We start from the raw sequence: 49,081 nt of genomic DNA, 5'->3' as shown, positions 1-49,081 counted from the left end.
CATCCCAATGCGGATAATCTGGCTCACGGACGGCTCCTGTGAATGAGTTTCTGACAACCTCATTCTGGCACATTGATGCCGTAGGGGGCCGTCCACCCCATCAACCACAGGGTGAAGTTGTCTCGTTGAGCTGCAAACTCCGAGTCCTCGTAACCACTACCGCCTGTGGCTATGGGTCCCGGGTTCATCGCTTCGCGATGCCCCGGGACGACAGCGGTGTATACGTCTACTCCGCCGCCTGTTGCTGCACCGTCGGTTCCGTCCCGGCAACTGTCGCACGGCGCATGTCGCGAGGCTGGGACTGGTCGTAGCGACGGACGCGGTGCATTGTCTGGCGGTTGTCCCACATCACGAGATCATGCAGCTTCCATTTGTGGACGTAGACGAACCCAGGTTGCGTCGCGTGCTCGTTCAGGTCGCGCAGCAGCAGCCGTCCCTCGGGCACGCTCATGCTCACGACCTTGCCGGCATGCGATGAGAGATAGAGTGACTTGCGGCGATGGACGGGATGCGTGCGCACCAGTCGCTGCAGCACCGGCTTGAACATCTGCTTCTCTTCATCGGAGTACTCGGTGAAGCCGAGCGATCCCCGCGAATACATCAGCGAGTGCTCGCAGACGAGGTCATCGATCTCCGACTTGGTCTCGGCGTCGAGCGCGTCATAGGCCGCGCGCATGTCGGCGAACTCGGTGTTGCCGCCCTTGGGGTTGACCACGCGCGCCGACAGCAGCGAGAATTTTGCGGGGATGGGGCGGAACGAGCTGTCGGAATGCCACAGGCAATTGCCGAGGTTGAACAGATGAGTGCGGCTGTCCTTGGCGAGTGGCTTGCCGTCCTTGCCGAGGTTGGAGACGTCGTTGAGGCCTGACTGGAGCCGGTAATCCTTCTCCTTGGTCACGGTGCCGCCGCGTGCATCCTCGCGCTGGCCGAAATTCAGCGCGAAGGCCATCTGCTGTTCGTCGGTGATGTCCTGGTCGTGGAAGACAAGCACCGCATATTTGTCCATGGCGGCCTCGATCTCGCGTGCCTCATCCGGAGTGAGAGGCTTTCGCAGGTCGAGGCCCGAAACCTCGCCGACAAAGTGCTTCTGAAGCTGCCGTATGGCGATCGTCATGGCGCGTCTCCCCGAAAGACGAGCGGTTGCTCCGCCCTGTCGGTGAAAAAGCTACTCTCGCGCCGGATGATGTCAACGCTCGGCGCGCATGGCAGCCCATAGCAGGCACGTAGCCCGGGTGAGCGCAGCGATACCCGGGAACGGTGCAAGCAAAGTCCCGGATGTCGCTTCGCTCATCCGGGCTACGCTCCTGCGCGCATGGCTCTTACGCGTTGCGCGCCATCAGGCCGCCGTCGACCGGAATCACGGCCCCGGTGAGGAAGGAAGCCGCCGGCAGGCACAGGCTCAGCGTCATGTGCGCGACCTCCTCGGGATCGCCGTAGCGGCCGAGTGCAGTGCGGCGCTTGGCATAGATGGTCTTGTGCTCTTCCGAGATCCGATCGGTGATGGCGGTGCGGATCGGCCCCGGACAGATGCAGTTGACGGTGATGCCTTCGCGGCCGAGCTCGACTGCGAGAGAGCGGGTGAGGCTCGCCACGCCACCCTTCGCTGCCGAATAGGGGCTATGCAGTGCGGTGGCGCCGAGCGCCTCGGTCGAGGCGATGTTGACGATGCGCGGGGACTTTGACTTGCGCAGATGCGGCAGCGCGGCGCGGATGATGCGCGGATGCGCTGTAAGCATTACCGCGATGCCCTTGACCCAGGCATCCTCGTAAGTCTCGTCGTCGATCGCGACGCGCACGGAGATACCGGCATTGTTGACGATGATATCGATCCCGCCGAAATGCGTGGCGACGTCGCCAACCACGCGCTTGATCTCGCCGCCGTCAGCGACGTCGAGCTTCCACGCCTTCGCCGAACCGCCGCTCGCCGCGATCTCCTTCGCGACGGCTAGCGCGCCTTGCTCGTCATAATCGGTGACGGCAACGTTCGCGCCTTCCGCTGCAAACACGCGCGCGGTCGCGCGCCCCATGCCGCTCGCCGCGCCGGTGACGAGAACGGTCAGGCCCTTCACGGACCGGCTGAGCTGCTTGAATTCGGACATGCTGTTTCCTCGCGGCGTCTTGTTTGTTGTTATGAGATTGACAAGGCTGGCATCGATCCGCAGACAGGTCAAACAAGCAAAACAAAGGGGAGGCCGCGATGGCGAACGAGCTCGATTTTTCAGGCAAGCAGGTGCTGGTCGTCGGCGGTTCCAGCGGTATCGGCAACGGCATCGCGCAGGCCTTTCGCGCAAGGGGCGCGCAAGTTGCGGTTTGCGGCACGCGTGCCCAGCCTACGGAATATTCGCCTGAGGAAGGCTCCGATCTCACGGGTCTTTCCTATGCGCAGCTCGATGTCAGCAATGCCGGCGCGATCGAAGCGTTCACGCCGACCTTCGACCGGCTCGATATCCTGGTGCTCGCGCAAGGCGCGGTGATCTATCGCCGCGGTGAATTCGAGATGAGCGGCTTCCGCAAGGTCGTCGAGGTCAACCTGATGAGCCTGATGGCGTGCGCGACACGGTTTCATTCCATGTTGCGGGATTCCAAGGGCGCGCTGATCATGGTGTCCTCGACCGCGGCGTATCACTCGACCATGGGCAATCCCGCGTACAACGCCTCGAAGACTGGCGCGGTCGGATTGACGCGCACGCTGGGCGAGGCCTGGGCCGAAGACGGCATCCGCGTCAACGGCATCGCGCCCGGTCTCGTCGATACCAAGATGACGAAGGTGACGACCGACAATCCCAAGCGGCTCGAAGGCGCGCTGGCGCGCATTCCGCTGCGGCGATTGGGCACGCCGGCCGACATGGCGGGCGCGGCCCTGTTCCTGGCTTCGCCGCTGTCGTCCTACATCATCGGCCAGACCCTCGTCGTCGATGGTGGTCTCATTCTTTGAGATCAACATCCAAGGCCAAAGGGAACCGCGCCGCGCCTGATCGGTTACTTGATCGGTTACTTGATCGGTTACTTGGGCTGACCCCCGAGGAGGATCATCATGGACACGGATCGGATTGCCGGATCGGCCAAGGAGTATGCCGGACGCGCGGAAGGCGCGATCGGAGACATGGCTGGCGATGCGAAGACACAGGCGTCGGGCAAGGCGCGGGAAGCCGCAGGCGCGGTGCAGAATCTCTACGGCCAGGCCAAGGATGCCGTGCGTGACGCCACTGACACCGCCACGAGCTACGCCAAGGATGTCTACGAGAACAGCGGCGACACCTTCCGCGACGGCTCGCAGGCGTTGTCCAAGAAAGTGCGGGACAATCCGCTCGGCGCTCTTTTGGTCGCCGGCGGTATCGGCTTCGCGCTCGCGCTTTTGATGTCGCGGCCCGCACGCCGCCCGCCGCCGCGTTGGCGCTATTGGGGCTGAGCTCAAGCTCTCGTGCCCCGGACGCAATGCGGCCCAGGCGATGCGTAGTATCGTCCGGAAACGCCGCGTTGCCGAGCCGGGGCCTATTCTTTGTGGATGTCGCGAGAGCTGGGTCCCGGCTCTGCGCAGCAGCGTTGCACGCTGCTGCGCGTCCGGGACACGAGATCAATTACCGGAACACTTCCGCCGATCGTCCGACATAGCCTGGCGGCCGCGGAATCGCGGGGTTTGGATTCGGGTTGCGCGGCCCTGGCCCCGGCCCCAATTGACGCGGCGGTGGCGACGGAGAGCCGAAGCCGAAGCCGAAGAAATTACGGAATGACGGCGTTGCCTGCGCGGGCTGCTGCGGCTGCAGCTGTACCGGCGGCTTCTTCGGCGCGGGCTTGGGCGGCGCAATCGCCGCGGCCGCGCTCGGAACGCTCGATGGATTGGGATGGGCGCCGCCGTCCGGTGTCGTCGCAGCCATCGGCGTATCGCCCTTCGCCTGCTCGCGGCCGACTTCGCGGCGCGGCCAGGCATAATCGTCGGCACGGCCTGCCGGGGCCGTCAGCGGCTCACCTTTCACCATCGTCTTCGCTGCGAGCGCATCGACGGCCGCCGGACGCGAACCCGGGCCGCCCAGCAATTGATCGGTCGCAATCGAAGCTGCAACCAGCGGCACGATCGGTCCTGCCAGCGGCCGCGGCGCGGGCTTGCCGGGCTCCGTACTGGTGTCGGGGGTTGCCGGTTCGCTCGGCAGCGCGATCGGGCCGGAGCGTCCGGCGAGCAGGCGCGTGATCTCGCGCTCGACATAGTGCGCGAGTTTGCGCGCGCCGGGCTTGGTGAAATAGACGCCGTCAGCGCTGCGGAGCTGACGGATCTGGCCTTCGAAGTCCGGGCCCTTCTGGAGGAAGCGGCCGGCTTCGTCGACAAAGCCGTCCCAGACATCGACATAGGTGATGCCGGCCTTGCCTGCGCCTTCGCGATAGAGCGAATCCAGGAACAGCATGTCCGCCGTGCCCTTCGGTCCGCGGATCGCGGGCAGGCCGACCCAGAGCACCGGCACGCCCTTGGCCTTGAGGACGGTGGTCAGTTCCTCGATCTTCTTGCTGTAGAGCTCGACCCAGTGGTCCTCGCGGAATTCGTAGACGCCGTTCGGGTTGCGCGCGCTCTTCTCGGGCGCTGTCGCCGGCGGCGTATCGGCATTGTCGGCGTCGTCCTGCGGCAGGTCTGTATCCGCAGCCGGCTTGTCCTCGGGCTTGGCTGCGGAATCGTGCTTCGCATCGGTTTTGGCGTCGCCGGGCTTGGCTTGCGGCTTGGCGCGCGCGCCCTTGTCGTTCTTCTTGTCCTTGTCCGAGGCCTTGTCTGACTTGTCGGGCGCAGCCTCGCGGATCGCGACGCGATCGTTGAGGCCGAGCATGACGACGATCACGTCAGGCTTTTCGGTTTCGAGGATGCCCTTCGCCGCCGACGCCCAGTCCGAGGGCTCGCCGCGCGGCTGGTACTTGATCAGGCCCGACGTCGTCTTGTGCTTGCGGATCACGCCCATGTCGGGCTGCTCGGTGTAGGCATCTTCGAGGCCGTAGGCGAGCCAGTCGGCCATGGCGTCGCCGATCACCAGCACGTTCTTCTCAGCAGTGGTCTCGCGCTTGGCCGGCGCCGGGGCGCGCGAAAAGTCCTGACGCGGCGCCTGCTGTTGTTGCTGCTGTTGCTGCTGCTGGAACGGTGCAAAGAAATCACCGCCGAACCAACCGCCGCCACGGTGTGGCTGCGGCGCCGCGCGCTGCGGCGGGCCGCCGCCGAAGCCGCCGAAGCCGGGGAAGTTGAAGAACTGCGCCGAGGCGGGTCCCGCGATCGAGACCAGGATCACAAGCGCCGTCGCCAGCGCGATCAGCGGGCCGGTCTCGGTCAGCGCCTTGAAGAATGATTTCGGCTTCGACATGCGATCTCGGGCGCGCGCAACGGGTCTTGGAATAGGCTCGATATAATAACGGAATCGGGCCGCAAACGGGCAGATTCTCTTTGCAGATTCCCGGTTCATACACCGGGGATCGGCCGCCCCCGTCAAGGCTATCAGGCAAAATCCCCGTTCAGGGTTACTTTCGGGGCGATTTTACCGCCCGCGCAGCCGATCCAGCACGTCGGAGGAGGCAAATCCGTCCGCGGGCACCCCGATCGAAGCCTGGAAGTTGCGTAAGGCCTCCCGGGTCTGGCCGCCGAATTGGCCGTCGGGGGGTGCCCTTGTAGAAGCCGCGCTGGGCCAGGAGCTGCTGGAGTTCCAGCCGCTCGGTGCGCGACAGTTCCCGCTCCTGGCGTGGCCAGGGCTGCACGAAGGGCTGGCCGCCGCGCAGGCGGTCGGCGAAATGGCCGATCGCCATCGCATAGGCTTCGGCCGGGTTGTACTTCATGATGACGCGAAAATTCTGCAGCATCAGGAAGCCGGGTCCCTGCGCACCGGCCGGCGCGAGCAAATAGGCTTTCTCAGCCGGGTGCGGGAAGGGCTGGTTGGTCGGGCGCTTGAGCCCGAGCTTCTCCCATTGCGCGATCGTCATCGTCTTGGCGCGATCGGCCAGCATGTAGTTGAAGCCCTGGGGCACCACCACCTCGTAGCCCCAGGTCTGGCCGCTCTGCCAGCCGTCCTTCTTCAGATTGTTGGCGGTGGAGGCGATCAGGTCGGTCGGATTGTCGACGACGTCGCGCCGTCCGTCGCCATCACCGTCCACGGCAAAGCGCTTGAAGGCGGTCGGCATGAACTGCGTCGGGCCGAAGGCGCCGGCCCAGGAGCCGCGCATCTGCTCAGGGCGCAGATCGCCGCGGTTGAGGATCTCCAGCGCCGAGAGGAATTCGTCCTTGAAATAGGCCTGGCGGCGGCCGACGCAGGCGAGCGTCGCGGTTGATTGCAGCACGCTGCGGTCGCCCATCTGCGTCGAGTAATTGGACTCGATGCCCCAGATCGCGGCGATGATGTAACGGTCGACGCCATAGGCGTTTTCGGTGGCGTCGAACTGCGCCTTGTATCTGGCGAGGACTTCCTTGCCCTTGGCGAGGCGGTTGTCGTTCACGAGGATGTCGAGATAGTCCCAGATCGACTTGGAGAATTCCGGCTGCGAATCCATCAGGTCCATGATGCGCAGGTCGGGCGCAAGCCCAGCGGTGAAGCGCTGAAAGTTGTCCTGCGTGATGTTGCGGCGTGCGGCATCAGGCCACATCCCCGAGACGCAATTGTCGAAATTGCCCGCAGCTTCGCGGATCGCCGCCGCCGTCATCAGCGGATGGCCGGAGGCCCCGTCCTCGCCGCTCCAAGGTTGCGCGCCGTTGGGGCCGGGTGCCGGTTGCGAGGGCGCCGGATTCGGGCCGGAGAAAATACCGCCGAACAGGTTCGACAGGCCGTTCTGCGCCTGGGCGTGCGCGCAAGCCGGCAGCAGCAAGGCGGCTGCAATCATCGTTGCGCTGGCCACGAATCCAGCACGTCTTGCCAGCCCTGCCCCTGATTGCATCGTATCCTACCTGTCCGGCCGAAAATCCGCCTTCAGGAGGCCCGGCTACGGTTGCCTTTAGCTTAACAAACGTGAAATTTTGGTGGCGGCCTTTTTCTTAACTCTGCGCCGGCGAGGCCCCACATCCGCCTTTGTTAGCGGATGCAAACAGGCTAGCAAGATGCCATTGCTCCCTTCACGTGTGTCCTCAGGTATTCGATCAATCACATGAAAATTCGCAAAGCCGTATTCCCCGTCGCCGGCCTCGGCACCCGCGTCCTGCCCGCCACCAAGGCGATGCCGAAGGAAATGCTGACCATCGTCGACAAGCCGCTGATCCAGTACGTCTATGACGAGGCCAGGGAAGCCGGCATCGAGCACTTCATCTTCGTCACCGGCCGCAACAAAAATGTCATCGAAGATCATTTCGACAAGATGTTCGAGCTCGACGCGACGCTCGCTGCGCGCGGCAAGAAGGCCGAGCAGGAGATCCTGGCGCAGAACCAGCCCGAAGCGGGCGCCGTCAGCTTCACCCGTCAGCAGGCACCGCTGGGCCTTGGCCACGCGGTCTGGTGTGCGCGCGACATCGTCGGCAACGAGCCGTTCGCGGTCGTGCTGCCCGACGAGCTCGTGCTCAACACGCCCGGCTGCCTGAAGCAGATGATCGAGATGGCGGCCTCGCTCGGCGAGAAATCCAACCTGATCGCGGTCGAGGCGGTGCCCGACCATTTGACCCATCAATACGGCATCTGCGGCGTCGGCAAGCGCAACGGCAAGATGTTCGAGGTCGACGGCATGGTCGAGAAGCCCGCCAAGGGCACCGCGCCTTCCAACCTTTCCATCACCGGCCGCTACATCCTCCAGCCGGAGATCTTCAAGATCCTGGAGACCCAGGAGCGCGGCGCCGGCGGCGAGATCCAGCTCACCGACGCCATGATCGGCCTCGCCAAGTCGCAGAAATTCTACGGCGTCGAGTTCGAGGGCGAGCGCCACGATTGCGGCTCCAAGCCCGGCTTCCTCCGCGCCAACATCGCCTACGGCCTCAAGCGGCCCGAGCTGCGTGACGGGCTGATCGCGGAGATGAAGAAGTATCTCGGGCAGTAGCCGCCACACCTCCGGTGTCGTCCCGGCCTATTGCGCACTTGGCGCCGGGACCCATACCGCGTGATCTATCGATGATTGACGGTAGCGGTACCGAACGACGAGTCTTCGCCAAACCACTCCCGGTGGTTATGGGTCCCGGATCGGCGCTCCGCCCTGGACAACGCTACGCGTTGCCAAGGCTGCGCTTGTCCGGGACGACACCTGTGGTGTAGCGCGCGTCACGCTGCTAGTGACGAGCAGCAGCCTCACGCCACCAGTGACAGCTTCGGAAGGCTTGCGACCACGGACTGGTTACGCCCGCCGGCTTTCGCCGCATAGAGCGCCTTGTCGGCGGCGGCGACCAGGATCGACCAATCCATGCCGGCGGTGGGAACGAGGCTGGCGATGCCGCAGGAGACGGTTGACGTCGCCTGCTCGTCGGACCAGCCCTGCACCTTGCCGCGGATCGTCTCCGCGATCTTGAAAGCGTCGGTGGCCGAAATGTTCGGCAGCAGCACCGCGAATTCCTCGCCGCCATAGCGCGCTGCGCAGTCGCCGGACCGCCGCACCGAGTCGGAAATGCAGATGGCGATGCCGACCAGCACCTGGTCGCCCGCCTGGTGGCCGAACGTGTCGTTGTAGGCCTTGAAGTGATCGGCATCGATCATCAGCAGCGCGACCGGCGCTTTCTGGCGCATCGCGCGCCGCCATTCACTGTCGATGACCTGATCGAACTTGCGGCGGTTCTTCAGGCCGGTGAGCGCATCCGTCGTCGCCATCTCCTCGAGCTTGTTTTCGGCCTCGGCGCGCCGGGTGATCTCGCGGGCGAGCAGGACGGCCGAGCCCAACACGAACAGCGCGAGCACCAGCACCACGGCGCCGATGCGAATCGCCTCCCTCTGCCAGAGCGCGAACACGGCGGTCAGGGGCTTGCCCGCCACCACGAACATCCGCCCGCTATCGCCACTGCGCGCATAGAGCCGCGGCGTCGAATCGACCGGGCCCTCGCCTGAATAGGATGCGCCGACCAGGAGATTGTCGGCCTTCCAGGCCCGGCGGTCATTCAGGTTCGTGCCGATGATGTCGAGATCGAACGGCCGCCGCATCATGATGGTGCGGTCGCTCCTAAGCACGGTGATGGTGTCCTCGGGATCGAGGCTCAGCCGCTCGAACAATTCGTGGAAATAGCTGAAGCGGATCGAGCCGGCGACGACCCCCATGAAGCCGCCGTCGGTATCGTTGATGCGCCGACTCAACACGATGGAATAGGCGCCGCGGAACAGCATGGGACGGCTGATGAAGAGCCCGGCGGCGCCGGGATTGTCGCGATGAACCGTGAAGTAGTCCTCGCTGCCGCGATTTTGAGGAACCGGGTCGAGCGTGGAGGCATCGATCGTCAGATTGCCGTCGGCGTCGAACACCTGGATGGCGCCGAAATGTTTTGCGGTCGTGGCGTGATCGAACAGGATGAGCTGGCGGATCGTTTTGGAGACCGTATTGATCTCGGGCAGCAGCATGTTGCTGGCGACGGCCTTCAGCGACAGATCGTAGATATCGATGTTGCGGCTGATGTCGGCGTCGATGGAGGTGGCGAGGTTTTCCAGCGTCTGGCGGGCAAGGGCCTTCTCGCCGCGGCGCATGTCGAGCATGACGTTGACGCAAATGGCGGAAAAGCCGATCACCGTCACGACGGACGAGACGATCAGCAGCTTCGCCGAAATGCGCCACGGCCTGCCGGCCGTGACTTCGCGCCATCCAGACAGCATCGGTTACCCCCGATCCTAGTGGATGCGCCCGAAATCTTGCGTAGTGTTTAAGCCGGGACGGCGCCGCCGCAATGAGTTAAGAGATGGTTTATAAGGCTCACGGTTTTGAGCAGACCTGATTTGCGCAGATTTGGGTTTCGAACGAGAGGACGCCGGTGAACGACTACGACGCGTTGCGCGACTATCTGATGCGGCAGAAGCAGGCGGAATTCGTGCTGAGCTTTGAGCAGATCGAGGAGATCATCGGCGCGGCGCTGCCGCGTGCGGCGAATCGTGCCTCGTGGTGGGACAGCCTGCGCAGCCCGGACATCCAGATGCCGCAGCGTGAAGCCTGCCTCGCCGCGGGCTTTGTCGCAACGCGGATGCCGGACGGCCAGAGCGTGCGGTTTAGAAAGCAGAAGTCTCAGAAGAGGTGAGATCGCGCCGCATGATCCTGCGCTGGCTGAGAGGGATCTTTGGCGCGGCCCTGATTGTATCAGGCGTGCTGTTCGCGCTGGCTTTTGAAGCCCGCTACTGGCGCTGGCGCGACTGCTTCAACGAGCTCGGCCGCTGCTACGATCCGGTCTCGCAGGACGTCTATCTCGAGCAGGCCGGATTGGTCTGGGGAAGCCTCGCGGCGTTGTCGCTGCTGGCAGGGCTTGGCCTCGTCGCCGGGCTCCGCCGCAAGCCAAACTAGCTCGCCGATCTGATCTTCCTTCTCCACTTGCTTTGTTGGAGAGGGGAAGAAGGATCAGCTCGCCGCCTCCAGGCGCACTTCGGTGAGCAGCCGCATGGCCGCATCCGCGTCCATTGGCTCGCCGAAGGCAAAGCCCTGCGCGTATTCGCAGCCCATCTGGTAGAGCTCGACCGCGTCGGAATCGGTTTCGGCGCCTTCGGCCACCACGTCCATGCCGAGATCGTGCGCGAGCGCGATGATCGACTTCAGGATCACCGGGCGCGTGCCGCGATTGGTGGTGCGCACGAACGACTGATCGATCTTGATGGTGTCGAACGGGAAGCGCTGGAGGTAGGCGAGCGAGGAATGGCCGGTGCCGAAATCGTCGAGCGAGAGGCCGGTGCCGAGCTCGCGGATCCGCGTCAGCATCTGCGCTGCGTGCTCCGGATTCTCCATCACCAGCGATTCCGTCAGTTCCAGCTTCAGCGTGCCGCGCGCCACGGACGAGCGGGACAGCACGGTGCGGATGTCGTGGATCAGGTCGTGGCGCAGCAATTGCCGCGAGGAGACGTTGACGGAGGCGAAGATCGGCTCGCGCGAGCGCATCGCGCGCTGCCACACCGAGAGCTGCTTGGCGGTCTGGTCGAGCACGAACATGCCGAGGTCGATGATCAGGCCGGTCTCTTCCGCGATGCTGATGAACTCCGACGGCGCCATGCGGCCGAGCTTCGGGTGATCCCAGCGCGCCAGCGCCTCGAAGCCGGCGATCGAACGATCCTCCAGCCGCACGATCGGCTGGTACAGGATCGTGATCTCCTGCCGCTCGATGGCGCGGCGCAGCTCGCTCTCCAGCGTCAGGCGGTCGGTCTTCCGCGCGCGCATCACCGGCTTGTAGACGTCGATACGGTCGCCGCCGATGCGCTTGGAGTGATACATCGCGAGCTCGGCGTCCTTGATGATCTCGTCCGTGAGCTGGGTTTGCGGATCGGAGAGCGCGAGGCCGATCGAGGCGGTCAGGAAGATCTCGCGGTCGTTGAAGGCGATCGGCGCGCGGATGGTCTTGCGGATGGTCTCGGCAAAGGCGGTGATGCGGGCCGGGTCCTGCTCGGAGAGCAGGATCAGGCCGAACTGGTCGCCGGCGAGCCGCGCCAGCGTATCCTGCGGTTTCAGGATGCGGGTGAGGCGGCGGGCGAGCGTCAGCAGGATGGAATCGCCGACGGCGATGCCGACGGAATCATTGACCTGCTTGAAGCGGTCGAGGTCGATCACCATCAGCGTCGGCCGCAGCGTCGGCATGCTCTTGGCAAAATTCGCGACCGCGCCGAGCCGGTCCATGAACAATTTGCGGTTGGGCAGGCCGGTGAGATTGTCATGCACGGAATCGTGCAGCAGGCGTTCTTCGGCGTTGCGCAGCTCGGTGACGTCGGTGAGCGTGCCGACGACGCGCGAGACCTCGCCGTCCGAGCCCACCACCGGGCGCGCCTTGAGTGCGAACCACATGAAATGGCCGTCCGGCGTGCGCAGGCGGAAGTCCTGCACCAGGCGGCCGCGGCGCTGGTCGAGCACGCTGTCGAGCGCGGCGCGGAAACGGTCCTGGTCGAGCGGATGCAGCACTTCGAGCCAGGAGGCGGCCGGGCCTTCCAGCGTGCCACGCTTGAGGCCGAGCAGGGCTTCGGTCTCGGGGCTGGTGAAAACCTTGTCGGCGGAAACGTCCCAGTCCCAGATCAGGTCGCCGGAGCCGGCGAGCGCCAGCGCCCGCCGCTCGATGTCGGAGACGACGCCGGTGGTGGCGCCGCCGCCGGCAAAGGCGTGCTGCATCACCGTGAAGCCGATCAGCATCACGATCAGCACCAGACCGCCGAGCAGGGCAGGGCCGACGATGTCGTTGGTGACGGAACCCGCCACCGTCATGCCGGCCGCGACCACCCAGACCACCAGCAGGAACCAGGTCGGGATCAGCAGCACCGCGCGGTCGAAGCCGTGGGTGGAGAGATAAACGATTAGCGCGAAGCCGGCGAAGGCGATCAGCACCAGCGACATGCGCGCGATGCCGGAGGCGACGGCCGGATCGAACAGAGCGAGCGCGACGAGGGACCCCAGGAAGGCGAGCCAGCCCACCGTGATGTGCGAATAGCGCACGTGCCATCGGCTCAAATTCAAATAGGCGAACAGGAAAACCAGCAGCGTCGCCGCCAGGATCGCCTCACCCGCCGCGCGCCAGATGCGCTCGGCGTTGTTCGACATGTCGAGCACCTTGCCCCAGAAGCCGAAGTCCACGCCGATATAGACCAGCACCGCCCAGGCCAGCGCCGCGGCGGCCGGGAACATGATGCTGCCCTTCACGACGAACAGGATGGTCAGCACCAGCGCCAGCAGGCCCGAGATGCCGATCACGATGCCTTGGTAGAGCGTGAAGGAGTTGACCTTGTCCTTGTAGGCTTCCGGCTCCCACAGATAGAGCTGCGGCAGCTTGTCGGTGCGCAGCTCCGCGACGAAGGTGACGACGGCGCCGGGGTCGAGCGTGATGCGGAACACGTCTGCTGTCGCGCTCTCCTGGCGTTCCGGCCGGTCGCCGATGGACGGCGTGATGGTGGCGATGCGCGAGAGCCCGAGGTCGGGCCACAGCAGACCCGATGAGACGATGCGATAGTGCGGGGCGACGATCAGGCGGTCGAGCTGGTCGTCGGTGTTGTTGGCGAGCGCGAACACTACCCAGTTCTGGCCGCCTTCGCGGGCGCGCACCTCGATGCGGCGGACGATGCCGTCGGTTCCGGGCGCGGTGGAGACCTGGATGCGGTCGGCGTCGCTGCGCTGATGCTCGAGCACACCTGTGAGGTCGATCGCAGGCGCGTCGCTGCGGACGCTGACGCCATCGAGCGCGCGTGCTGGGGACGCGGCAATGAGAATCATGAGGCCCAGCGCGATGGGCGCGAGGCACCTGATCAGACGCAAGGTCAGCTCTCCGCGTTCGACGCAAATTTCGTGTGCAAGACGATTCTAAAAGGCGATTTCAGACCGAACAGAAGCAGTTCGGCACGTCGCGATAGATGCCACGAAAGCGAGGAAAATCAAAGGGTTTCCGCCTTGCTCCGGTGGGCCAGAGACCTAGGCCTCCAACACAATTTTGCCAATATGTGCGGAGGTCTCCATGCGCCGGTGCGCGTCGGCGGCCTTTTCCAGCGGGAAAGTGCTGTCCATCACCGGTTTGATGCGGCCTTCGCGCAGCAGCGGCATCACTTTCGCCTCGATCGCGGCCACCATTGCCGCCTTGTCAGCATTACTACGGGGGCGCAGCGTCGAGCCGGTATGCGTCAGGCGCTTGACCATCACCTTGGCGATGTTGACGCTCACCTTGGGCCCGTTGAGGGTCGCGATCTGCACGATGCGGCCGTCGACCGCGGCGGCGTCATAGTTGCGGTCGACATAGTCGCCGGCGACCATGTCGAGGATCAGATTGACGCCGGCATTGTTGGTCTCCGCCTTGACCACGGCGACGAAGTCTTCGGTCTTGTAATTGATGGCGCGGTCGGCGCCCAACTTGAGGCAGGCATCGATCTTGTCCTGCGAGCCGACGGTGACGATCACCTTCGCGCCGAATGCCTTCGCAAGCTGGATCGCCATCGTGCCGATGCCGGAGGAGCCGCCATGGATCAGCAGCGTCTCGCCGGCCTTCAGGCCGCCGCGCTCGAACACGTTGTGCCAGACGGTCATCAGTGTTTCCGGCAGCGCACCGGCTTCCTTGATCGACAGCGCCGGCGGCACGCTCATCGCCTGGGCGTCCTGGGCGATGCAGTACTGCGCATAACCGCCGCCGGCGACGAGCGACATCACCTTGTCGCCGATCTTGTGCCGCTTGGCATTGCTGCCGACTGCCACCACTTCGCCCGCGATCTCGAGGCCGGGCAAGTCGCTGGCGCCGGGCGGCGGCGGATAGGCGCCGGAACGCTGCGCCACGTCGGGCCGGTTCACGCCCGCGGCCTGCACCTTGACCAGGATCTCGTCGGGCCCGGGCTGCGGCAGCGCCCGCTGTTCCGGTACCAGCACCTCTGGTCCGCCGGGCTTGGAGATGGCGACCACGGTCATTTGCGCGGGCAGCTTGTCCATGATGTGTCCTTGAGCAAAGGTGCGGGTTGAAACGAGGCCATTGCTTAGCCAGCGCGGTCCAAGCTGGCAACCGCTTCAGCGGTGTGCCCGCGCGAACGCAGGAGGAACGACGATGCCGATAGAAGACGACGACCGCCCGCGCAAGAAGATCGCGCATGAAATCGGACAGGATCTCTCACTCTTGTCTGTCGAGGAACTGACCGAGCGCGTCGCTCTACTCAAGACCGAGATCGCGAGATTGGAGGAAGCCGCCACAAAGAAGCGCGCCTCGCGCGATGCGGCGAATAGTTTTTTCAAGTCGTAGAGTTGAAGTCGCAGAGATCTCGTGTCTCGGACGGCGGCTCCGAATTCGCCCGCCGTCATTCCGGCGCGGCGCGTTAGCGCCGAGCCGGAATCCATAACCCCAGGCCATTGAAAGGGGCAGGTCGGTAGAGCCGGGCCGTTCCTTCCGCTCGTGGTTATGGATTCCGGGCTCGCGACTTCGTCGCGCCCCGGAATGACAGTGGATGGAAAACGCAGCGCGAGACCTCTCTCGGCCACTGACCGACATGGCTAACGAACCTTCAAAAAATTCGTTCATTTACGGTCGATTAAGCTTTCGCGTTTATGACTGGAACTGTCCTCTTTTGGACACCGAGTGGCTCCTGTCCACTCTGTTTGACGCCTCCCTGTTATCAACTTTCAAAGCCGCCGGTCTCCGGCGGCTCTTTTTTGCTTTGCGTCTCATTCCGGTTGAATTCCGAGGAAAGACGCGCGGAAACCATATCCGTGCTTGCCGCTGGACTCCGCGTCCCGCCCGCGCAATGATTTGTTCATCATAAGCCGGCGCCAAAGCCGGACAGGTAAACAGTTGCGTAAGGGGCGTTAACCATGGAACGTTTGCAGGCCGACGGGGCTCTCGTTCAACTCAGCGAGCGGTTCACCAATTCTGCGGCGTTCGGCGCCCTGTTCCGCGAGGGCATGGATCTCGTCGAAGAAACCGCCGCCTATCTCGACGGTGCCGGCCGCACCGAGGCCAAGGCGCTCGATCGTGCCGTCAGTCTCACTTATGCAACCGAGAGCATGCGTCTCACCACCCGCCTGATGCAGCTCGCTTCGTGGCTCCTGCTGCACCGCGCGGTGAAGGAAGGCGAGATGACGCTGAGCCAGGCCAACCGCGAGAAGACCAAGGTCAAGCTCTCGGCCGCGGATCCCGGTCCTTCCGATACCATCGAGAAGCTGCCCGCGCAGTTGCAGGACCTGATTCATCGCTCGATGAACCTGCAGATCCGCGTGCGCCGTCTCGACACCTCCATCCACACTCCGCCCGCCGACGTCTCGGCGATCGGCAATCCGCTGGTGCCGCAACTCAACGCGCTGAAGGCTGCGTTCGAGCGGTAAGGTTCAATCGACAATCACGGCCGTCATTCCGGGACGCGCCTCTTGGCGCGGGCCCGGAATCCATACTCCCGATCGTGGTTATGGATTCTCAGATGCGCAATTGCGCATCGTAGTTCGCGACTTTGTCGCGCCCCGGAATGACGGCAAAAACAAAGACGCCCCTGGTCTCCCAGGGGCGTTTTTTCGTTCCGAGCCTTGCGGCCGGATCAATCCTTCTTGAGGAAGCCCGAGAACTTCTTCTGGAAGCGCGAGACGCGGCCGCCGCGATCCATCAGCTGCTGGGAACCGCCGGTCCAGGCCGGGTGCGACTTCGGGTCGATGTCGAGGTGCAGCTTGTCGCCTTCCTTGCCCCAGGTCGAGCGGGTCAGGTACTCGGTTCCGTCGGTCATCACGACCGTAATGGTATGATAATTCGGATGAATTTCGGCTTTCATGGCAATTCGCCGGCGCCCGGCGCCTCTCGCTTGAGTGACTATCGATGACGGATTTGGGCGGCTCTATACCCCACGGGGGGGCCTAAAACAAGTCATTGTGGGAACAGGAGAACCGGGCGGCCACTTAAGGGACATCCCGGATTTGCCACCCCTCCTGCACCGGCCTATGTGGAGCTAACTTGTCTCTTTGGGTCCGATCTTATGAGCGCAGTGGAACGGCTTGACGACCAGTACCGCGGTGAGCGCGACACCGCGCCAGCCGAAGCCCCTTCAGTCGAAGCCGAGCTGATCGAGCAGCCCACAAAGGGCCGTGCCAAGCTCCGACCTTTGCTCGCGCTCGCGCCCTATGTGAACCGCTATCGTGGCCGTGCGGCGCTTGCCTTCGTCGCGCTGACGATTGCGGCGCTGACCACGCTGCTGGTGCCGGTCGCGGTGCGCAGGATGATCGATTTCGGCCTGACGCCGGAAGGCATCGCGCTGATCAACAATTATTTTGCGGTGATGATCGCGGTTGTCGCCGTGCTCGCCCTCGCAAGTGCCGCGCGCTACTACCTCGTGATGACGATCGGCGAGCGCATCGTTGCCGATTTGCGGCGCGACGTCTTCGCGCATCTGCTGTCGCTCTCGCCGGCCTTTTTCGATTCCGCGCGCAGCGGCGAGCTCGTATCGCGTCTCACCGCCGACACCACCCAGATCAAATCCGCCGTCGGCGCGTCCGTATCGATCGCGCTGCGCAATCTGATGATGTTCTTCGGCGCCGCGGCCATGATGGTGATCACGAGCCCGCGCCTCTCCGGTTTCGTACTGCTCGCCATTCCCCTGATCGTGCTGCCGCTGGTCGCATTCGGGCGCTGGGTGCGCCGGCTGTCACGCAACGCGCAGGACACGCTGGCCGATGCTTCGGCTTACGCGGGCGAACTCGTTGGCGCGATCCGCACCGTGCAGGCCTATACCAGCGAAGGGCTCGCCGAGAAGCGCTTCGGTGGCGAGGTCGAGCAGGCTTACGAGGCCGCGCGCACCTCGACCCGGGCACGTGCGGTGCTCACCGCCATCATCATTTTCATCGTGTTCGCAAGCGTGGTCGCGATCCTCTGGATCGGCTCGCATGACGTGCTGACCGGTGCGATCTCGCCGGGCCGGCTCGGCCAGTTCGTGCTCTATGCTGCGTTCGCCGCCGCGGGCCTTGGCCAGCTCAGCGAGGTCTGGGGCGAGGTCTCGGCTGCCTCCGGCGCCGCCGAGCGCCTGTTCGAGATTTTGCACGTGAAGCCTGACATCACCGCGCCTGCGTCTCCGCGCGCGCTGCCGGTGCCGGCGCGCGGCGAGGTCGGCTTCGACCGCGTCAGCTTCGCTTATCCCGCGCGGCCCGATGTCAATGTACTCGATGCCGTGTCGTTCACCGTGCGCCCCGGCGAGAAAGTCGCGATCGTTGGTCCGTCCGGTGCCGGCAAGAGCACGATCTTTCATCTCCTGCTGCGCTTCTACGATCCTCGGGGCGGCGCGATCTCGCTCGACGGCGTGCCGGTCAGGTCCGCCGACCCCCGCGATTTCCGTTCCCGCATCGCTTTGGTGCCGCAGGAGTCGAACGTGTTCGCCGCGAGCGCCCGCGAGAACATCCGCTTCGGCCGGCCGGATGCGACCGACGCCGAAGTCGAGCGGGCCGCCGAGCTGGCACATGCCGCCGAATTCATCCGCCGCCTGCCCGAGGGTTTCGAGACCCCGCTCGGCGAGCGCGGCGTGACGCTCTCCGGCGGCCAGCGCCAGCGCATCGCCATCGCGCGTGCGATCCTGCGCGATGCGCCGCTGTTGCTGCTCGATGAAGCCACCTCCGCGCTCGACGCCGAAAGCGAGACACTGGTGCAGACCGCGCTCGAGGAGCTGATGAGCCATCGCACCACGCTCGTGATCGCGCATCGCCTGGCGACCGTGCTCTCCTGCGACCGCATCCTCGTGATGGATCAGGGCAAGATCGTTGAGCAGGGCACGCATGCCGAGCTCGTCGCCGCGAACGGGCTCTATGCCAGGCTGGCGAGGCTGCAGTTCGAGGGGGCGTGAGGGGTTCACAGCGCAGCCCACCCACTCACGGTGTCATCGCCCGCGAAGGCGGGCGATCCAGTATTCCAGAGACCGTTGTGATTGAGTGTCGAGGGGCTGCGGCGTACTGGATGCCCCGCCGGAGCCTGTCATCGGTCTCGCCGAAGGCGAGACCCGGTGGCGGGGCATGACTGCGGAGAGGGCTGGATTGCTCCGTTACGCTTGCAAATGATGTTGCTTGAGGTGCTTACAACCTGCCGCCGCCGAATGCGGTCTTACTTTGCATGGGGTTGTTTTCGACATTTTAGTTGGAAGGGGTGCAGGATCTCGACATGACAGACGTCACGCCCGCCACACCATCTTCAGCACCGGCCGGCCCGAGGTCGGGTTCACGTCATCGCCGGCATGCGCAAAGCCGTTGCGCTCGTAGAAGCGGATGGCGCGGGCATTGTCCTTGTTGACGAGCAGCGTGACGCCGGTGGGTGAGAGGCGCTTGGCCTCATCGACCAGCAGCCGTGCGGCGTCCGAGCCCCAGTGATCCGGATCGACCACGAGCTGGTCGAGATAGCCTTCGCCGTCGATCGTGACGAAGCCGATCAGTGCGCCGTCCTGCTCGGCAACGACGATCGAGGCCTTCGGTACCAGATCATTGCGCCAGCGCTCGCGCCACCATTCCAGGCGCGCGGCGAAGTCGATCTGCGGATAGGCCTGCTGCCAGGTGCGATGCCAGAGGTCGATCGCGGCCGCTTCGTCCTCAGGTCGGTAGGGGCGGAGGTGAATCATCGGGATACATTCGTCATGGCCGGGCTCGATGTTTAGCCCGAACAGATCACTCGACCCGGCCATCCATCCACTTCGAAAGAATCTTCCTTGATGGATTGCCGGGTCAAGCCCGGCAATGATAGGCTGAGGTGTGTCAGACACCACTACCGCTCCGTCAGCTTCAGCTCGATGCGGCGGTTGCGCTTGTAGGCGTCCTCGGTGCTGGCGGTGTCGAGCGGCTGGAATTCGCCGAAGCCGGCGGCGACGAGGCGCTGGGCGGGTACGCCGAGCGAGATCAGGTACTGCACCACCGAGATCGCGCGGGCCGCGGACAGGTCCCAGTTCGACTTGAAGTTCGGACCGGTGACCGGGCGCACGTCGGTATGACCGTCGACGCGCAGCACCCAGGGGATATCGGCGGGGATCTTCTTGTCGAGCTCGATCAGCGCGTTCGCCACGGTGTCGAGCTCGGTGCGGCCCTCCGGCAGCAGGGTCGCCTGGCCGGTGTCGAAGAACACTTCGGACTGGAACACGAAGCGATCGCCGACGACGCGGATGTCGGGGCGGTTGCCGAGGATGGCGCGCAGGCGGCCGAAGAACTCCGAACGGTAGCGCGACAATTCCTGCACGCGCTGCGCCAGTGCCACATTCAGGCGCGCGCCCAGATCGGCGATCCTGTTCTGCGATTCCTTGTCGCGCTTCTCGGAGGCGTCGAGCGCCTCTTCCAGCGCCGCCAATTGCCGCCGCAGCGCGCTGATCTGCTGGTTCAGCACCTCGATCTGGGACAGCGCCCGCGCCGAGACCGCCTTCTCCGAGTCCAGCGCCTTGCTGAGCTCGGTGGTCTTTCCCTGCGCGTCGTTGCCGGCATTGGCGAGGCCCTCATAGAGGCCCCTCATGCGATCGCGCTCGGACTCGGCCGAGGCGAGGCCGGCCTTCAGTTGCGCCATTTGGTCGTCGAGGCTGAGCTTGCCGAGCTTTTCCAGCGACAGCAGCTCGTTGAGCTGGGCGATCTTGGCGTTGAGTTGCTCCAGCGCCTTGTCCTTGCCGGTCACCTCCTGCGACAGGAAGAACTGCACGACCAGGAACACCGACAGCAGGAATACGATCGACAGCACCAGCGTCGACAGCGCGTCGACGAATCCCGGCCAGTAGTTGAAGGCGCCCTCGCTGCGGCGGCCGCGGGCTAGAGCCATGATGTAGGTCTCCACTCTCGTGTCCCGGACGCGGTGCAGCGCCTTGGCGCTGCTCCGCAGAGCCGGGACCCATGTCTTACGCATCAGGTCCTGGGCCCCGGCTCAGCAGCGCACCACTGCGTGCTGCGCTGCGTCCGGGGCACGATAGTTCAGCCTGTCCTCAGCTCTTTTCCGGCTGGCGGGCGATCCGTTCCAGGAGGCGCCGGATCTCGCGGTTCTGTTCGCCCTGGCCGTCGGCCCATTCCCGGATCATTTGCTGCTCGGTGCGCATATGCGAGACCAGCGCCTGGATGGCTTCGGCAAGGCTCGCCATAGCCGCCGTGGTGCCGCGGCTGGCGCCGCCCTCCTCGAGTACGGAGCGCAGACGCTCGACCGCAGCCTGCAGCTCGCCGCTGGCAACGCCGCCGCCGGAGGCGGCAATGGCAACCTCGCCGCGGCCATATTCGCGCACGGTGGTGGCGAGCCAGTCTTCGAGATCCGTGTAGAAACGGTTCTGCGCCTGGCTCGATTGCAGGTCGAGAAAGCCGAGGATCAGCGAGCCGGCGAGGCCGAACAGCGAGCTGGAGAACGAGATGCCCATGCCGCCGAGCGGGGCGGCGAGGCCCTCCTTCAGCGTGTCGAACAGGGCGCCGGCGTCGCCCCCCGACCTTGAGCCCGTCGATCACCTTGCCGACCGAGCCGACCGTCTCGATCAGGCCCCAGAAGGTGCCGAGCAGGCCGAGGAAGACGAGCAGGCCGGTCATGTAGCGCGAGATGTCGCGGGCCTCGTCGAGGCGGGTCGCGATCGAATCAAGCAAGTGCCGCATGGTGGTCTGGGTGATCGTCATCCGCCCGGAGCGCTCGCCGCCGAGGATCGCCGCCATCGGCGCCAGCAGTTTCGGGTGCCGGGACGGGACGAGGCCTGGGTCGGCGATACGGAAATTGTTGACCCAGGAGACCTCGGGATAGAGCCGGATGACCTGGCGAAAGGCCAGCACGATGCCGATGAACAGAACCGCCCCGATCAGGGCATTGAGGCCGGGATTGGCGAAGAAGGCGTTGATGATCTGCTTGTAGAGCACCACGCCCACCAGCGTACACAGCACCAGAAAGACCAGCATCCGCACCAGGAAGACGCTGGGCGAGGACAGTTTGGTATATTCGATGTCCATGGGAGAGCGGGGCGAGGCGCCTGGCAGCATGGGCGGTGTCATCCGTTACGAAAGCTTGCTTGCATCAGCACTATGGCACAGCGCCAGCCCAAAAAAAGCGCCGGATGCGCCGAATCCGTGGAGAGCTGGGGAGGGCCAATTCGACCGCATCGTCTTGGTCGAGATGTTCGAGCCCGATGGAACCGAATGGGGCGTGAGCCAGTACCGAATGAAGACCTCCGAGTGATTGCGATCTTCTGCCGCAGCACGCCGCGATGGAACCCGACTCACAATCCGGTGAATCCCGAAAAGCGTACAGAACACAGAGTGATAGGGCCGTGTGACATTGAGCCGCCCGCGCGATGCGTTGCGTCGCAACAAGTCCATTCTATTTTGAGCCGGTCAGCCGCGCGGAATCGCCCAGAACGGGCCAGCGCGGAAGCGTGATTTCGTTTCAACAACATCGGGGCACCCCAGTTCATGTCAGGACTTCGAGCGCGATCGGCAAGCGTTGCAATGATGCTCGCGGCCTTCGCGCCGCTGCTCGCCGGCTGCGGTGAATCGGGTTCTACCGCCTCTGCCGCCCAGCCCGCCGATCCTGATGTCAGCATTGTCACCGTGAAACCCCAGCCGCGTGCGGTGGTGCGCGAGCTGCCGGGCCGCATCGCGCCGACGCGCGTCTCCGACGTGCGGCCGCGCGTGTCCGGCATCGTGGTCGAACGCCTGTTCCGCCAGGGCAGCGAGGTGAAGGCTGGCGATCCGCTCTACCGCATCGATCCGCGTCCGTTCGAGGTCGAGGTGATGGCCAACGAGGCCGGGCTCGCCAAGGCGGAGGCTGCGCTGATGCAGGCCAAGCAGCAGGCGCACCGCATCGCCACGCTGACCAGTCAGCGCGCCGCGCCCGAGGCCGAGAACGAGAAGGCGGTGGCGGCGGAGCGCCAGGCCCATGCCGAAGTCGAAGGCCGCAAGGCCGAGCTCGCGCGCGCCAAGCTCAATCTCGACTATGCCACCGTGCGCGCGCCGATCGACGGAGTCGTCGGTGCTGCCCTGGTCAGCGAGGGCGCGCTCGCAGTCCAGAACGAGACCAATCTCGCCACCATCCAGCAACTCGATCCGATCTACGCCGACTTCACCCAGTCGGTGACCGAGCTCAACCAGCTTCGTCGCGCCTTCGAGAGCGGCGACCTCGAGCGCATCGCGCCCGACGCCGCCAAGGTGCACCTCGTGCTCGACGACAACACCATCTATTCGCTCGACGGCAAGCTGTTGTTCTCCGACGCCAAGGTCGATGCCCGTACCGGCCAGGTGACGCTGCGCGGCGAGTTCCGCAATCCCAAGCGCGAGCTCCTGCCGGGCATGTATGTCCGCGTTCGCATCGACCAGGGCCTCGACTCCGATGCCATCGCGGTGCCGCAGCAGGCGATCCAGCGCAATGGCGGTGGCGGCAGCGAGGTGTTCGTCGTCAAAGATGACAATCGCATCGCAGTGCAGCCGGTGCGCACCGGTTCGGTGCAGGACGGCGTCTGGTTTATCACCGAAGGCCTCAAGGCCGGCGACAAGGTCGTGGTCGAAGGTTTCCAGAAGTTTGCCGCCGGCGACAAGGTCAAGCCGCAGTCCTGGTCCGAGGCCGAGGCGAGCGCAGACAACCGGCACGCCCAGCAGCTCACGCGGTAACCCCCGCGCGTCGCAAGTGTTTTCCTCATCCTGAGGAGCCCGCTGGAAGCGGGTGTCTCGTAGGATGGCCGCTGGGACAGAGCCGGGCCTTCATGGTTCGAGACGCGCTTCGCGCTCCTCACCATGAGGGGCTAATGAAACAACGAGGGTAAAGCGGCAAATGCCGAGCTTCTTCATCGACAGGCCGATCTTCGCCTGGGTCGTCGCGCTGTTCATCTGCTTGATCGGTGCGATCGCTGTGCCGCTGCTGCCGATCGCGCAATATCCGATCATCGCGCCGCCCTCGATCTCGATCTCGACCAGCTATCCCGGCGCCTCGCCTGAAAACCTCTACAACAGTGTCACGCGCCTGATCGAGGAGGAGCTCAACGGCGCCTCAGGCATTCTTAATTTCGAATCGACCAGCGACTCGCTCGGTCAGGTCGAGATCATCGCCAATTTCGTGCCCGGCACCGATACAAACGCGGCCTCGGTCGAGGTGCAGAACCGCATCAAGCGCGTCGAAGCGCGCCTGCCGCGCGCGGTGATCCAGCAGGGCATTTTGATCGAGGAAGCCTCTAGCGCGGTGCTCCAGATCATCACGCTGAACTCGACCGACGGCAGCCTCGACGAGGTCGGGCTGGGCGACTTCATGATCCGCAACGTGCTCGGCGAGATTCGCCGCATCCCCGGCGTCGGCCGCGCTACGCTCTATTCCACGGAACGCTCGCTGCGCGTCTGGGTCGATCCCGCCAAACTCGTCGGCTATGGGTTGACTGCCGACGACGTCAACAAGGCGATCGCCGCGCAGAACGCGCAGGTGGCTTCTGGCAGCATCGGCGCCGAGCCGTCGACTGCGACCCAGCGCACCTCCGCGCTGGTGCTGGTCAAGGGCCAGCTCTCCTCACCGGATGAATTCGGCGCCATCATCCTGCGCGCCAACCCTGATGGTTCGACCGTGCGCTTACGCGACGTCGCGCGCATCGAGGTCGGCGGCCTCAGCTATCAGTTCAACACCCGTCTCGACGGCAAGCCGACCGCGGGTCTTTCCGTGCTGATGTCGCCGACCGGCAATGCGCTGGCGACCGCGAGTGCGGTCGAGGAGAAGATGAAGGAGCTGTCGCGCTTCTTCCCGGCCAACATCACCTATGAGATCCCCTACAACATCACGCCCGTGGTCGAGGCCTCGATCAAGAAGGTGTTGTCGACGCTCGTCGAAGCCGTGGTGCTGGTGTTCGTGGTGATGTTCCTGTTCCTGCAGAACATCCGCTACACCATCATCCCGACCATCGTGGTCCCGGTGGCGCTGCTGGGCGCCTGTACCACGCTGCTGCTCGCCGGCTACTCCATCAACATGCTTTCGATGTTCGGCATGGTGCTAGCGGTCGGCATCCTCGTCGACGACGCCATTGTCGTGGTCGAGAACGTCGAGCGCATCATGGCCGAGGAGGGCCTGCCGCCGAAGGAAGCGACGCGCAAGGCGATGTCGCAGATCACCGGCGCCATCATCGGCATCACGCTGGTGCTGATGGCAGTGTTCGTGCCGATGGCGTTTTTCCCCGGCTCGGTCGGCATCATCTACCGCCAGTTCTCGGTGACCATGGTTGCTGCGATCGGCTTCTCCGCTTTCCTTGCGCTGTCGCTGACGCCGGCACTGTGTGCGACATTGCTCAAGCCCGTCGCGGCCGGTCACGGTCATGCCAGGAAGGGCGCGTTCGGCTGGTTCAATCGCCTGCTCGAAGGCGGCAAGGAAGGCTATTCCCGCACCGTCAGCTTCTCGCTGAAGCGCACCGGCCGGTTGATGCTGGTCTATGTCGCGCTCTTGGCCGGCCTGGCCTGGGCCTTCGTTAATCTGCCCGGCGGCTTCCTGCCCGTCGACGACCAGGGCTTCATCACCACCGACGTGCAGGCGCCGTCGGATTCGTCCTACGCCCGCACCGAGTCCGTCATCGAGAAGGCCGAAAAATATCTGGCGCAGCGGCCGGGCGTCGACAACGTCACCTTCCTCACCGGCTTCAGCTTCTCCGGCCAGGGCATGAACACCGCGCAGGCCTTCGTCACCTTGAAGGACTGGTCGGAGCGCGGGCCGAAGGATTCGGCTGCGGCGATCGTCGCCGACATCAACCGGGATTTGTCGTCTTCAATCCGCGACGCAAAGATCTCCGCGCTGCAGCCGCCGCCGATCGACAATCTCGGCAACTCCTCGGGCTTCTCGTTCCGCCTCCAGGATCGCGGCCAGAAGGGCTATCCAGCCTTGATGCGCGCCGCCGACCAGCTGATCGCGGAGGCCAATGCGAGCCCGGTGCTACAGAAGGTCTATGTCGAAGGCCTGCCCGAGGCGGGTGTGGTCAATCTCGTGATCGATCGCGAAAAGGCCGCAGCCTTCGGCGTCACCTTCGAGGACATCAACAACACGATCTCGACCAATCTCGGCTCGAACTACATCAACGACTTCCCGAACCGCGGCCGCATGCAGCGCGTCGTGGTGCAGGCGGATGCCCGCGACCGCATGCGGACCGAGGACATCCTCAACTACAACGTCAAGAACAGCCGCGGCCAGCTCGTGCCGTTCTCATCTTTCGCGTCAGTCGAATGGGCGCGCGGGCCGACGCAGATCACCGGCTTCAACTATTATCCGGCGGTGCGCATCTCCGGTGAAGCCAAACCCGGCTTCACCTCTGGCGATGCGATCGCCGAGATGGAGAAGCTCGCCCGGAAGCTGCCGCGCGGCTTCGGCTATGAATGGACCGGGCAGTCGCTGCAGGAGAAGCTGTCGGGCTCGCAGGCGCCGTTCCTGCTCGGGCTCTCGGTGTTCGTGGTGTTCCTGTGTCTGGCCGCGCTCTACGAGAGCTGGACCATTCCGCTCGCGGTGCTGCTCACCGTGCCGCTCGGCGTCATCGGCGCCGTGATTGCGGCGATGCTGCGCGGCCTGCCGAACGACGTCTATTTCACTGTCGGCCTGATCACCATCATCGGCCTTGCCGCGAAGGACGCGATCCTGATCATCGAATTCGCCAAGGATTTGCGGAAAGAGGGCAAGCCGCTGGTGGAGGCCACCATCGAGGCCTGCCGCCTGCGCTTCCGCCCGATCCTGATGACAGGCCTTGCCTTCATCTGCGGCGTGCTGCCGATGGCCATCGCTCACGGCGCCGGCGGCGCCAGCCAGCAATCGCTCGGCACCGTCGTGATGGGCGGCATGATCGCGGTGGTGATTTTGGCGCTGCTGATGGTCCCGGTGTTTTTCGTCTCCGTGCAGCGCGTGCTGGCGGGGGATCGGGAGCCGGTAGCGGCGAAGGAAGGCGAGGCGTATGGGCCGCCGGCGCCGGTGAAACCATAGGCAAATCGCTAACCCCCGAGGCCCGTGCCGACCGAGGGGGCGCTACTCGGCACACGTTTGCTGAGGCGCGGCGTCCGCCGGCAGGCTCCGCGCCTCCTGGTCCGCTCCGATGTAGAGCGGCCGGCCTTCGCCGCAGCTGCCGCCGGTCCTCAAGCGCTCGCCGGCCTCGAACCGCGCCGTCAGGCCGCTCCGGCCGATGTTGCGCCACAGGGTGATGGTGCCGCCGTCGCAATCGATGTCGCAGAACAGTGCTGGCATGATGCGGTCGCCGAAGGTGTCGCTCCGGTTGCAGAAGGCTTCGCTCGTCAGCAGCTCACCGTTGACGAGCCTGGCCTCGAGCTTCAGCACATAGCGCCAGTCGTAGTCGAGGCCCGGGGTGCCGCTGCGGAACGGGTGTTCGCCCGGCAGGAAATGAATCGCCAGGCGCGTTGAGCTCACTTCGCCGATGCTGCGATGGTCGCGGCGGGGCGAGGACAGATCGACGGGACGGGCAGGGCTATAGTCTGCGGCAAAGCAAGTGCTGCCGCCGCGCGCCGGCAGCAGGGGCTCTATGCGCCACAGGAAAAGCGCCAGCGCCATCGTGGACCAAACTGCAGCGGCAACAACAGCAGCCGTGCGGATCATTCGCTGCTATCTCGACTCCAAGATCTTCAACAGCTCTGTGTGCACGAATTCATTGCCGTACACGACGTTGCCCGTCAACGGAGGATCGGCTGGCTTATGACGACGTCGGAACGTGCCACCCCGTCATCCAACGTATTCAGCACGTTCGCCTTTGCAGTGTCGCCCGCTACTTCCGCAGAATCTTCACCAGCTCCCCGTGCACGAACTCGTTGCCGCACACGACGTGCCCGGTCACCAGCGGGTCGCCCGGCGTCGCGATATCGCTCACCGTTCCACCCGCTTCGCGCACCATAAGCATGCCGGCGGCGATGTCCCAGGATTGCAAATTGCGTTCCCAATAGCCGTCGAGGCGGCCGGCGGCGACGAAGGCGAGGTCGAGGGAGGCGGCGCCGAAACGGCGCAGGCCCGCGACGCGGTCCTGGATCGCGGTCATCTCGCGGCGGAATTCCTCGTGGTCGCCGCGGCCGATATGGGGCAGGCCGCAAGCCACCACGCACTCGTTGAGCTGGCGGCGGCCGGCCACCCGCAGGCGCTGGTCGTTGAGGAAGGCACCCTTGCCGCGTTCGGCGATGTAGAGCTCGTCATTGGCGGGGTTGTAGATCACACCGGCAATCATCGTGCCTTCGCGCGCGAGGCCGATCGAGATCGCGAATTGCGGGATGCCGTGCAGGAAGTTTGTGGTGCCGTCGAGGGGATCGACGATCCAGGTGTGGCTCTTGTCGGTGCCCTCGCGGGTGCCGCCTTCTTCGCCGATGAAGCCATAGCCGGGCCGCGCCTTGGCAAGGTCCTGGTAGAGGATCTCCTCGGCGCGCTTGTCGGCAAGCGAGACGAAGTTCGCGGGCCCCTTCAGCGAGACCTGGAGATGCTCGATCTCGCCGAGATCGCGCTTGAGGCTGCGGCCGGCGCGGCGCGCGGCTTTGACCATGACGTTGATAGTGGCGGAATACAGCATGGGCTCTGGTCTTGATCGGGGGAAATGGCGCGAGACCGCGTGTGTTTGAGGGATTGGGTGCCCTGCGAGGGGCCTTGCGTCAAGTCATTGCGTCAAGTCATTTGGTCCCGAGCCATTTCTTGGCGGCGGCCTCCGCCTTGGCCCTGTCTTCGGCCGGCAGATCGTAGAACTGCTTGTCGAGCTCCGGATCGCCCTTGCCGGAGGTCTTGGCGACCAGGTGCCATTTGAAGCCCTCGACCTTGTCCACCGACGTGCCCAGGCCGTTGATCAGCACCCAGGCCAGCCGGTTCTGCGCGATCGCGCTGCCCTGGCGGGACGCCTTGCGGAGCAAGGCGACAGCCGCTGGCTGGTTCTTAGGCGTGCCGGTGCCGTTGAACATCGCGATGGCGTATTCGACCTCGGCATCGACGTTATCGGCGAGCGACGCCGCCTGGAGCAGCCGCACCGACCGTTCCGCGTCCTTTGGCACGCCGGTGCCCTCCTTGTAGAAGGTCGCGAGCGCGTATTGCGCCTCGGGCAGGCCGGCATCGGCCGCCTGGCGCAGCAGCTCGGCAGAGCGCTTGACGTCCTGCGGCAGGGTCTGGCCGTCCAGATAGAGCAAAGCGAGGTTATAGGCCGCCTTGGGCTCGCCGAGCTTGGCGGCGGACGCCATCAGCTTGACCGCCTCGCCCTTGTCGACCGGGCCGCCGCGGCCGGAGATGCGCAGCATGGCGAGCGCGAACATCGCCTGGCGATCGCCGGCATCGGCGGCGCGCTTGTACCATTCGAGCGCCTTGGCGTAGTCGCGGCGGATGCCCATGGCGTTGGAATAGAGCTCGCCCAGCATGGTCATCGCCTTGACGTCGCCGGTCTGGGCGCGAGCGGAGGCGAGATCGAACGCAGTCTTGTACTGGCCGCGCTGATAGGCGCCGTACACCAGGTCGACGTTGGAATTGTCGGTCGGTGGTGCGGGGATCACGGTCGCAGCCGGTGCCGGGGTGGGGGCTGGCTTGGGGGAGGCCGAGGGCTTGGGTGCGGGCGAGGCCTCCTTCTTCTTGGTGATCGTGTGCGGTGCGGCCTTTGGCTTTTCCTTTTCCTTCTCGTTTCCCTTGGGCTTCTCGGCCGACGGGCTCGGCGTCGCGGCCGGCGGGGTGATCTGGAGCTGCGCGGCCGCGGGCGCCGTCAGCAGCAGCGTTGCCAGGATGGTGATGCGCGGGAGCTTCATGTCGGGCGCTAGCCGTGCTCCTCGCCCGCGGGCGCAGTCGCATGGGCCTTCTTGATCGCAGCGTCCGCCTCGATCAGCGCGGCCTTGGGCCCGCGCGGGTCGGCCCAGATGAACTCGCCGACCAGCACGAAGTCGGCACCGCTGGCGGCGAAGTCGTAGGCCTCTTCCAGCGAGGTGGCGAAGCCGACGCAGGGCGGTTCGAACAGCTCCGCCCACCAGTCCAGCCGCTCGGCAATGGCTTGCGCCGCCGGCCGTTGTCCCTTTGCGTCGGGCTCGCCGAACAGCACGTAGTCGGCCCCCATCTCGCCTGCGCTCATGGAATCGTGGCGCGTGGCGAGCCCGCCGACGCCGGCGATGCGATCGGGCTTGAGCGAGGGGGTCGCCTCTTCCAGCGCGGCGAGGCCCGTGAGATGCGCGCCGTCCGCGCCACCGCGAGCGACCAGTTCGGCATGGCCGTCGATGAGCAGAGCAGCACCCGCTGTCTGAACTGGCGGCGCCAGGGTCTTGATACGCGAGATCATGGTGCGCTGGTCGGTCTCCTTCAGCCGCAGCAGCACGGCTGCGACGTCGGCAGAGGCGAGCAGGCCCGGCAACTCGGCCACGAGCGTCGCGGGATCATCGACAACAGGCGTCGCGAGATAAAGGCGCGGCACCGGGCGCGGTGGAGGCGATTTGTTCGACAAGATCTATGCTGCCTTCTTTTCCAGGCTGCTTTGCCATTCACCCTTGGAGGCGAGACCGTTCATCCGCGCGCGATGGCTGAATGCGCTTTGCCCGGCCGCGACATTCTCGGCCTTGCCCAACCAGGCCTTCTGCGGCGCGGCCTGGAGCGCGCGGCCGTAGGAGAAGGTCAGGCCCCAGGGCAGCGGGCCGAGCTTGTGCATGGCGTTGAGATGCGCGGTTGCTTCCTCATCCGACTGGCCGCCGGAGAGGAAGGCAATGCCGGGCACTGCCGCCGGCACGCAAGCCTTCAGCAGCCGAATTGTTTTCTCCGCGACCTCCTCGACGGAGGCCTGCTTCGCGCACTTCTTGCCTGAGACTGCCATGTTCGGCTTCAGCACCATGCCTTCGAGCGCGACGCGCTGCACGCGCAACTCCTGGAACGTCTTGTTGAGCACGCGTTGGGTGACTTCATAGCAGCGGTCGATGTCGTGATCGCCGTCCATCAGCACTTCCGGCTCGACGATCGGCACGATCTGCGCGGCCTGGCACAACGCGGCATAGCGTGCCAGCGCGTGGGCGTTGACACTGATTGCCGTCATCGAAGGAATGCCGCTGCCGATGTCGATCACCGCGCGCCATTTGGCGAAGCGGGCGCCGCGCTCGTAATATTTCTTCAGCCGCTCCGCGAGCTTGTCGAGCCCGACGGTGACGAGCTCGCCCGGGCACATAGGCAAGGCCTGCGTACCCTCGTCGACCTTGATGCCGGGAATGGCGCCGCTCTGTTCGATCAGCTTGACCAGCGGCGTGCCGTCCTTGGCGTCCTGCCAGATCGTCTCGTCGTAGAGGATCACGCCGGAGATAAACTGGCTCATGGCCTCCTTCGAGCGGAACAGCATCTCGCGATAGTCGCGGCGGTTGCCTTCCGTCGATTCCACGCCGATCGCGTCAAAACGTTTCTTGATGGTCCCGGAGGATTCGTCGGCGGCGAGGATGCCCTTGCCGGGGGCGACCATGGCGGTCGCGATCCTGTTGAGCTCAGTCAGATTCATCGAGAGGTCCTCCCAAAACGATTCTGCCCTTGCCTGTGAAAATAGACCGTTCTCGGGCAATTGCCGAGTTAACGTTCGTCGCAGGGTAAAGGGGGATCGGCTGGGGTAAATATTGGGCCGGCCGGGCGGCTCTTCACCTCGCCCCGCCTGCGGGGAGAGGTCGGAATGCGCGCCTGAAAGCGCGGATTCCGGGTAAGGGGGACTCTCCGCGAGTCCAATTGCTACCGCCCTTGCGGAGACTCCCCCTCGCCCCAACCCTCTCCCCGCAAGCGGGGCGAGGGAGAGGATAGGACGGGTTCTGTCTTACGCCACCGCGCGATCGCTACGCGACGCGGGGGTCGAGTTCGCCCTTGGCGTAGCGCTTGGCCATCTCGGCGGGGGTCAGGACGCGCTTGATCTTGGAGGCCTGGCCCGCGGTGTTGAATTCCTGGAGCCGCTGCTTGCACAGCTTGGTCATCGCCTCCATCGCCGGCTTCAGGTACTTGCGCGGATCGAACTCTTCCGGGCTGTCCTTCAGCACCTTCCGGATCTGGCCGGTCATCGCCATGCGGTTGTCGGTGTCGATGTTGATCTTGCGCACGCCGTTCTTGATGCCGCGCTGGATCTCCGCCACCGGCACGCCCCAGGTCGGCTTCATCTTGCCGCCATAGGCGTTGATGATGTCCTGGAGGTCCTGCGGCACCGACGACGAACCATGCATCACGAGATGTGTGTTCGGCAGCTTGCGGTGGATCTCCTCGATCACGTTCATGGCGAGGATGTCGCCGTCCGGCTTGCGGGTGAACTTGTAGGCGCCGTGCGAGGTGCCCATCGCGATAGCGAGCGCGTCGACCTTGGTCTCCTGGACGAACTTCACGGCCTCGTCCGGATTGGTCAGGAGCTGGTCATGCGACAGCTTGCCTTCGGCGCCGTGGCCGTCTTCCTTGTCGCCCATGCCGGTTTCGAGCGAGCCGAGCACGCCGAGCTCGCCCTCGACCGAGATGCCGCCGAGATGGGCCATGTCGGTCACAGTCTTGGTGACGCCGACATTGTAGCCCCAGTCGCCGGGGGTCTTGCCGTCGGCCTTCAGCGAGCCGTCCATCATCACCGAGGTGAAGCCGGCCTGGATCGCGGTCATGCAGGTCGCGGGCTCGTTGCCGTGGTCGAGATGCACGCAGACCGGAATATGCGGATAGATCTCGGTGACCGCGTCCATCATGTGCTTGAGCATGACGTCGTTGGCGTAGGAGCGCGCACCGCGCGAGGCCTGGATGATGACGGGAGCATCGGTCTGGTTCGCGGCGTCCATGATCGCCAGCGCCTGCTCCATGTTGTTGATGTTGAAGGCCGGTACGCCGTAATCGTTCTCCGCCGCATGGTCGAGCAATTGACGCAACGTGATCCGAGCCATGTTTCTTTTTCTCCCGTTTGGGCCTGCAAGGCCGCTAACTACTCGTCGACTTGAACTTAACTGACGCGCAAAACCTCGACGCCGGGCAGGGGCTTGCCTTCCATCCATTCAAGAAATGCGCCACCGGCAGTCGAGACATAGGTGAAGTCACCGGCCACATTGGCCTGGTTGAGGGCCGCGACGGTGTCGCCACCGCCCGCGATCGAGATCAGCTTTTTCGCCTTGGTGCGTTCGGCGGCATGCTTGGCGGCCGCGACTGTGCCGCGGTCGAAGGGCTGCATCTCGAAGGCGCCGAGCGGTCCGTTCCAGACCAGGGTCGCCGCGTCATCGATCGCGGCATGGACGCGCGCGACCGATTGCGGACCGACGTCGAGGATCATGCCGTCGGCCGGGATCGCGTCGAGACCGTAGGCGTGCGACGGCGCGTTGGCGGCGAAATGATAGGCAACGGTGGCGTCGACCGGCAGGATGATCGCGCAGTTGGCGGCTTCCGCCTTCTCCATGATGCGCAGCGCGGTTGGTGCGAGATCCTTCTCGGCCAGCGACTTGCCGACCGCAACGCCCTTGGCGTGCAGGAAGGTGTTGGCCATGCCGCCGCCGATCACCAGCGCATCGACCTTGTTAACGAGGTTTTCGAGCAAGTCGATCTTGGTCGAGACCTTGGCACCGCCGATGATCGCGATGACGGGCTTGGTCGGTGAACCCAGCGCCTTCTCCAGCGCATCGAGCTCGGCCTGCATGGTGCGGCCGGCATAGGCCGGCAGCGTGTGGCCGAGGCCCTCGGTCGAGGCGTGGGCGCGGTGTGCGGCCGAGAACGCGTCATTGACCCAGATGTCGCCGAGTTTCGCCAATTCCGCGATGAAGGCGGGATCGTTCTTTTCCTCTTCCTTGTGGAAGCGGGTGTTTTCCAGGCACAGGATGTCGCCGTCCTTCAAGCCGGCGACGGCGTTGGCTGCGGGCTCGCCGATGCAATCGTCGGCGAAGCCGACGGGCTTGTTCACGACCTTCGACAGCGCTTCAGCGACAGGCTTGAGCGACTCCTTGGGGTCGCGTCCCTTGGGGCGGCCGAAATGTGCGAGCAGGATGACCTTACCGCCTTTGTCGGCGAGCTCGGTGATGGTCGGTGCGACGCGCTCGAGCCGTGTTGCGTCCGTGACGCGCCCGTTCTCCATGGGCACATTCAGATCGACGCGCAGCAGGACGCGCTTGCCCTTCACGTCGACGTCGTCGAGGGTGCGGAATTTGTTGGTCATCGGACATTCTCTCTTGTCCCGGGCGCTGCGCAGCGCAAAGCAGTGTGCTGCAGAACCGGAACCTACGCAGGAATATGGGTCCCGGCTCTGCGGCGCACCGTGAAGACACGCTGCGCCGCGTCCGGGACACGAGACCTTGGCTTAGATCACCTTCGCCATTGCGACGGCGGTGTCAGCCATGCGGTTCGAGAAGCCCCACTCGTTATCATACCAGGACATCACGCGCACCAGCGTGCCGTTCTGCACCTTGGTCTGGTCTTCGTGGAACGTCGAGGAGTGCGGATCGTGGTTGAAGTCGATCGAGACATTCGGCGCTGAAGTGTAGCCGAGGACGCCCTTGAGCTGCTGCTCGGAGGCGCGCTTCATCGCCGCGTTGATTTCCTTGGCGTCGGTGGCGCGCTTGGCGACGATCTTGAGGTCGACGACCGAGACGTTCGGGGTCGGCACGCGGATCGCGACGCCGTCGAGCTTGCCCTTCAGCTCGGGTAGCACGAGGCCGATCGCCTTCGCGGCACCGGTCGAGGTCGGGATCATCGACATCGCAGCCGCGCGGCCGCGGTAGAGATCCTTGTGCAGCGTGTCCAGCGTCGGCTGGTCGCCGGTATAGGCGTGGATCGTGGTCATGAAGCCGGTCTCGATGCCGACGAGGTCGTTCAGCACCTTGGCGACCGGCGCGAGGCAGTTCGTCGTGCAGGAGCCGTTGGAGACGACCAGATGATCCTTGGTCAGCGTGTCATGGTTGACGCCGTAGACGATGGTGGCGTCGGCGCCGTCGGCGGGCGCGGAGACCAGCACGCGCTTGGCGCCGGCGGTCAGATGCGCGGAGGCCTTGTCCTTCGAGGTGAAGATGCCGGTGCATTCCAGCGCGATGTCGACGCCGAGATCCTTCCAGGGGAGATTCGAGGGATCACGCTCGGCGGTCACCTTGATCTTGCCGCCGCCGAGGCTGATCGAGTCACCATCGACGGTCACGGTGCCGGGGAAACGGCCGTGGACCGAGTCGAAGCGAAGGAGATGGGCGTTGGTCTCGACCGGGCCAAGGTCGTTGATGCCGACGACCTCGATATCCTTGCGGCCAGACTCGGCGATAGCCCGCAGGACGTTGCGACCGATGCGGCCAAAACCGTTAATTGCGACGCGGACTGCCATGTTTCGTCTCCTTATGACCGTTCAATGACGTGTTCGATAACGCCTAATCATCCCGCACAACGCGCTTGGCGCGCATGCGAGGGATTTTTTAGGGCGGACGCCCGGTTCGGCCGGGCGGTGCTTGATCATATGCGACGTTACGTAGTCCTTTTTTTTTGGCAAGCTCAACTCTCAGGAAACGCGCTTCAGCACAGCGTTAACCGCAGCCTCGGCGGTAATGCCGAAATGCTTGAAAAGGTCCTTCGCAGGGGCGCTGGCGCCGAAGGAATGCATGCCAATGAATTCGCCATCCTGGCCGATCACGGCATCCCAGCCCCAGCGCACTGCGGCCTCGATCGCGACCTTCACCGGCGCGTTGCCGATGATCTCGGCGCGCTTGGCCTCTGGTTGCGCTAACAAGAGCTCGAGCGAGGGCACCGAAACCACCCGCGACGCGATGCCGCGCTCGGCGAGCTGCTTCTGGGCGGCAACCGCGATCTCGACTTCGGAGCCGGAGGCGAACAGCGCCACCTTGGCCTCGCCTTGCGCGGCGACCAGCTCGTACGCGCCATGCTGGCAGGGATTGTCGTTCGGCGCGGTGGTGCGGAGCTGCGGCAGGTTCTGCCGCGTCAGCGCCAGCACGGTCGGTCCGTCGATGCGGTTGAGCGCGAGCTCCCAGCATTCGGCGACCTCGATGGAATCGCAGGGACGGAACACGCGCATGTTCGGGATGGCGCGAAGGGCTGCGAGATGCTCGACCGGCTGGTGGGTTGGGCCGTCTTCGCCGAGGCCGATGGAATCGTGCGTCATCACGTAGATGACACCGGCGCCCATCAAGGCGGCGAGGCGCATCGCAGGCCGCGCATAATCGGTGAACACCAGGAAGGTCGCGCCGTTCGGTGCGAAACCACCGTGCAGGAAGATGCCGTTCATCGCGGCGGCCATGCCGTGCTCGCGGATGCCGTAGTGAATGAAGCGGCCCTTCGGCGTCTTGGCAGAGAAGGCGGTCGCCGACTTCGCCTTGTTGTTGTTGGAGCCGGTGAGGTCCGCTGAGCCTGCCAGGAATTCCATCGGCATCGCGCCGGCAATGACTTCGATCACGGCCTCCGAGGATTTGCGGGTTGCCGCAGTCATCGGCTTTTCCAGCAGCTCCTTCTTGTGCGCGCGCACCGCCTTCGCGAGCGAGGCCGGACGCTCGTGACGCAGGCGGCGCTCGAACTCGGCGCGCTTGCGGCTGCCGAGCTCACCGAGCCGGCCCTCCCATTCCTGACGTGCAGCTGCGCCGCGCGAGCCGGCTGCGCGCCAGGCCTTCAGCACGTCATCAGGTACCGAGAACGGCTCGAGCGAAATGCCGAGATTTTCCTTGGCGGCCTTGAGCTCGTCGGCGCCGAGCGCCTCGCCGTGCGCCTTCGCGGTGCCGGCCTTGTGCGGCGCGCCGAAGCCGATGGTGGTGCGGCAGGCGATCAGCGTCGGCTTGTTGGACTTCTTCGCGCGCGTGATGGCGGCGGCGATCGCGGCCTGATCGTGGCCATCGATCTTCTCGGCGGCCCAGCCCGCGGACTTGAAGCGCTTCACCTGGTCGACGGAATCGGCGATCGAGGTCGGACCGTCAATCGAGATGCCGTTGTCGTCGTAGAGGACGATCATCTTGTTGAGCTTCCAGTGCCCGGCCATCGCGATCGCTTCCTGCGACACGCCTTCCATCAGGTCGCCATCGGAGGCGAGCACGAAGGTGTGGTGGTCGACGATCTTCTTGCCGAACTCTGCGGCCAGCATCTTTTCCGCCAACGCCATGCCGACCGCGGTCGAGATGCCCTGGCCGAGCGGACCGGTCGTGGTCTCGATGCCCTTGGTGTGGAAGTTTTCGGGGTGTCCCGGCGTCAACCCGCCGAGCTGGCGGAACTGCTTGAGCTGATCCAGCGTCATCTCGGCATTGCCGGTCAGATACAGCAGCGAATAGAGCAGCATCGAACCGTGGCCAGCCGAGAGCACGAAGCGGTCGCGGTCGGGCCAGGCGGGCGCGGCGGCATCGAATTTCAGGAATTGCGTGAACAGCACCGTGGCGATGTCGGCGGCGCCCATGGGCAGGCCGGGATGGCCCGATTTCGCCTTCTCGACAGCATCCATCGAGAGGCCACGGATCGCGTTGGCCATACGGGTGTGATCGACTTGCGTCATGTCTGAAATCCGTCTGAAATGAGGCGCTTGGCGGAGATGCGGCCGCGTGGGGGAGCTTGGCGGCCACTGAAGGTCGGGGCTGGGATAGCACCTCGGTTCCGGGAGTCCAAGGCAATCAAACGTCGGTTTCGCCGTAAAAGTTGCTTAGCGGTGCATAGTTTCGCGGCGGCGTTGCGCTTGGCTAGCTTGCCACGTAAATTTCTGCTTCTAACCGCTTGCCGAACCGAGTCTTTTGCCGGACGGCAAGCCCCCGGGGAAAAGGCCAAAGGTTCCGCCGCTGACTAGATGAACGATCGCGTTTCCAACAGCTCTGCCATGACGGAGTCCTCCGCCGCCGAGATCGAGATCGCGACGCGCAGGCTCATGGCGGCACTCGACGCGCTCGAAAGCGCGGTCGAGCGGCGGCGCGATGCCGATCGCGACGAGAACGAGCTTGCGGCGCGGATACAGGCGCTGGGCGCGGATCGTTCGCGGCTTGCCGACGAGCTCGACGGCGCGCTGGTGAAGGCGCGCAAGCTCGAGCGGACTAATCGCGAGATCTCCGACCGGCTTGATTCCGCAATCGTCACGATACGCTCAGTGCTCGATACCGGAGAGGATGGATGAGCCACATCAACGTCACCATCAACGCCCGGCAATACCGCATGGCCTGCGAGGAGGGCCAGGAGGTACGGCTGCTGAAGCTCGCTGAAAGCCTGGAGACGCGGATTCAATCGCTGCGCGGGAAATTCGGCGAGATCGGCGATGCACGGCTCACCGTGATGGCGGCGCTGACCGTATGCGACGAGCTGGTCGATGCCGGCAATCGTCTCCGCACCATGGAGCAGGAATTGAGCGAGCTGCGGGATTTCCGCAACGCCGCCGTCGAGCGCGCCCGGCTGACCCAGACCGCGGTGGTGAACGCTCTGAACGCCGCGGCCGAGCGCATCGAGAAGTCGACCCATGTCCTGAACCGGACCGTCGGCAACGGGATTGCGATCGGCTGATTGGAGGCGGATTGCCCGCCGGGCTGGCGATTCGTCAGTATCGTTGTTAGATTGCGCGGGCGAAGCTGCGGCGCGCGTCAGGAGCCATATATCCCCGGGGCCTTATCGATCCTTTAGGGAACTGTCCCTGGCCGGGCCCGTGGGCCCGGACATATGGTGCCCACCTACTTTCGTAGGGAACTCCGGGATCGAGTGCTTCAACGGCGTCCGCGGCTTCGCACTTTTGTCTGCTTGGTTTGTGCCTGTCGAATTAGCGCGTCAGACTGCGGCGGTTGGGGGACCCAGCGCATGCCCAATTCGAAAGCCGAACTCCGCGCCAAAGCCCTGGCGGCGCGTGATGCACTCAGCGAGAAGAAGCGTACGGCTGCCGCCGCCAAGCTCGCCAAGCGCGGACTGCCGTTCGAGCTGCTGCCCGGCAGCATCGTCTCCGGCTATTCGCCGATCCGCAGCGAAATCGATCCGATGCCGCTGATGACGAAGCTCGCCGAGGTGGGCGCAAAGCTCGCGCTGCCCTGCGTCACTGCGCGCGGCCAGTCGCTGATTTTCCGCATCTTTCATCCGAACGACCGCTTGATGCTCGGCCCGCTCGGCATTCCCGAGCCGTCGCCGGCCGCCGCCGAAGTCGTTCCCGACATCATGCTGACGCCACTTGCGGCCTTTGACCGTCTCGGCCATCGCATCGGCTATGGCGCCGGCCACTACGACTTCACCTTCGCGCATTTGCGGAAAGCGAAGCACATCGTCGGCATTGGGCTCGCTTTTGCCGCGCAGGAGATCAAGGCGGTTCCGGCACTATCGCACGATGTCGCCCTGGATTATGTGCTAACGGAGTCGGACGTGTTCGATTTCCGGAGTTCTGAAGTTGCGAATTCTCTTCGTGGGTGATGTCGTCGGTCGTGCGGGGCGCAACGCCATCGCCGAATATCTGCCCGGTATGGTCAAGGACTGGTCACTCGATTTCGTCGTCGTCAACGGCGAGAATTCCGCCGGCGGCTTCGGCATCACTGAGGCGATCTATCAGGAGTTTCTCGATGCCGGCGCCGACGCGGTGACGCTCGGCAATCACTCCTGGGACCAGCGTGAGGCCCTGGTGTTCATCGAGCGCGCGGAGCGCCTGGTGCGGCCGGCGAATTATCCGCGCGGTACGCCCGGCCGTGGTGCTGCGCTGGTCGAGACCAAGAACGGCAAGCATGCGCTCGTCGTCAACGCGCTCGGCCGCGTCTTCATGACCCCGTTCGACGATCCCTTTGCCGCGCTGGAGCGCGAGCTCGGTGCCTGTCCGCTCGGCGTTGCCGCCGATGCGATCGTCGTCGATTTTCATTGCGAGGCGAGCAGCGAGAAGCAGGGCATCGGCTTCTTCTGCGACGGCCGTGCCAGCCTCGTCGTCGGCACGCATACGCATGTGCCGACCGCCGACCACCAGATCCTCTCCGGCGGCACCGCCTACATGACCGACGCCGGCATGACCGGCGACTACGACTCCATCATCGGCATGCAGAAGGAAGAACCGCTGCGCAGGTTCACGTCGGGGATTCCCTCGGGCCGCTTCGAGCCTGCGGCCGGCGTTGCGACGCTGAGCGGCGTTGCCGTGGAAACGGACGACGCGACGGGCCTCGCGCTACGCATCGCGCCGGTGCGCGTGGGTGGACGGCTCGAGCCGACGACGCCGAAGTTCTGGTTGAGCTGAAGTCTCAGGCGGCACATTCAGTGTCGTCCCCGCGAAAGCGGGACCCATCAACCCCAGGGAGCAGTGGGGTGCGACGTTGGTAACCGCGAGTCTTCGTCAAACCGCTCCCTGTGGTTATGAGTCCCAGATCTGCGCTTCGCTTGTCCGGGACGACAGTTGAGCTTGACGCGCGCGGTCGCGCATCAATCTCGCCGCAAATAGCGCTGCGACACTTACTCCGCCGTCTGCTCCCGCAGCTCCGCCACGTCCTTCGCCGTCAGCTTCGAGCCCTTCGTGCCGAACCGCGCCGTCACGTAGTTCGCCACCGCCGCGATCTCGTCGTCGGTGTAGGCATTGCCGAACGCCGGCATCGAGAGAGCGCCGTCGGGCGTGTGGCGCTTGGTGCCTGACAGCACGATCTGCGCGACGTTGGTGGCGGCGGGGTCGTTGACCGCCCAGGTACCGGTCAGCGTCGCCATCGGCGAGACCGGGCTTTCGCCGCTCCAGCCATGGCAGCTGGCACAGGCGCTGGCGAACACCTTCTTGCCGCGCGCATCCGCCGTGACGCCGTCCCTATGCGAGGCGGGTGCGACGGGGGCCGTGGTTGCAGGCAGGTCGGGCGAGAGCACTGGCGGCACGCTGCGCAAATAAACGACGATCGAGCGGATGTCTTCGGGGGCGAACTGGCTGAAGCTGTGATCGACCGCTTCACCCATCGGACCCGAGGCCGAGCCGTGGCCCGGCGCGTGGCCGAGCGAGAGATAGGAGATCAGATCCTCATCACGCCAGTTGCCGAGGCCCGTCGCCTTGTCGGAGGAGATGTTGAAGGTGCGCCACCCGGCGGTGATCGCGCCGCCGAACTTCTTGCGGTTGTCGAGCGCAAAGCCGAGATTGCGCGGCGTGTGGCACTCGCCGCAATGCGCGAGAGCTTCGGCGAGATAGGCGCCGCGATTCCATTCCGGGCTCTTCGAACTATCAGGCGTAAAGCGCGTATCCGGATTGAACACGGCCGACCAGAAGATCATTGCCCAGCGCTGGTTGAACGGGAATGACAGCGTGTTCTCCGGCGCCTTCGCGCGAACCGCCGGCAGACTGAACAGATAGGCCTTGACCGCCAGAACGTCCTCGTCGGTCATGTAGGTGTAGGACGTATACGGCATCGCCGGATAGAGTCGCGCGCCGTCATGACGCTTGCCATGCTGGACTGCGTTGAGGAAGTCTTGGTCGCTGTAATTGCCGATGCCGGTTTCCTTGTCCGGCGTGATGTTGGTCGAATAGAGCGTGCCGAACGGAAGCTTGAAGCCGAGCCCGCCAGAATACTCCTTCTCGCCCGGCTTGGTGTGGCAGACCATGCAGTCGGCGGCCTTCGCCAGATACTCGCCGCGTTCGACAATGCCAGCCTTTTCGAGTTTCGCCGGCACACCCGTCGGCTTGCCGGCGCGATAATCCGCCAGCGCCACTTTCGTGCCACCGGCGAAGTCGAGCGGGCTGGGCCCGCGGATGATCCAGACACCGAGCGCCACCACCACGATGGCGATCACGACCAGGCTTGCGAGGATACGCATTTTCCTGCTCATGCCTTCTTCCCCACAGCCAGGAGTTTTCGATCGATCGGCAGGCGACGCAGCGTCACGCCGGTAGCAGCAAGGATCGCGTTGCGCAGGGCCGGCGGTCCAGCGTTGACGCCGGCCTCACCAATGCCGCCGGGCGCCTCGCCGCTCTTGACCACGATGACCTCGATCTTCGGCGTCTCGTTGATGCGCATCATGCGGTAGTCGTGGAAGTTCGACTGCTGCACGCGGCCCTTGTCGATGGTGATTTCGCCATAGAGCGCGGCGGTGAGACCGAAGATCAGGCCGCCCTCGATCTGTGCCTTCACCGTATCAGGGTTGACCGCAATGCCGGTGTCGACCACCGAGGTGACCCGGCGGAGCGCGATCTCGCCGACGTCGTCGATCTCGGCCTCCACCACGGTCGCGATGAAGCTCGCGAATGACGGCTGCACACAGACGCCGCGGCCGACGCGCGCCCGTAGCGGCTGACCCCAGCCGGATTTTTCGGCGGCGAGGTTGAGCACGGCGAGCATGCGTGGGTTCTTCGTGAGCATGGACCTTCGGAATTCGATCGGGTCCTTGCCGGCCTTGCGCGCGAGCTCGTCCATCGCGCATTCGACCGCGAACACGTTGTTGTTCGGTCCGACGCCGCGCCAGAAGCCGGTCGGCACCGCCGGCGGTTCGGCTCGGACATATTCGACGTGGAAATTCGCGAAGTCGTAGGGCGCATCGACCGCGGCGTCGACTGCATCGATGTCGATGCCCTTCTGGAACGCCGGCGGCAGCCAGCGCGCCAGGATCGCCGAGCCCGCAACCTTGTATTTCCAGGCCGCGACCTTGCCGTCGACCAGCGATGCGGTGATCTGGTCGCGATAGACCGGTCGATAGACGTCGTGCTGGATGTCTTCCTCGCGGGTCCACACCACCTTCACGGGATAGTCGACCTGCTTGGCGATCTTCACCGCCGCAATCACCATGTCCGGTTCGAGCTTGCGGCCGAAGCCGCCGCCGAGCAGGTGGTTGTTGACGATCACCTTGTCGACGGGAAGGCCGGCAGCCTTCGCCGCCTCGGACTGCACGCGCGTCATGATCTGTGTGCCGGTCCAGATCTCGCAGGAGTCGGGTTTGACGTGCACGGTGGCGTTGATCGGCTCCATCGAGGCATGCGCCAGGAACGGCAGCTCGTAGGCCGCCTCGAACTTGTCGCCGCTCGCCAGAGCCTTGGCGATGTCGCCGTCGGATTTCGCGACCGCGCCGTCCTTCTCGCTGGCCTTTTGCAGATCCTGCCAGATGTCCTTGGTGGTGATCTCAGCGTTCGGTCCCTCGTTCCACTCGATCTTGAGCGCTTCGAGGCCCTTCTTCGCCGCCCACATGTGATCGCCGATCACGGCGACCATGTCGTCGAGCACGACGACCTTGCGCACGCCGGGGAGTTTCAGCGCGGCGGTGTCATCGACCTTGCCGACCTTGCCGCCGAACACGGGGCAGGCGGCGACGGTCGCGAACTTCATGCCGGGCAGGATCGCGTCGATGCCGTAGATCGCCTTGCCGTTGACCTTGTCCGGCGTGTCGAGCCGCTTCAGGGGTTGGCCGATGATGACGAAGTCCTTGGGGTCCTTGACCGCAGCGTCCTTCGGCGGCGTCTGGGCCTGCGCGGCGAGCGCCAGCGCGCCATAGCCGAGCTTGCGGCCGCTTGCGGCATGCGCGACCTCGCCCTTCGAGGCCGTGCAGCTCGCCGGTTCGACGCCCCATCGGCTGGCAGCCGCCTGAACCAGCATTGCGCGCGCCGTGGCACCCGCCTTGCGCAGCGGCATCCACCAGGCGCGGATCGAGTTGGAGTTGCCGGTCACCTGGAGGCCGAAGGTCGGATTGCCGTAAAACTTGTCGTTGGGCGGCGCGTGCTGCACCTCGACCTTGCTCCAGTCGGCGTCGAGCTCTTCGGCGAGCACCGCAGAGATCGACGTGTAGGTGCCCTGGCCCATCTCGACCTGCGGCATGATCAGGACGGTGCGGCCCGTCTCGTCGATGCGGATGAAGGCGTTGGGCGCAAACCTGCCGTCCGTCGTATCGCGCGGCTGCACCGGCTCGTTGATCGCAGCGCGCAGCGGCAGGTGGAAGGCGAGCAGGAAGCCGGTCGCGAGCCCGCCGGTCAGAAGGGAGCGGCGGGATACGCCGGGAAGAGTCTTGTCGATAATCATGGCGGACCTCACGACTGACGGCCGTTGGCGGCCTGCTTGATGGCCTCGCGGATGCGCACATAAGTGCCGCAGCGGCAGATGTTGCCGGCCATTGCAGCGTCGATGTCGGAATCGTCGGGGTTGGGCGTCGCGGCCAGCAGTGCAGCGGCCGCCATGATCTGGCCGGACTGGCAATAACCGCACTGGATCACTTCGAGATCGAGCCAGGCTTTCTGCACCTTCGCGCCCGATGGCGTGTTGCCGACATGCTCAATGGTGGTGATGGCGCGGTTCTCGACCGCGCTGACCGGCAGAACGCAGGAGCGCACCGCCTTGCCATCGACATGCACCGTGCACGCGCCGCATTGCGCGATGCCGCAGCCGAACTTGGTGCCGGTCATGCCGAGGATGTCGCGCAGCACCCACAGCAGCGGCATTTCAGGTGGCGCGTCGAAGGACTTTGTCTCGCCGTTGATGGTTAGAGTCGTTGCCATATGCATCCCCTTGCTCGATGGATCGCTTACGGCGATCAGGTCGGCGAATGTCCGTGTGACCATGATCATACCGATGCGAAACGATGAAGCATCGAAATTCTTCGCGGCGTATATTTGCGCGCCCAGCGCATCAGGCCATGACGTTCACGAATTTGTGCGGCAATCGTTGCTGCGGTTTTAGACTAATTGATATGATAATCGTCATTTTCTGACGTATTTTCTTCATACGCGCCGTCGCGCATCGCAGATGATCGTGCGATTGCGTAAAACCATGCGATGACGAAACTCGTGCGATTGCGAAAGTCGGACGACGGCGATCGTCGCGCGATGAGAAACGCGACGGCTGTCAGCCCTGCACACTCTTTCGGGCCAGGCTCTAGAGTTTGTAAGCCGTGCGGAATCCGCCCCAGTGCCGGCCCTGCACGCGGATCGGGACGTCGATCTCGCGCATCATCACGGTGTTGCCGTTGCCCATGTCGCGCGCATAGCTCTGGACCAGGTACGAGCGCAGGTTTTGCGCTGCTGCTAATCCCGCCGGATCATTGAAGATCCGCCGGTTGCGGCTGTTGGCGGTGTTCCAGGCGGTATCGCCCGGCCGCTGCGCATGCGAGTAGATCTTGTTGTGCACCGGCAGGAAGCCGTTGCGGTCGACCATGGCGCAGAACGCCATGCGCTGGTCCCTGGCAAGAAATGCTTCCTGGAAGAGCGGCAGCGTGCGATCGGCCCAGTCCAGATATCTGGTGCGGTATTGCTGCGGAGTGGTGCCAGCGATCTCGACGTAATCGGTGTCGAAGAGGTCATCGATCTTGACGTCGCCGCGTGCAACCGCCTGTTCGAAGATCCTGGTCAGCACATTGCCGGCCTCCATGGCACGGGTGACGAACTCCGCGTTCTCTTCATGGATCGACCACAGCCTGTCTTCGATCTTCTCGCTGAGCTGGGCATTGGGATTGACGAACTGCGCGCGGGCGCCCGCTTTGGACTGCTCGGTCACGCGCAGGCGGCAAACGCCGACGCCTTCGAGCGTGCCGTCGATCACCGTCTGCGGGAGAAGCTTCGCCGCATCCGCGCCGCCGATCAGCACGCCGTCCATGGCGATCTCATAGACCGGAAAGAATCCGCGTACGCACTCGAACTTGAGCTGGCAGGGCAATCGCTCGGTCTTGCGGCGGGCGTCGTGTTCGCTCTGTCGGAGCAGTACCGCGCAGCGCGATTTTAGCTTCTGTGCGAAGGTGGTGACGGCCTTGCCGGCGCTCGCGACATTCTCGCCATGGGTCTCGGCGGCCTTGGTCGCAGCATCGATCTCGGCCGCGCTCTCGCCGACCGAGATGATGAACTCCGACGCGCTGGCGGCGTTGCCGGAGACTTCGCTCGTGGTGGCGTTCTGCTCGGCGACCGCGCCGTTGACAGTCTCGAACACCGGGCGGATCGCCTCGATCGCCTGCGAAATGCGGTGCACCGCATCCGCCGAGCCGGCGGCATCGCGCTGAAGCGCGTCGATCTTCCTCGAAATCTCCTCCGTCGCGCCCTGGGTCTGCACCGCGAGCGCCTTCACCTCAGTGGCGACGACCGCAAAGCCTTTGCCGGCCGCGCCCGCGCGCGCGGCCTCGATGGTCGAGTTGAGCGCGAGCAGCGTCGTCTGCCGCGCGATCTGCGCGATCAGATTGACGACGTTTCCGATGGCTGCAGAGGACTCGCGCAGCCGGTCGACATTAGCACGGGCTTCCTGTGCCGCGGCGCTGGCCTCGTCGGCAAGCTTGCCGGCCTCGCGAACCTGTGTGCCGATGCCCTGCGCGGACTGGGTGAACTTGTCGGCGGCGCGAGCGAAAGTGGATGCGGTCGACTGCGCGGCGTTGCTGCGTCCGGTCAGTGCGTCGGTGCGCTCGCGGATATCCGCAAGCGTCGCCGCGGTCGCCTCGGCACCGCCAGCCACCGAATTGGCGGCGCGCTCGAGCTGGCGGATCATCGCCCCCGAGCTCGAGCTCCAGCAGCTCCAGGATCTCACGGGCGGAATCGCCCTCAGTGGCCGGGGCTGGTGCGGGATCGACCGGCGACTGCGCTTGCGGGGCCGCGGCGGGCGCAGGCATGTCTGGCAGACGCTTCCGAAATAATGCGAACGCCATCGGGTCAACTCTTGTCGGGGGATGGGCGGGCGCTATTTTCGCAACTCGGAATGAAATCAGGGTTAACGATGCCTGACTCTTGGGCGGGTGACCCTACAATATTACCTTAAACTGTGAGAGAATCCTTTCATTCCGATGGGTTGGCGGCCTATAACGCCGCGCTTCCATACTCGCTGGCGGACGATTCCCGAAAGACCAAGAGACCACGCATGGCCGGACATTCCCAATTCAAGAACATCATGCACCGCAAGGGGCGGCAGGATGCGCAGAAGTCGAAGCTGTTCGGCAAGCTGGCGCGGGAAATCACCGTCGCGGCCAAGCTGGGCACGCCCGACCCCAACATGAACCCGCGCCTGCGCGCCGCCGTGATCGCCGCGCGCCAGGAGAACATGCCGAAGGACAATATCGAGCGCGCCATCAAGAAGGCGCTCGGCAGCGAGGGCGAGAATTATGACGAGATCCGCTACGAGGGTTACGGCCCCGGCGGCGTCGCCGTCATCGTCGAGGCGCTGACCGACAATCGCAATCGCGCCGCCTCCGACATCCGCTCCTTCTTCACCAAGTCGGGCGGCAATCTCGGCGAAACCGGCTCGGTCTCCTTCATGTTCGACCGCACCGGCATCATCGAATACGACCGCAGCGTCGCTTCCGACGATGCAATGCTGGATGCCGCGATCGAGGCCGGCGCCGACGACGTGATCTCCGGCGAAGGTGGCCACGAGATATACGCCTCGACCGAAGGCTATCGCGACGTCGCCAAGGCGCTCGAAGCCAAGTTCGGTGAGCCGCGCAAGGCCGCCCTGATCTGGAAGCCGCAGAACACGGTGGCGGTCGACGACGAGACCGGCGAGAAGCTGTTGAAGCTGATGGACCTGCTCAACGAGCATGACGACGTCCAGAACGTCTACGCCAATTTCGAGATATCGGACGCGCTGGTCGCGAAGATGGGCGGCTGAGGCCGCTCTCGTGTCCCGGACGCGGCGCAGTGCGAAACGCTGCGGCGCAGAGCCGGAACCCACGGTGCCTTGAATGCCGGCGACAACATGGGCCCCGGTTCAGCGGCGCACCACCATAGCGCGTCGCAGACGCGCGTGAACACGCTTTTGGTGCTGCGCCGCGCCCGGGGCACGAGATCATCCACTTCCCCTGTTACTTCCGTTCTGTTTCTGTTTCCCCCACGGCAGCCAGCCGCTATCACTGGCCCATGACTGCGCTCCCGATTCGTGGCCCCGTTCGCATCATCGGCATCGACCCCGGCCTGCGCCGCACCGGCTGGGGCGTGATCGAGGCTGAGGGCAATCGCCTGATCTACGTGGCCTGCGGTTCGGTGGAACCGCCGGACGACCTGCCGCTGTCGAGCCGCCTGCTCGGGATCCATGAAGGGCTCGCGGCTGTCCTGTCCGACCACAAGCCGATGGAGGCGGCGGTCGAGCAGACGTTTGTGAACAAGGATGGCGTTGCAACGCTGAAGCTCGGACAGGCCCGCGGCGTCGCCATGCTGGCGCCCGCAATGTTCGGCATCATGGTCGCTGAATACGCGCCGAACCAGGTCAAGAAGACGGTGGTCGGTGCCGGTCACGCCGACAAGCAACAGATCGCGATGATGCTGAAGATTTTGCTGCCCAAGGCCGAGCCGCCGTCAGCGGACGCCGCCGACGCACTCGCCATCGCCATCACCCACGCCCATCACCGCCAGAGCACGGCGCTCAGGCTGAAGGTGGCGGGACTCTAATGCGCATTGTGAGACAAATATGAGCCGCATGCACGGTGCGCTCCCTCCCCCCTTGCGGGGGAGGGGCGGGGAGAGGGGTAGCCGCGGCGGCGGTGTTGCCGTCGCCAACAAGCTCGGCGCGCCGTCCTCGCGCCTTCGACAGAGTCCCCGTGTGGCACCCCCCTCCCTGACCCTCCCCCACAGGGGGGGAGGGAACGCACCGACATTGCCGTGCGTCCTTCAAGCAGTGGGCGCGCAGCGATGATCGGCAAGCTCAAGGGCCTGATCGATTCCTACGGCGAGGATTTCGTCATCCTCGACGTCGGCGGCGTCGGCTACCAGGTGCACTGCTCCTCGCGCACGCTGCAGCATCTGCCCTCGACGGGCGAAGCCGCCGTGCTGTCGATCGAGACCTATGTCCGCGAGGACCAGATCAAGCTGTTCGGTTTCCGCACCGACCAGGAGCGCGAATGGTTTCGCCTGCTCCAGACCGTGCAGGGCGTCGGCGCCAAGGTCGCGCTCGCGGTGCTCGGCACGCTGGCGCCGGCCGATCTCGCCAACGCGATTGCGCTTCGCGACAAGGCCGCGGTGTCGCGCACGCCGGGCGTCGGCCCCAAGGTCGCCGAACGCATCGTCACCGAGCTGAAGGACAAGGCGCCGGCCTTTGCCAGTGTCGACCCCGCCGTCGTGCATCTCGCCGGCGCCGTCGACGACCAGCGCGCGCCGCGGCCCGTTGCCGATGCGATCTCCGCGCTGGTCAATCTCGGCTACGGCCAGCCGCAGGCAGCGGCGGCCATCGCAACGGCATCGCGCAGCGCCGGTGAGAACGCCGAGACGGCGCAGCTCATTCGCCTCGGCCTGAAGGAGCTCGCGAAGTGAGCGATCCCAAGGCCAGCCGCATGCTCTCGCCCGAACGCCGTAGCGACGATGTCGGCGATACCGCGCTGCGCCCGCAATCGCTGTCCGACTTCGTCGGCCAGCAGCAGGCGCGCAAGAATCTCTCGATTTTCATCGAGGCGGCGCGCAAGCGCGGCGAGGCGCTGGATCACGTGCTGTTCGTCGGCCCGCCCGGCCTCGGCAAGACCACGCTGGCGCAGATCGTGGCCAAGGAGCTCGGTGTCGGCTTTCGCGCGACATCGGGCCCGGTGATCGCCAAGGCCGGCGATCTCGCCGCGCTGCTCACCAATCTCGAAGAGCGCGACGTGCTCTTCATCGACGAAATCCATCGCCTCAGCCCTGCAGTGGAAGAGGTGCTCTATCCCGCGATGGAGGACTTTCAGCTCGACCTCATCATCGGCGAGGGCCCGGCGGCACGCTCGGTGAAGATCGAGCTTTCGAAATTCACCCTCGTCGGCGCCACCACGCGTGCCGGCCTTCTCACCAATCCCTTGCGCGACCGCTTCGGCATCCCGGTCCGGCTCAATTTCTACACGATCGAGGAGCTCGAAAGCATCGTCAGCCGCGGCGCGCGCGTGCTCAATGTCGGCATGAGCGCGGACGGCGCCAACGAGATCGCGCGCCGCGCCCGCGGCACGCCG

40 protein-coding genes, 1 other RNA gene and 3 pseudogenes are annotated in these 49,081 nt (G+C 65.0%); 20 read left to right on the top strand and 24 right to left on the bottom strand.

Going from position 1 to position 49,081, the window contains the following annotated elements:
* Positions 1–226: 226 nt before the first annotated feature.
* Positions 227–1,114, bottom strand: a complete 888-nt coding sequence (locus tag AC629_RS31915; protein WP_084808792.1) for a TauD/TfdA dioxygenase family protein — start codon at positions 1,112–1,114, stop codon at positions 227–229.
* Between the two features lie 205 nt (positions 1,115–1,319).
* A complete protein-coding gene (locus AC629_RS31910) occupies positions 1,320–2,099 on the bottom strand; it encodes an SDR family NAD(P)-dependent oxidoreductase (protein ID WP_084808797.1) in 780 nt (259 codons plus the stop codon).
* A 98-nt stretch (positions 2,100–2,197) separates the two neighbouring features.
* Between AC629_RS31910 and AC629_RS31905 the strand changes: the two genes are divergently transcribed.
* Both AC629_RS31905 and AC629_RS31900 read left to right on the top strand, forming a co-directional pair.
* Positions 2,198–2,935 (top strand): SDR family NAD(P)-dependent oxidoreductase, encoded by a 738-nt coding sequence (locus AC629_RS31905; RefSeq protein WP_084808791.1) that lies wholly within the window; start codon positions 2,198–2,200, stop codon positions 2,933–2,935.
* Positions 2,936–3,034: 99 nt separating this feature from the next.
* Positions 3,035–3,409 (top strand): CsbD family protein, encoded by a 375-nt coding sequence (locus AC629_RS31900; RefSeq protein ID WP_084808790.1) that lies wholly within the window; start codon positions 3,035–3,037, stop codon positions 3,407–3,409.
* A 169-nt stretch (positions 3,410–3,578) separates the two neighbouring features.
* On the opposite strand, the gene AC629_RS31895 is transcribed toward AC629_RS31900, so the two are convergent.
* Positions 3,579–5,330 carry an SGNH/GDSL hydrolase family protein gene (locus AC629_RS31895; protein WP_084808789.1) on the bottom strand — a complete coding sequence of 584 codons (1,752 nt, stop codon included), beginning with the start codon at positions 5,328–5,330 and terminating at the stop codon, positions 3,579–3,581.
* 171 nt (positions 5,331–5,501) lie between these two features.
* Positions 5,502–6,885: pseudogene (locus AC629_RS31890) on the bottom strand (lytic murein transglycosylase).
* 207 nt (positions 6,886–7,092) lie between these two features.
* Between AC629_RS31890 and AC629_RS31885 the strand changes: the two are divergent.
* Positions 7,093–7,968, top strand: coding sequence for a UTP--glucose-1-phosphate uridylyltransferase (locus tag AC629_RS31885; RefSeq protein WP_084808788.1), 876 nt, complete (start codon positions 7,093–7,095; stop codon positions 7,966–7,968).
* 245 nt (positions 7,969–8,213) lie between these two features.
* Here the strand turns inward: AC629_RS31885 and AC629_RS31880 are convergent, their stop codons facing one another.
* Complete coding sequence (locus AC629_RS31880) at positions 8,214–9,713, bottom strand: sensor domain-containing diguanylate cyclase (protein ID WP_084808787.1); 1,500 nt, start codon at positions 9,711–9,713, stop codon at positions 8,214–8,216.
* Positions 9,714–9,868: 155 nt separating this feature from the next.
* Between AC629_RS31880 and AC629_RS31875 the strand changes: the two genes are divergently transcribed.
* On the top strand, positions 9,869–10,129 hold the full coding sequence (locus AC629_RS31875; RefSeq protein ID WP_074120263.1) for a DUF7662 domain-containing protein: 261 nt from the start codon (positions 9,869–9,871) through the stop codon (positions 10,127–10,129).
* Between the two features lie 11 nt (positions 10,130–10,140).
* On the top strand, positions 10,141–10,389 hold the full coding sequence (locus tag AC629_RS31870; protein WP_084808786.1) for a hypothetical protein: 249 nt from the start codon (positions 10,141–10,143) through the stop codon (positions 10,387–10,389).
* Positions 10,390–10,443: 54 nt separating this feature from the next.
* Here AC629_RS31870 and AC629_RS31865 read toward each other — a convergent pair whose 3' ends face one another.
* Both AC629_RS31865 and AC629_RS31860 read right to left on the bottom strand, forming a co-directional pair.
* Positions 10,444–13,320: an EAL domain-containing protein gene (locus tag AC629_RS31865; RefSeq protein WP_084808785.1), complete on the bottom strand. Its 2,877-nt coding sequence runs from the start codon at positions 13,318–13,320 to the stop codon at positions 10,444–10,446.
* 153 nt (positions 13,321–13,473) lie between these two features.
* Positions 13,474–14,472, bottom strand: coding sequence for an NAD(P)H-quinone oxidoreductase (locus AC629_RS31860; protein WP_084808784.1), 999 nt, complete (start codon positions 14,470–14,472; stop codon positions 13,474–13,476).
* Positions 14,473–14,584: 112 nt separating this feature from the next.
* Between AC629_RS31860 and AC629_RS31855 the strand changes: the two genes are divergently transcribed.
* Both AC629_RS31855 and rcdA read left to right on the top strand, forming a co-directional pair.
* Positions 14,585–14,776 (top strand): DUF1192 domain-containing protein, encoded by a 192-nt coding sequence (locus AC629_RS31855; RefSeq protein WP_084808783.1) that lies wholly within the window; start codon positions 14,585–14,587, stop codon positions 14,774–14,776.
* A gap of 566 nt (positions 14,777–15,342) precedes the next feature.
* Positions 15,343–15,852 (top strand): protease adaptor protein RcdA, encoded by a 510-nt coding sequence (rcdA, locus tag AC629_RS31850; protein WP_084808782.1) that lies wholly within the window; start codon positions 15,343–15,345, stop codon positions 15,850–15,852.
* A gap of 206 nt (positions 15,853–16,058) precedes the next feature.
* On the opposite strand, the gene rpmE is transcribed toward rcdA, so the two are convergent.
* The gene (rpmE, locus tag AC629_RS31845; RefSeq protein ID WP_074123508.1) at positions 16,059–16,286 is read right to left on the bottom strand and encodes a 50S ribosomal protein L31; all 228 of its coding nucleotides are present in this window, start codon (positions 16,284–16,286) and stop codon (positions 16,059–16,061) included.
* A 201-nt stretch (positions 16,287–16,487) separates the two neighbouring features.
* On the opposite strand from rpmE, the gene AC629_RS31840 reads away from it, so the two are divergent.
* The gene (locus tag AC629_RS31840; RefSeq protein WP_084808781.1) at positions 16,488–18,338 is read left to right on the top strand and encodes an ABC transporter ATP-binding protein/permease; all 1,851 of its coding nucleotides are present in this window, start codon (positions 16,488–16,490) and stop codon (positions 18,336–18,338) included.
* Positions 18,339–18,659: 321 nt separating this feature from the next.
* On the opposite strand, the gene AC629_RS31835 is transcribed toward AC629_RS31840, so the two are convergent.
* From AC629_RS31835 to AC629_RS31825, 3 genes and pseudogenes are all read right to left on the bottom strand, one after another.
* Positions 18,660–19,106 carry a GNAT family N-acetyltransferase gene (locus AC629_RS31835; RefSeq protein WP_143199595.1) on the bottom strand — a complete coding sequence of 149 codons (447 nt, stop codon included), beginning with the start codon at positions 19,104–19,106 and terminating at the stop codon, positions 18,660–18,662.
* A gap of 137 nt (positions 19,107–19,243) precedes the next feature.
* The gene (locus tag AC629_RS31830) at positions 19,244–20,272 is read right to left on the bottom strand and encodes a peptidoglycan -binding protein (RefSeq protein ID WP_084808780.1); all 1,029 of its coding nucleotides are present in this window, start codon (positions 20,270–20,272) and stop codon (positions 19,244–19,246) included.
* A 160-nt stretch (positions 20,273–20,432) separates the two neighbouring features.
* Positions 20,433–21,453 (bottom strand): annotated as a pseudogene (locus AC629_RS31825) (flagellar motor protein MotA).
* Between AC629_RS31825 and AC629_RS47195 the strand changes: the two are divergent.
* The 3 genes from AC629_RS47195 (at position 21,452) to AC629_RS31810 (ending at position 26,392) form a co-directional block, all read left to right on the top strand.
* Positions 21,452–21,649, top strand: coding sequence for a hypothetical protein (locus AC629_RS47195; protein WP_168195623.1), 198 nt, complete (start codon positions 21,452–21,454; stop codon positions 21,647–21,649). The pseudogene AC629_RS31825 and the gene AC629_RS47195 overlap by 2 nt on opposite strands.
* Positions 21,650–21,882: 233 nt before the next feature.
* Positions 21,883–23,076 carry an efflux RND transporter periplasmic adaptor subunit gene (locus AC629_RS31815; RefSeq protein WP_143199591.1) on the top strand — a complete coding sequence of 398 codons (1,194 nt, stop codon included), beginning with the start codon at positions 21,883–21,885 and terminating at the stop codon, positions 23,074–23,076.
* A gap of 160 nt (positions 23,077–23,236) precedes the next feature.
* Positions 23,237–26,392 carry a multidrug efflux RND transporter permease subunit gene (locus AC629_RS31810; protein ID WP_084808777.1) on the top strand — a complete coding sequence of 1,052 codons (3,156 nt, stop codon included), beginning with the start codon at positions 23,237–23,239 and terminating at the stop codon, positions 26,390–26,392.
* A 42-nt stretch (positions 26,393–26,434) separates the two neighbouring features.
* Here the strand turns inward: AC629_RS31810 and AC629_RS31805 are convergent, their stop codons facing one another.
* The 9 genes from AC629_RS31805 to tkt form a co-directional block, all read right to left on the bottom strand.
* Positions 26,435–27,016 carry a hypothetical protein gene (locus AC629_RS31805; RefSeq protein WP_084808776.1) on the bottom strand — a complete coding sequence of 194 codons (582 nt, stop codon included), beginning with the start codon at positions 27,014–27,016 and terminating at the stop codon, positions 26,435–26,437.
* Positions 27,017–27,182: 166 nt separating this feature from the next.
* Positions 27,183–27,968, bottom strand: coding sequence for an inositol monophosphatase family protein (locus AC629_RS31800; protein ID WP_084808775.1), 786 nt, complete (start codon positions 27,966–27,968; stop codon positions 27,183–27,185).
* 97 nt (positions 27,969–28,065) lie between these two features.
* Positions 28,066–29,172 carry a tetratricopeptide repeat protein gene (locus AC629_RS31795; RefSeq protein WP_084808774.1) on the bottom strand — a complete coding sequence of 369 codons (1,107 nt, stop codon included), beginning with the start codon at positions 29,170–29,172 and terminating at the stop codon, positions 28,066–28,068.
* An 8-nt stretch (positions 29,173–29,180) separates the two neighbouring features.
* Entirely contained in the window at positions 29,181–29,855 is a 675-nt protein-coding gene (locus tag AC629_RS31790; RefSeq protein WP_084808773.1) for a thiamine phosphate synthase, read from the bottom strand.
* Between the two features lie 3 nt (positions 29,856–29,858).
* A complete protein-coding gene (locus tag AC629_RS31785) occupies positions 29,859–30,884 on the bottom strand; it encodes a class I fructose-bisphosphate aldolase (protein WP_084808772.1) in 1,026 nt (341 codons plus the stop codon).
* Between the two features lie 322 nt (positions 30,885–31,206).
* Positions 31,207–32,274 (bottom strand): class II fructose-bisphosphate aldolase, encoded by a 1,068-nt coding sequence (fba, locus tag AC629_RS31780; RefSeq protein WP_084808771.1) that lies wholly within the window; start codon positions 32,272–32,274, stop codon positions 31,207–31,209.
* Between the two features lie 56 nt (positions 32,275–32,330).
* Positions 32,331–33,527, bottom strand: coding sequence for a phosphoglycerate kinase (locus AC629_RS31775; RefSeq protein WP_084808770.1), 1,197 nt, complete (start codon positions 33,525–33,527; stop codon positions 32,331–32,333).
* 141 nt (positions 33,528–33,668) lie between these two features.
* Positions 33,669–34,676, bottom strand: a complete 1,008-nt coding sequence (gene gap, locus AC629_RS31770; RefSeq protein ID WP_084808769.1) for a type I glyceraldehyde-3-phosphate dehydrogenase — start codon at positions 34,674–34,676, stop codon at positions 33,669–33,671.
* A gap of 171 nt (positions 34,677–34,847) precedes the next feature.
* A complete protein-coding gene (gene tkt / locus AC629_RS31765; protein WP_283848210.1) occupies positions 34,848–36,842 on the bottom strand; it encodes a transketolase in 1,995 nt (664 codons plus the stop codon).
* Between the two features lie 276 nt (positions 36,843–37,118).
* Between tkt and AC629_RS31760 the strand changes: the two genes are divergently transcribed.
* The 5 genes from AC629_RS31760 (at position 37,119) to AC629_RS31740 (ending at position 39,506) form a co-directional block, all read left to right on the top strand.
* On the top strand, positions 37,119–37,439 hold the full coding sequence (locus AC629_RS31760; RefSeq protein ID WP_210419136.1) for a DUF4164 domain-containing protein: 321 nt from the start codon (positions 37,119–37,121) through the stop codon (positions 37,437–37,439).
* Complete coding sequence (locus tag AC629_RS31755) at positions 37,436–37,819, top strand: cell division protein ZapA (RefSeq protein WP_084808767.1); 384 nt, start codon at positions 37,436–37,438, stop codon at positions 37,817–37,819. Before AC629_RS31760 ends, AC629_RS31755 begins: the two co-directional genes overlap by 4 nt.
* Positions 37,820–37,878: 59 nt before the next feature.
* Positions 37,879–38,039: non-coding RNA, 6S RNA (ssrS, locus tag AC629_RS31750), on the top strand.
* A gap of 68 nt (positions 38,040–38,107) precedes the next feature.
* Positions 38,108–38,704 carry a 5-formyltetrahydrofolate cyclo-ligase gene (locus AC629_RS31745; RefSeq protein ID WP_084808766.1) on the top strand — a complete coding sequence of 199 codons (597 nt, stop codon included), beginning with the start codon at positions 38,108–38,110 and terminating at the stop codon, positions 38,702–38,704.
* Positions 38,682–39,506 (top strand): TIGR00282 family metallophosphoesterase, encoded by an 825-nt coding sequence (locus AC629_RS31740; protein WP_084808765.1) that lies wholly within the window; start codon positions 38,682–38,684, stop codon positions 39,504–39,506. Before AC629_RS31745 ends, AC629_RS31740 begins: the two co-directional genes overlap by 23 nt.
* 212 nt (positions 39,507–39,718) lie before the next feature.
* Here AC629_RS31740 and AC629_RS31735 read toward each other — a convergent pair whose 3' ends face one another.
* The 4 genes and pseudogenes from AC629_RS31735 to AC629_RS31720 all read right to left on the bottom strand — a co-directional run bounded on the left by AC629_RS31735 (position 39,719) and on the right by AC629_RS31720 (position 45,832).
* Positions 39,719–41,062, bottom strand: coding sequence for a c-type cytochrome (locus tag AC629_RS31735; protein ID WP_084808764.1), 1,344 nt, complete (start codon positions 41,060–41,062; stop codon positions 39,719–39,721).
* Complete coding sequence (locus AC629_RS31730; RefSeq protein ID WP_084808794.1) at positions 41,059–43,236, bottom strand: xanthine dehydrogenase family protein molybdopterin-binding subunit; 2,178 nt, start codon at positions 43,234–43,236, stop codon at positions 41,059–41,061. Before AC629_RS31730 ends, AC629_RS31735 begins: the two co-directional genes overlap by 4 nt.
* Before the next feature lie 8 nt (positions 43,237–43,244).
* Complete coding sequence (locus AC629_RS31725) at positions 43,245–43,709, bottom strand: (2Fe-2S)-binding protein (RefSeq protein WP_210419135.1); 465 nt, start codon at positions 43,707–43,709, stop codon at positions 43,245–43,247.
* 376 nt (positions 43,710–44,085) lie between these two features.
* Positions 44,086–45,832: pseudogene (locus AC629_RS31720) on the bottom strand (methyl-accepting chemotaxis protein).
* A gap of 209 nt (positions 45,833–46,041) precedes the next feature.
* Between AC629_RS31720 and AC629_RS31715 the strand changes: the two are divergent.
* The 4 genes from AC629_RS31715 to ruvB all read left to right on the top strand — a co-directional run.
* On the top strand, positions 46,042–46,788 hold the full coding sequence (locus AC629_RS31715; RefSeq protein ID WP_084808763.1) for a YebC/PmpR family DNA-binding transcriptional regulator: 747 nt from the start codon (positions 46,042–46,044) through the stop codon (positions 46,786–46,788).
* Between the two features lie 248 nt (positions 46,789–47,036).
* The gene (ruvC, locus tag AC629_RS31710) at positions 47,037–47,564 is read left to right on the top strand and encodes a crossover junction endodeoxyribonuclease RuvC (protein ID WP_084808762.1); all 528 of its coding nucleotides are present in this window, start codon (positions 47,037–47,039) and stop codon (positions 47,562–47,564) included.
* Positions 47,565–47,804: 240 nt separating this feature from the next.
* A complete protein-coding gene (ruvA, locus tag AC629_RS31705) occupies positions 47,805–48,422 on the top strand; it encodes a Holliday junction branch migration protein RuvA (protein ID WP_084808761.1) in 618 nt (205 codons plus the stop codon).
* The coding region (ruvB, locus tag AC629_RS31700; protein ID WP_084808760.1) for a Holliday junction branch migration DNA helicase RuvB at positions 48,419–49,081 on the top strand (663 nt) is incomplete at its 3' end. The genes ruvA and ruvB, both read left to right, overlap by 4 nt.

Origin of the sequence: Bradyrhizobium sp. NAS80.1 (genome assembly GCF_001908205.1) — a bacterium.
GTDB lineage: Bacteria > Pseudomonadota > Alphaproteobacteria > Rhizobiales > Xanthobacteraceae > Bradyrhizobium.
The sequence above is the reverse complement of the archived record's forward strand: the minus strand, read 5'-3'. Positions and strand labels throughout refer to the sequence as shown.

Bases quoted from the DNA above. Each gene is read 5' to 3' on its own strand.
- AC629_RS31915 (WP_084808792.1), bottom strand. From the start codon at position 1,114: ATGACGATCGCCATACGGCAGCTTCAGAAGCACTTTGTCGGCGAGGTT.
- AC629_RS31910 (WP_084808797.1), bottom strand. From the start codon at position 2,099: ATGTCCGAATTCAAGCAGCTCAGCCGGTCCGTGAAGGGCCTGACCGTT.
- AC629_RS31905 (WP_084808791.1), top strand. From the start codon at position 2,198: ATGGCGAACGAGCTCGATTTTTCAGGCAAGCAGGTGCTGGTCGTCGGC.
- AC629_RS31900 (WP_084808790.1), top strand. From the start codon at position 3,035: ATGGACACGGATCGGATTGCCGGATCGGCCAAGGAGTATGCCGGACGC.
- AC629_RS31895 (WP_084808789.1), bottom strand. From the start codon at position 5,330: ATGTCGAAGCCGAAATCATTCTTCAAGGCGCTGACCGAGACCGGCCCG.
- AC629_RS31885 (WP_084808788.1), top strand. From the start codon at position 7,093: ATGAAAATTCGCAAAGCCGTATTCCCCGTCGCCGGCCTCGGCACCCGC.
- AC629_RS31880 (WP_084808787.1), bottom strand. From the start codon at position 9,713: ATGCTGTCTGGATGGCGCGAAGTCACGGCCGGCAGGCCGTGGCGCATT.
- AC629_RS31870 (WP_084808786.1), top strand. From the start codon at position 10,141: ATGATCCTGCGCTGGCTGAGAGGGATCTTTGGCGCGGCCCTGATTGTA.
- AC629_RS31860 (WP_084808784.1), bottom strand. From the start codon at position 14,472: ATGGACAAGCTGCCCGCGCAAATGACCGTGGTCGCCATCTCCAAGCCC.
- AC629_RS31855 (WP_084808783.1), top strand. From the start codon at position 14,585: ATGCCGATAGAAGACGACGACCGCCCGCGCAAGAAGATCGCGCATGAA.
- rcdA (WP_084808782.1), top strand. From the start codon at position 15,343: ATGGAACGTTTGCAGGCCGACGGGGCTCTCGTTCAACTCAGCGAGCGG.
- rpmE (WP_074123508.1), bottom strand. From the start codon at position 16,286: ATGAAAGCCGAAATTCATCCGAATTATCATACCATTACGGTCGTGATG.
- AC629_RS31840 (WP_084808781.1), top strand. From the start codon at position 16,488: ATGAGCGCAGTGGAACGGCTTGACGACCAGTACCGCGGTGAGCGCGAC.
- AC629_RS31830 (WP_084808780.1), bottom strand. From the start codon at position 20,272: ATGGCTCTAGCCCGCGGCCGCCGCAGCGAGGGCGCCTTCAACTACTGG.
- AC629_RS47195 (WP_168195623.1), top strand. From the start codon at position 21,452: ATGGGCGGTGTCATCCGTTACGAAAGCTTGCTTGCATCAGCACTATGG.
- AC629_RS31815 (WP_143199591.1), top strand. From the start codon at position 21,883: ATGTCAGGACTTCGAGCGCGATCGGCAAGCGTTGCAATGATGCTCGCG.
- AC629_RS31810 (WP_084808777.1), top strand. From the start codon at position 23,237: ATGCCGAGCTTCTTCATCGACAGGCCGATCTTCGCCTGGGTCGTCGCG.
- AC629_RS31805 (WP_084808776.1), bottom strand. From the start codon at position 27,016: ATGATCCGCACGGCTGCTGTTGTTGCCGCTGCAGTTTGGTCCACGATG.
- AC629_RS31800 (WP_084808775.1), bottom strand. From the start codon at position 27,968: ATGCTGTATTCCGCCACTATCAACGTCATGGTCAAAGCCGCGCGCCGC.
- AC629_RS31795 (WP_084808774.1), bottom strand. From the start codon at position 29,172: ATGAAGCTCCCGCGCATCACCATCCTGGCAACGCTGCTGCTGACGGCG.
- AC629_RS31785 (WP_084808772.1), bottom strand. From the start codon at position 30,884: ATGAATCTGACTGAGCTCAACAGGATCGCGACCGCCATGGTCGCCCCC.
- fba (WP_084808771.1), bottom strand. From the start codon at position 32,274: ATGGCTCGGATCACGTTGCGTCAATTGCTCGACCATGCGGCGGAGAAC.
- AC629_RS31775 (WP_084808770.1), bottom strand. From the start codon at position 33,527: ATGACCAACAAATTCCGCACCCTCGACGACGTCGACGTGAAGGGCAAG.
- gap (WP_084808769.1), bottom strand. From the start codon at position 34,676: ATGGCAGTCCGCGTCGCAATTAACGGTTTTGGCCGCATCGGTCGCAAC.
- AC629_RS31760 (WP_210419136.1), top strand. From the start codon at position 37,119: ATGAACGATCGCGTTTCCAACAGCTCTGCCATGACGGAGTCCTCCGCC.
- AC629_RS31755 (WP_084808767.1), top strand. From the start codon at position 37,436: ATGAGCCACATCAACGTCACCATCAACGCCCGGCAATACCGCATGGCC.
- AC629_RS31745 (WP_084808766.1), top strand. From the start codon at position 38,108: ATGCCCAATTCGAAAGCCGAACTCCGCGCCAAAGCCCTGGCGGCGCGT.
- AC629_RS31735 (WP_084808764.1), bottom strand. From the start codon at position 41,062: ATGAGCAGGAAAATGCGTATCCTCGCAAGCCTGGTCGTGATCGCCATC.
- AC629_RS31730 (WP_084808794.1), bottom strand. From the start codon at position 43,236: ATGATTATCGACAAGACTCTTCCCGGCGTATCCCGCCGCTCCCTTCTG.
- AC629_RS31725 (WP_210419135.1), bottom strand. From the start codon at position 43,709: ATGGCAACGACTCTAACCATCAACGGCGAGACAAAGTCCTTCGACGCG.
- AC629_RS31715 (WP_084808763.1), top strand. From the start codon at position 46,042: ATGGCCGGACATTCCCAATTCAAGAACATCATGCACCGCAAGGGGCGG.
- ruvC (WP_084808762.1), top strand. From the start codon at position 47,037: ATGACTGCGCTCCCGATTCGTGGCCCCGTTCGCATCATCGGCATCGAC.
- ruvA (WP_084808761.1), top strand. From the start codon at position 47,805: ATGATCGGCAAGCTCAAGGGCCTGATCGATTCCTACGGCGAGGATTTC.